General features: G+C 68.2%; 49 protein-coding genes, 1 tRNA gene and 1 pseudogene (1 of these 51 only partly in view). 26 read left to right on the top strand and 25 right to left on the bottom strand.

All coding sequences use genetic code 11. The features are described from left to right. The 9 genes from ABIC63_RS26645 to serA form a co-directional block, all read right to left on the bottom strand. Positions 1-929, bottom strand: the 5' portion of a protein-coding gene (locus tag ABIC63_RS26645; RefSeq protein ID WP_354321972.1) for a Tim44 domain-containing protein. It extends 88 nt beyond the left edge of the window; only the first 929 of its 1,017 coding nucleotides appear in the window; the start codon lies at positions 927-929; its stop codon lies beyond the left edge, outside the window. Between the two features lie 132 nt (positions 930-1,061). Beyond that, a complete protein-coding gene (ubiE, locus tag ABIC63_RS26640; RefSeq protein ID WP_017761574.1) occupies positions 1,062-1,793 on the bottom strand; it encodes a bifunctional demethylmenaquinone methyltransferase/2-methoxy-6-polyprenyl-1,4-benzoquinol methylase UbiE in 732 nt (243 codons plus the stop codon). Positions 1,794-1,883: 90 nt separating this feature from the next. Further along, on the bottom strand, positions 1,884-2,297 hold the full coding sequence (locus ABIC63_RS26635) for a gamma-butyrobetaine hydroxylase family protein (RefSeq protein ID WP_114802832.1): 414 nt from the start codon (positions 2,295-2,297) through the stop codon (positions 1,884-1,886). A gap of 16 nt (positions 2,298-2,313) precedes the next feature. Continuing rightward, positions 2,314-2,748 carry an HIT family protein gene (locus tag ABIC63_RS26630; RefSeq protein ID WP_354321971.1) on the bottom strand — a complete coding sequence of 145 codons (435 nt, stop codon included), beginning with the start codon at positions 2,746-2,748 and terminating at the stop codon, positions 2,314-2,316. Continuing rightward, a complete protein-coding gene (locus ABIC63_RS26625) occupies positions 2,745-6,623 on the bottom strand; it encodes a DUF3683 domain-containing protein (protein WP_354321970.1) in 3,879 nt (1,292 codons plus the stop codon). Before ABIC63_RS26625 ends, ABIC63_RS26630 begins: the two co-directional genes overlap by 4 nt. A 76-nt stretch (positions 6,624-6,699) precedes the next feature. Beyond that, positions 6,700-7,077, bottom strand: a complete 378-nt coding sequence (gene frp, locus ABIC63_RS26620) for a fluorescence recovery protein (RefSeq protein WP_354321969.1) — start codon at positions 7,075-7,077, stop codon at positions 6,700-6,702. Between the two features lie 197 nt (positions 7,078-7,274). Continuing rightward, positions 7,275-7,667: a VOC family protein gene (locus tag ABIC63_RS26615; RefSeq protein ID WP_354321968.1), complete on the bottom strand. Its 393-nt coding sequence runs from the start codon at positions 7,665-7,667 to the stop codon at positions 7,275-7,277. Positions 7,668-7,707: 40 nt separating this feature from the next. Further along, complete coding sequence (locus ABIC63_RS26610; protein WP_294376923.1) at positions 7,708-8,109, bottom strand: DUF488 domain-containing protein; 402 nt, start codon at positions 8,107-8,109, stop codon at positions 7,708-7,710. Between the two features lie 143 nt (positions 8,110-8,252). Beyond that, positions 8,253-9,485 carry a phosphoglycerate dehydrogenase gene (gene serA, locus ABIC63_RS26605; RefSeq protein ID WP_354321967.1) on the bottom strand — a complete coding sequence of 411 codons (1,233 nt, stop codon included), beginning with the start codon at positions 9,483-9,485 and terminating at the stop codon, positions 8,253-8,255. Positions 9,486-9,685: 200 nt separating this feature from the next. Between serA and ugpB the strand changes: the two genes are divergently transcribed. The 6 genes from ugpB to ABIC63_RS26575 all read left to right on the top strand — a co-directional run bounded on the left by ugpB (position 9,686) and on the right by ABIC63_RS26575 (position 17,347). Then, the gene (ugpB, locus tag ABIC63_RS26600) at positions 9,686-10,996 is read left to right on the top strand and encodes a sn-glycerol-3-phosphate ABC transporter substrate-binding protein UgpB (RefSeq protein ID WP_354321966.1); all 1,311 of its coding nucleotides are present in this window, start codon (positions 9,686-9,688) and stop codon (positions 10,994-10,996) included. Between the two features lie 144 nt (positions 10,997-11,140). After that, the gene (gene ugpA, locus ABIC63_RS26595; protein WP_294376932.1) at positions 11,141-12,022 is read left to right on the top strand and encodes a sn-glycerol-3-phosphate ABC transporter permease UgpA; all 882 of its coding nucleotides are present in this window, start codon (positions 11,141-11,143) and stop codon (positions 12,020-12,022) included. A 12-nt stretch (positions 12,023-12,034) separates the two neighbouring features. Then, positions 12,035-12,886: a sn-glycerol-3-phosphate ABC transporter permease UgpE gene (gene ugpE / locus ABIC63_RS26590; RefSeq protein ID WP_354321965.1), complete on the top strand. Its 852-nt coding sequence runs from the start codon at positions 12,035-12,037 to the stop codon at positions 12,884-12,886. 140 nt (positions 12,887-13,026) lie between these two features. Continuing rightward, on the top strand, positions 13,027-14,037 hold the full coding sequence (locus ABIC63_RS26585; RefSeq protein WP_294376936.1) for a sn-glycerol-3-phosphate import ATP-binding protein UgpC: 1,011 nt from the start codon (positions 13,027-13,029) through the stop codon (positions 14,035-14,037). Continuing rightward, positions 14,038-14,775, top strand: coding sequence for a glycerophosphodiester phosphodiesterase (gene ugpQ / locus ABIC63_RS26580; protein ID WP_354321964.1), 738 nt, complete (start codon positions 14,038-14,040; stop codon positions 14,773-14,775). It abuts the gene before it with no gap. A gap of 118 nt (positions 14,776-14,893) precedes the next feature. Then, positions 14,894-17,347, top strand: a complete 2,454-nt coding sequence (locus tag ABIC63_RS26575; RefSeq protein ID WP_354321963.1) for a DUF3772 domain-containing protein — start codon at positions 14,894-14,896, stop codon at positions 17,345-17,347. A 94-nt stretch (positions 17,348-17,441) separates the two neighbouring features. Here the strand turns inward: ABIC63_RS26575 and ABIC63_RS26570 are convergent, their stop codons facing one another. The 6 genes and pseudogenes from ABIC63_RS26570 to ABIC63_RS26540 all read right to left on the bottom strand — a co-directional run bounded on the left by ABIC63_RS26570 (position 17,442) and on the right by ABIC63_RS26540 (position 25,581). Further along, complete coding sequence (locus ABIC63_RS26570; RefSeq protein ID WP_354321962.1) at positions 17,442-18,410, bottom strand: Bug family tripartite tricarboxylate transporter substrate binding protein; 969 nt, start codon at positions 18,408-18,410, stop codon at positions 17,442-17,444. Positions 18,411-18,461: 51 nt separating this feature from the next. Next, complete coding sequence (locus tag ABIC63_RS26565; protein WP_354321961.1) at positions 18,462-20,777, bottom strand: arylsulfatase; 2,316 nt, start codon at positions 20,775-20,777, stop codon at positions 18,462-18,464. Positions 20,778-20,851: 74 nt separating this feature from the next. Continuing rightward, positions 20,852-22,521, bottom strand: a pseudogene (locus ABIC63_RS26560) (GMC family oxidoreductase). Between the two features lie 89 nt (positions 22,522-22,610). Next, a complete protein-coding gene (locus ABIC63_RS26550) occupies positions 22,611-24,524 on the bottom strand; it encodes an alkyl/aryl-sulfatase (protein WP_354321958.1) in 1,914 nt (637 codons plus the stop codon). Further along, entirely contained in the window at positions 24,521-25,210 is a 690-nt protein-coding gene (locus tag ABIC63_RS26545; RefSeq protein WP_354321957.1) for a TetR/AcrR family transcriptional regulator, read from the bottom strand. The genes ABIC63_RS26550 and ABIC63_RS26545 overlap by 4 nt, the downstream gene beginning before the upstream one ends. Before the next feature lie 95 nt (positions 25,211-25,305). Then, positions 25,306-25,581, bottom strand: a complete 276-nt coding sequence (locus ABIC63_RS26540; RefSeq protein WP_354321956.1) for a hypothetical protein — start codon at positions 25,579-25,581, stop codon at positions 25,306-25,308. Between the two features lie 91 nt (positions 25,582-25,672). Between ABIC63_RS26540 and hemA the strand changes: the two genes are divergently transcribed. The 6 genes from hemA to paeA all read left to right on the top strand — a co-directional run bounded on the left by hemA (position 25,673) and on the right by paeA (position 32,201). Beyond that, positions 25,673-26,959 carry a glutamyl-tRNA reductase gene (hemA, locus tag ABIC63_RS26535; RefSeq protein WP_354321955.1) on the top strand — a complete coding sequence of 429 codons (1,287 nt, stop codon included), beginning with the start codon at positions 25,673-25,675 and terminating at the stop codon, positions 26,957-26,959. Between the two features lie 110 nt (positions 26,960-27,069). Beyond that, positions 27,070-28,155 carry a peptide chain release factor 1 gene (gene prfA / locus ABIC63_RS26530; protein ID WP_294376966.1) on the top strand — a complete coding sequence of 362 codons (1,086 nt, stop codon included), beginning with the start codon at positions 27,070-27,072 and terminating at the stop codon, positions 28,153-28,155. Beyond that, positions 28,152-29,102, top strand: a complete 951-nt coding sequence (gene prmC, locus ABIC63_RS26525) for a peptide chain release factor N(5)-glutamine methyltransferase (RefSeq protein WP_502935916.1) — start codon at positions 28,152-28,154, stop codon at positions 29,100-29,102. Before prfA ends, prmC begins: the two co-directional genes overlap by 4 nt. 38 nt (positions 29,103-29,140) lie before the next feature. Then, positions 29,141-29,464, top strand: coding sequence for a Grx4 family monothiol glutaredoxin (gene grxD / locus ABIC63_RS26520; RefSeq protein ID WP_017761179.1), 324 nt, complete (start codon positions 29,141-29,143; stop codon positions 29,462-29,464). Positions 29,465-29,722: 258 nt separating this feature from the next. Beyond that, complete coding sequence (locus tag ABIC63_RS26515; RefSeq protein ID WP_354321954.1) at positions 29,723-30,721, top strand: AAA family ATPase; 999 nt, start codon at positions 29,723-29,725, stop codon at positions 30,719-30,721. A 154-nt stretch (positions 30,722-30,875) separates the two neighbouring features. Then, complete coding sequence (paeA, locus tag ABIC63_RS26510; protein WP_354321953.1) at positions 30,876-32,201, top strand: polyamine export protein PaeA; 1,326 nt, start codon at positions 30,876-30,878, stop codon at positions 32,199-32,201. 59 nt (positions 32,202-32,260) lie between these two features. Here the strand turns inward: paeA and ABIC63_RS26505 are convergent, their stop codons facing one another. After that, the gene (locus tag ABIC63_RS26505) at positions 32,261-32,926 is read right to left on the bottom strand and encodes a lytic transglycosylase domain-containing protein (RefSeq protein ID WP_354321989.1); all 666 of its coding nucleotides are present in this window, start codon (positions 32,924-32,926) and stop codon (positions 32,261-32,263) included. 92 nt (positions 32,927-33,018) lie between these two features. Continuing rightward, entirely contained in the window at positions 33,019-34,761 is a 1,743-nt protein-coding gene (locus ABIC63_RS26500) for a proline--tRNA ligase (RefSeq protein WP_354321952.1), read from the bottom strand. Between the two features lie 141 nt (positions 34,762-34,902). On the opposite strand from ABIC63_RS26500, the gene ABIC63_RS26495 reads away from it, so the two are divergent. Next, the gene (locus tag ABIC63_RS26495; protein ID WP_354321951.1) at positions 34,903-35,568 is read left to right on the top strand and encodes an RNA pyrophosphohydrolase; all 666 of its coding nucleotides are present in this window, start codon (positions 34,903-34,905) and stop codon (positions 35,566-35,568) included. A 61-nt stretch (positions 35,569-35,629) separates the two neighbouring features. After that, positions 35,630-36,082, top strand: coding sequence for a CNP1-like family protein (locus ABIC63_RS26490; protein WP_354321950.1), 453 nt, complete (start codon positions 35,630-35,632; stop codon positions 36,080-36,082). A 108-nt stretch (positions 36,083-36,190) separates the two neighbouring features. Here ABIC63_RS26490 and proB read toward each other — a convergent pair whose 3' ends face one another. The 4 genes from proB to rplU form a co-directional block, all read right to left on the bottom strand. Then, complete coding sequence (gene proB, locus ABIC63_RS26485) at positions 36,191-37,324, bottom strand: glutamate 5-kinase (protein ID WP_354321949.1); 1,134 nt, start codon at positions 37,322-37,324, stop codon at positions 36,191-36,193. A 54-nt stretch (positions 37,325-37,378) separates the two neighbouring features. Next, on the bottom strand, positions 37,379-38,446 hold the full coding sequence (gene cgtA, locus ABIC63_RS26480) for an Obg family GTPase CgtA (protein ID WP_354321948.1): 1,068 nt from the start codon (positions 38,444-38,446) through the stop codon (positions 37,379-37,381). An 89-nt stretch (positions 38,447-38,535) separates the two neighbouring features. Continuing rightward, positions 38,536-38,793 (bottom strand): 50S ribosomal protein L27, encoded by a 258-nt coding sequence (gene rpmA / locus ABIC63_RS26475; protein ID WP_017761188.1) that lies wholly within the window; start codon positions 38,791-38,793, stop codon positions 38,536-38,538. Positions 38,794-38,811: 18 nt separating this feature from the next. Continuing rightward, the gene (gene rplU, locus ABIC63_RS26470; protein ID WP_017761189.1) at positions 38,812-39,123 is read right to left on the bottom strand and encodes a 50S ribosomal protein L21; all 312 of its coding nucleotides are present in this window, start codon (positions 39,121-39,123) and stop codon (positions 38,812-38,814) included. Between the two features lie 236 nt (positions 39,124-39,359). On the opposite strand from rplU, the gene ABIC63_RS26465 reads away from it, so the two are divergent. The 11 genes from ABIC63_RS26465 (at position 39,360) to ABIC63_RS26415 (ending at position 49,870) form a co-directional block, all read left to right on the top strand. Beyond that, positions 39,360-40,289 (top strand): polyprenyl synthetase family protein, encoded by a 930-nt coding sequence (locus ABIC63_RS26465; protein ID WP_294376996.1) that lies wholly within the window; start codon positions 39,360-39,362, stop codon positions 40,287-40,289. A 25-nt stretch (positions 40,290-40,314) separates the two neighbouring features. Further along, positions 40,315-40,391: transfer RNA gene (locus ABIC63_RS26460), tRNA-Pro, on the top strand. Between the two features lie 191 nt (positions 40,392-40,582). Further along, positions 40,583-42,316 (top strand): type IV-A pilus assembly ATPase PilB, encoded by a 1,734-nt coding sequence (pilB, locus tag ABIC63_RS26455; RefSeq protein WP_294376999.1) that lies wholly within the window; start codon positions 40,583-40,585, stop codon positions 42,314-42,316. Positions 42,317-42,344: 28 nt separating this feature from the next. Then, positions 42,345-43,583 carry a type II secretion system F family protein gene (locus ABIC63_RS26450; RefSeq protein ID WP_234197718.1) on the top strand — a complete coding sequence of 413 codons (1,239 nt, stop codon included), beginning with the start codon at positions 42,345-42,347 and terminating at the stop codon, positions 43,581-43,583. After that, the gene (locus ABIC63_RS26445) at positions 43,580-44,536 is read left to right on the top strand and encodes a prepilin peptidase (protein WP_502935917.1); all 957 of its coding nucleotides are present in this window, start codon (positions 43,580-43,582) and stop codon (positions 44,534-44,536) included. Before ABIC63_RS26450 ends, ABIC63_RS26445 begins: the two co-directional genes overlap by 4 nt. 7 nt (positions 44,537-44,543) lie before the next feature. Then, entirely contained in the window at positions 44,544-45,149 is a 606-nt protein-coding gene (gene coaE / locus ABIC63_RS26440; protein WP_354321946.1) for a dephospho-CoA kinase, read from the top strand. A 115-nt stretch (positions 45,150-45,264) separates the two neighbouring features. Beyond that, complete coding sequence (locus ABIC63_RS26435) at positions 45,265-46,755, top strand: MBOAT family O-acyltransferase (protein ID WP_294377011.1); 1,491 nt, start codon at positions 45,265-45,267, stop codon at positions 46,753-46,755. Between the two features lie 13 nt (positions 46,756-46,768). Then, a complete protein-coding gene (locus tag ABIC63_RS26430) occupies positions 46,769-47,791 on the top strand; it encodes an alginate O-acetyltransferase AlgX-related protein (RefSeq protein ID WP_354321945.1) in 1,023 nt (340 codons plus the stop codon). Between the two features lie 8 nt (positions 47,792-47,799). After that, on the top strand, positions 47,800-48,807 hold the full coding sequence (locus ABIC63_RS26425) for an alginate O-acetyltransferase AlgX-related protein (RefSeq protein ID WP_354321944.1): 1,008 nt from the start codon (positions 47,800-47,802) through the stop codon (positions 48,805-48,807). Between the two features lie 69 nt (positions 48,808-48,876). Then, complete coding sequence (gene zapD, locus ABIC63_RS26420) at positions 48,877-49,632, top strand: cell division protein ZapD (RefSeq protein ID WP_294377021.1); 756 nt, start codon at positions 48,877-48,879, stop codon at positions 49,630-49,632. A 19-nt stretch (positions 49,633-49,651) separates the two neighbouring features. Next, entirely contained in the window at positions 49,652-49,870 is a 219-nt protein-coding gene (locus ABIC63_RS26415) for a DNA gyrase inhibitor YacG (RefSeq protein WP_234197724.1), read from the top strand. An 85-nt stretch (positions 49,871-49,955) separates the two neighbouring features. Here the strand turns inward: ABIC63_RS26415 and ABIC63_RS26410 are convergent, their stop codons facing one another. From ABIC63_RS26410 to secA, 4 genes are all read right to left on the bottom strand, one after another. Further along, a complete protein-coding gene (locus tag ABIC63_RS26410) occupies positions 49,956-50,405 on the bottom strand; it encodes an NUDIX domain-containing protein (RefSeq protein ID WP_354321943.1) in 450 nt (149 codons plus the stop codon). Next, a complete protein-coding gene (locus ABIC63_RS26405; protein ID WP_354321942.1) occupies positions 50,402-51,277 on the bottom strand; it encodes an ATP-binding protein in 876 nt (291 codons plus the stop codon). The genes ABIC63_RS26410 and ABIC63_RS26405 overlap by 4 nt, the downstream gene beginning before the upstream one ends. 34 nt (positions 51,278-51,311) lie before the next feature. Then, a complete protein-coding gene (argJ, locus tag ABIC63_RS26400; protein ID WP_294377037.1) occupies positions 51,312-52,538 on the bottom strand; it encodes a bifunctional glutamate N-acetyltransferase/amino-acid acetyltransferase ArgJ in 1,227 nt (408 codons plus the stop codon). 100 nt (positions 52,539-52,638) lie between these two features. After that, a complete protein-coding gene (gene secA, locus ABIC63_RS26395) occupies positions 52,639-55,413 on the bottom strand; it encodes a preprotein translocase subunit SecA (protein ID WP_354321941.1) in 2,775 nt (924 codons plus the stop codon). A gap of 178 nt (positions 55,414-55,591) precedes the next feature. Between secA and ABIC63_RS26390 the strand changes: the two genes are divergently transcribed. Then, on the top strand, positions 55,592-55,897 hold the full coding sequence (locus ABIC63_RS26390; RefSeq protein ID WP_294377041.1) for a DciA family protein: 306 nt from the start codon (positions 55,592-55,594) through the stop codon (positions 55,895-55,897). The last annotated feature ends 233 nt before the right edge of the window (positions 55,898-56,130 follow it).

Raw genomic sequence — 56,130 nt, 5'->3', positions numbered from 1 at the left:
CCGGCCGAGTCGTCCTCGCGGATCATGCCCGAGAACTCCACGCTGGCGAGGTAGACGTCGGGCATCTCCTCGATGCCCAGCAGCTTGGCGTCGAGCATCACCACTTCCGTCTTGTTGGGACGGCCACCGGAGCTGCGCTCGCGCTCCTCCAGCTGGGTGCGGATCTCTTCGACCATGCTGTCGGTCATCATGGAACGCAGCGCGGGGATGTCGGCACGGTCCCAGGCATGCTGCAGCGTCACGAAGTTGCGCTTGGCCGCAGCCAGGAACCCGTCGGCGTCGAAGCCATCCGGCACGCCCCACCCCTGGGCCCCTTGGAGGGCCGAGCCGATGCTCACGCCGGTCGCGCCGGCCAGGGTCGAAGCCGACCCTGCGTTGCCACCCGCGGCAGCGCCGTCGAAAGCCGCCTGCTGACGCTCCCACGGACGGGCCGACGCGTCATTGCCGACGTTGTTCGGGCTGTAGCTGCGCGGCATGTTCGGCGAACCGGCTGCGCCAGCGCCCTGCATGGCCAGTTGGCCAGCGGCGCCGCGCGAGCGGTTGCTCAGCACGCGCCAGATCACCACGGCAGCAAGGACCAGCAGCGCGATCAGCAGGAAGTTGCCGAAGGCGGCGCCCAGGCCCAGCGAATTGGCCAACCAGGCCAAGCCCAGGCCGGCTGCAATGCCACCCAGGATGCCGGCCCAGGGCCGCTTGGGCGCTGCCTGCGCCGCGCCGGCCGGCGTCCCCGGCCTGGCGGCGGGCGCCGCGTTGGTCGCGTTCTGGGTCGGGGCGCCCGGTGCGGCCGTCGGCGCGGCCTCACGCTGCGTCACGTTGTTGGACTGCCGCCCCATCGACTTGCCCCCACCGAGCCGCTTGGCGTCGGCGTCCAGGCTCACGACGGCCATCGACGCACACACCAGCAGCACGGCCCACAGATTTCGCTTCATCGTCCAGTCTCCTTCCGGATACGAAACATCAGTTTCAGATCGACTCGTAGTTCTCTTGTTGTGTGAATAGCGAGCACGCCACTCCCCTTGCACCTGACGGCCGCATGCAATGCGGCCGGGCCGGTCAGCCCCTCAGCACTTGATTCCAACATGCAGGGCGACCACGCCCCCCGTCATGTTGTGATAGTCCACATGTCCGAAACCGCCCTCTTTCATGAGGGTCTTGAGCGACTCCTGGTCCGGATGCATCCGGATGGACTCGGCCAGGTAACGGTAGCTGGCGTCGTCGCCCGCCACCGCCTTGCCCAGGCGCGGCAGCACGTTGAAGGAATACCAGTCGTAGGCCTTGCGCAGCGGCTGGGCCACCTGCGAGAACTCCAGCACCAGCAGCTTGCCGCGCGGACGCAGGACGCGGTTCATCTCCTTGAGCGCCGCGTCCTTGTGCGTCATGTTGCGCAGGCCGAAGGCCACGGTGACGACGTCGAAATGGTTGTCGGGGAAGGGCAGCTTCTCGGCATCGCAGACCGTGGTGGGCAGCACCACGCCGGCATCCAGCAGGCGCTCACGGCCGGTGCGCAGCATGGCCTCGTTGATGTCGGTATGCACCACCTGACCGCTGCGGCCGACCTTCTTGGCGAAGGCCAGCGCGAGGTCGCCCGTGCCGCCCGCGATGTCCAGCACCTTGGAGCCTTCGCGCACATTCGCGACCATCACGGTGTACGCCTTCCATGCCCGGTGCAGGCCCATGGACATGAGGTCGTTCATCAGGTCGTAGCGCGGGGCCACGGAATCGAACACGCCGCGCACGCGGCGCGCCTTGTCGCTTTCGTCGACGGTCTCGAAACCGAAGTGGGTGGAACTCATGGGTCCGATGTTAGGCGGATCGCCCGGCCTTCCGGCCGACGACCCTTGACATGCGGCGGACATTCGCGCAAAGCGCGAAGCGCCCGGCGCTCAGGACGGACTGCAGGTGGAGGGGCCCGACTTGGGCATGGGCGCATCGCGATCGGCACCGGCCTCGACGATGCGACGCTCGTACTCGGCCCAGTGCTCGGCCTGGCGCGCGCCCAGGTCGTACAGCAGGTCCCACGAGTAGATGCCGCTCTCGTGCCCGTCGCTGAAGAGCGGCTGCACGGCATAGTGGCCCACCAGTTGCAGGTCGACGATCTCGACCTCGCGCTTGCCGGTCTGCAGGATCTCCTGGCCCGGCCCGTGGCCCTTCACCTCGGCCGAGGGCGAGTTGATGCGCAGCAATTCGTAGGGGATGCGGAACACCGCGCCATCGGAAAAGCCCACTTCCAGCACGCGCGACTGCGCATGCAGGGTGATGGATTCGGGCGTCGGTGCGCCGGGCGTCAGACCTGCCATGCGGGGAATTTCATGATCAACGGAGGGCGAACTCAGCCACCATGGCCGACTCCGCCGCGGGCAGACGGGCCTGTACGCCCTGCTCGCGCACCATGTCGCGCGCCCGGCGCGCCTCCGCCCAGACGGGCGAGGGGAAGTGGCTGTCCCAGTCGAAGCGGGCGATCACGTGCCAGTGCAGGTGCGGGACCATGTTGCCGAGCGTGGCCACGTTCATCTTGGCGGGCGCCAGCGCATCGCGCAGCGCACGCTCCACCGCCACCACCACGCGCATGCACTCGGCACGCTCGTCGTCCGGCAGGTCGGAGAACTCGGCCACGTGCGCCGTCCACACCACACGGTAGAACGCCGGAAAGCCCGCCTCCTGTGCATGGATCACGCGCCACTGCGCGCCCTGGGCGACCACGCGGCCGCCCGGCTCGTCGCACAGCGGGCAGCCTGCGACCACGCTCACACCAGCACCCGCTCGATCCCGCCCGCGTTGGCGGCCGACACGTACTCGGGCATCCAGTTCTCGCCCAGGATGCGGCGCGCCATCTCGACCACGATGTAGTCGGCTTCGAGCAGGCCGTTGTTCAGGTCATTGCCGTAGCGCGACAGGCCCTGCAGGCAGCTGGGGCAGCTGGTGAGGATCTTCACGTCGCCCTGCGCCGGCAGCGCATGGGTGGCGCGCAGCGCGGCCTCGCCCTTTTTCAGCTCTTCTTCCTTGCGGAAGCGGATCTGCGTGGAGATGTCGGGCCGCGTCACGCCCAGCGTGCCGGATTCGCCGCAGCAGCGGTCGCTCTTGAGCACCTGATCGCCCACCAGCGACTTCACGGTCTTCATCGGGTCCTGCAGCTTCATGGGCGTGTGGCAGGGGTCGTGGTAGAGGTAGGCGGCGGCGTTGGCCTCGAGCTTGATGCCCTTCTCCAGCAGGTATTCGTGGATGTCGATGATCCGGCAGCCGGGGAAGATCTTGTCGAACTGGTAGCCCTGCAGCTGGTCGTAGCAGGTGCCGCAGCTGACCACCACGGTCTTGATGTCCAGGTAGTTGAGCGTGTTGGCGACGCGGTGGAACAGCACCCGGTTGTCGGTGATCATCTGCTCGGCCTTGTCGAACTGGCCCGAGCCGCGCTGCGGATAGCCGCAGCACAGGTAGCCCGGCGGCAGCACCGTCTGCACGCCCGCATGCCACAGCATGGCCTGCGTCGCCAGGCCCACCTGCGAGAACAGCCGCTCCGAGCCGCAGCCCGGGAAGTAGAAGACCGCCTCGGTCTCGGGCGTCGTGGCCTTGGGGTTGCGGATGATCGGGACGTAGTCGGCGTCCTCGATGTCCAGCAGCGCGCGCGCCGTCTTCTTGGGCAGGCCGCCGGGCATCTTCTTGTTGACGAAGTGGATGACCTGCTCCTTGATCGGCGCCGTGCCCAGGCTGGCCGGCGGGTGCGCGGTCTGCTTCTTCGCAGCGGGCCGCAGCAGGTCGTTGGCCAGGCGCTGGGCCTTGAAGCCCACCTCCACCATGCCGGCGCGCATGGCCTTGATGGTCGACGGATTGGTCGCGTTGAGGAAGAACATGGCCGCCGCGTTGCCGGGGCGGAAGCTCTTCTGGCCCATCTTGCGCAGCAGGTTGCGCATGTTCATCGACACGTCGCCGAAGTCGATCTTCACCGGGCAGGGTGTGAGGCACTTGTGGCAGACCGTGCAGTGGTCGGCCACGTCCTCGAACTCCTGCCAGTGCTGGATCGACACGCCGCGGCGCGTCTGCTCCTCGTACAGGAAGGCCTCCACCAGCAGCGAGGTGGCGAGGATCTTGTTGCGCGGGCTGTAGAGCAGGTTGGCGCGCGGCACATGGGTGGCGCACACCGGCTTGCACTTGCCGCAGCGCAGGCAGTCCTTGACCGAGTCGGCGATGGCGCCGATGTCGGACTGCTGCATGATGATCGACTCGTGCCCCATCAGCCCGAAGCTGGGCGTGTAGGCATTGGTCAGGTCGGCATGGCGCGCGTCGGCCGGGGCCGCATCGCCGCGCAGCAGCTTGCCCTTGTTGAAGCGGCCTTCCGGGTCGACCTGCTGCTTGTACTGCGCGAAGGGCGCCAGTTCCTCGTCCGAGAGGAACTCCAGCTTGGTGATGCCGATGCCGTGCTCGCCCGAGATCACGCCGTCCAGGCTGCGCGCAAGCTTCATGATGCGCTCCACGGCCTCGTGCGCCGTCTGCAGCATCTCGTAGTCGTCGCTGTTGACGGGGATGTTGGTGTGCACGTTGCCGTCGCCGGCATGCATGTGCAGCGCCACCCATACGCGGCCCTTGAGCACGCGCTTGTGGATGGCCTCGCACTCGGCCAGGATCGGCGCGAATTCGCTGCCGCCGAAGATCTTGGCCAGCGGGGCGCGGATCTCGGTCTTCCAGCTGGCGCGCAGCGAATGGTCCTGCAGCTGCGGGAACAGCGCGTCGGCATCACCCAGCCAGCTCTGCCAGCGGCCACGCACCTCCCGCACCAGCGCCACGGCCTGCTGCACGCGGCCTTCCAGCAGCTCGGCGGCAGGAATCTCGTGCGCGTCGTCGCTCTTGCCCAGCGGCAGGTTGCCGCGCGAGAGGAAGGCTTCCAGCTCGTGGGTGAGCCGGATCTTGTTGCGCAGCGACAGCTCGATGTTGATGCGCTCGATGCCGTCGGTGTACTCGGCCATCCGCGGCAACGGGATCACCACGTCCTCGTTGATCTTGAAGGCGTTGGTGTGGCGGCTGATGGCGGCGGTGCGCTTGCGGTCCAGCCAGAACTTCTTGCGCGCCTCGGGGCTGATGGCGATGAAGCCTTCGCCCGAGCGCGAATTGGCGATGCGCACCACCTCGCTGGTGACGCGGGCGACGGCGTCGGCATCGTCGCCGCTGATGTCGCCGAACAGCACCATCTTGGGCAGGCCACCGCCGTGCTTCTTGCTCTTGGTGGCGTAGCCCACGGCCTTCAGGTAGCGGTCGTCCAGGTGCTCCAGGCCCGCCAGCAGCACGCCACTGCGCTTCTGCTCCGCGAACATGAAGTCCTTGATCTCTACGATCGAGGGCACCGCATCCTTGGCGTTGCCGAAGAACTCCAGGCAGACGGTGCGGGTGTGCGCCGGCATGCGGTGCACCACCCAGCGGCAGCTGGTGATCAGGCCGTCGCAGCCTTCCTTCTGGATGCCGGGCAGGCCGGCCAGGAACTTGTCGGTGACGTCCTTGCCCAGGCCTTCCTTGCGGAAGGTGCGGCCGGGGATCTCCAGCCGCTCGCTGCGCAGCGGGGTCTTGCCGTCGGCGGCGAAGTACTGCAGCTCGAAGACGGCGCTGTCGACGTCGTGGATCTTGCCCAGGTTGTGGCCCAGGCGCGTGACTTCCAGCCACTCGGCCTGCGGCGTGACCATGCGCCAGGAGGCCAGGTTGTCCAGCGCCGTGCCCCACAGCACGGCCTTCTTGCCGCCGGCGTTCATGGCCACGTTGCCGCCCACGCACGACGCCTCGGCCGACGTTGGGTCGACCGCGAACACGAAGCCCGCCCGCTCGGCCGCATCGGCCACGCGCTGCGTGACCACGCCGGCCTCGGTCCAGATGGTGGGCACCGGGCCGTCCAGGCCCGGCAGGTTCACCATCTCGGCCTCGGTCATGGCTTCGAGCTTCTCGGTGTTGATCACCACGCTCTTCCAGGTCAGCGGAATGGCGCCGCCGGTGTAGCCGGTGCCGCCGCCGCGCGGAATGATGGTGAGCCCGAGCTCGATGCAGGCCGCCACCAGCGCGGCCATCTCGGCCTCGGTGTCGGGCACCAGAACGACGAAGGGATATTCGACCCGCCAGTCGGTGGCGTCGGTCACGTGGGCCACGCGCGAGAGGCCGTCGAACTTGATGTTGTCGCGCGCCGTGCAGCGGCGCAGCACGCGCTGGGCCTTCTGGCGCAGGGCCGCGAGTTCGTCGAAATGGGCAGAGAAGCCGTCGATGGCCTGCTGCACCAGCACCAGCAGCTCGCCCACCAGCGTGTCGCGCTGGGCGTCGTCCTGCGGCGTGCGGCGGCGCTGCACCTCGGCCAGGCGGTGGCGCAAGGCCTCGACCAGCTGGCCGCGGCGGCGCGGGTTGTCCAACAGGTCGTCCACCAGGTAGGGATTGCGCTGCACCACCCAGATGTCGCCCAGCACTTCGTACAGCATGCGGGCGGAGCGGCCCGTGCGGCGCTCGTCGCGCAGGCTCTGCAGCAGCTCCCAGGCCCGGCTGCCGAGCAGCCGGATCACGATCTCGCGATCGGAGAAGCTGGTGTAGTTGTAGGGAATCTCGCGCAGACGCGCCGGCTCGGCGGCCTGCGACAGCAGCGCATTGAGCGCGGTCGGGGCATTCATCGGGGGAAGGCGCCACGGCAGGGCGCCTCGCGCCCTTGAACCGGGGGGCGGATTTTAGTCGGCGAGCCCGGCGCTATCAGGGAGCCGGGTCATCCTGACCGGCGCCTGCGCCGCGCTCCTCGTCGCACAGGGCCTGCGCAAGCGCGGACTCAATGCGCGCCAGGCGCTCCGGCTCCAGCCCCTGCAACTGCGCAAGCGCGATGCGCCGCTCCCTGAGCAGCCACACGAACAACAACTCCAGCCAGGGATAGCGGTAGTCGTACTTGTCGCTGATCTCCCGCCGCCGACGATGGAGCAGTTCCTGCAAGTCCCACAACTCATCGGCCGTGGACAGGGTCGCCGCAGTTTCACGGACCTGCGCGATCAGGTCGGCAAGTTCGGATTGCAGCGCCGCGTCGAAGACGCTCCGCGAGATCTTCTTTTCCGTGGGGGACCAAGAACTGCCGTGCAACATGTGATCACCATAATCGGGTTTGCACCGCGCGCTCAACTCCGTGTGCTCCAGGCGGCGCATCACGCACCGTCGGGGCGTTCATTGGAGAGGGAAGCCATGGCAGGCGCGTCGTGCGGTTGAACCAGGGGCATTGCGGTCGCCGCTCGACCCCGGCGCCCTCGCGAGGCCACCGAGGGTTGGCAGCGCCGGCCGCGCGGCTAGACGGTGATCTCGATCCGATTGCCCTCCGGATCGAGCACGACGCTTTCGTAGTAGCCGTCGCCCGTACGCCTCGGGCCATCGAGCAACGGCGAGCCACGACGCTGTAGCTCCCGGGTCAGCGCGTCGACCCGGGCCTCGCTGCCCACGGCCATGGCCAGATGGGTAAGCCCCATGCGCTGGCTGCCAGGTGCGCACGCAATGGGCGCAAGGGTCGTCGTGGTCATGAACTCGATGCGCGCGCCGTCTTCGAAGACCACGAAGCGGGACGCGAATCCCTTCGTGAGGTTCTGGTACAGCGGCCCAGGCTGTCCGCCGAAGGCCTCCGAATAGAAGGCGCACATGGCGTCCAGGTCGTTTACCCAAAGGGCGACGTGATCGATGCGTGGCATGAGACTGGAGAAGGAAACGACGGTCGCGGGCAGCGGATTTTCAAGCCCTGTCGTCGTCCGCGAACACCGCACCGCGGGTGGCGAGCAGTTCGCGCAGCACCGAGCGATGGCAGCGGCTCTCATGCTCGCAATAGCAGCCCACGGACAGGTTGGCGTCGCGCGACAGGACGGCCAGCAGGTCGAGCGACTGCTGGGCCTCCGGCGTGTTCAGCTCCGCCTTGAATTTGCGCACGAAGGCGGACCATTGCTGCGGCGTCTCGGCCTCGCGCCCCTGCTTCATGGTGTCGGCCGAGGGCGCCAGGACCGGGAACCAGACGTCGTACCAGTTGCCCGACGCAAAGGCCGCCTTGGGCACACCGCGAGGCGGGCGGCGGACGGTTCCGATGCGCGTGCCTTCGTCGGCGGCGCGCGGCGATCCCAACTGAACGACTCGAAGCGGCATGGGCGCTCCCGGCAATGACAAGGGGCGCCATCGTACGGCCACCCGCGGCAGACAGGCTGGACATCAGCCGAAGCTTTGGCAGCGTGGCATGCGGGCCCCGAGAGGCCCGGCGGCTCAAGCCAAGGCAGGCCGCGAAGCCGTGACTAGAACAGCACCCGGCTCTTGATCGTCCCCGGCACCTTGGCCAGCGCCTCGTGCGCCACGTCGGACGAGGCGGCGTCCACATCGGTCACCACGTAGCCCACCTTGTCGTTGGTCTGCAGGTACTGCGCCGCGATGTTGATATGGTGGTCGGCAAAGACCTGGTTCACCGCCGACAGCACGCCCGGCACGTTGCGGTGGATGTGCAGAAGGCGGTGCTTGCCCGGATGCGCCGGCAGCGCCACTTCGGGGAAGTTGACCGAGCGCGTGGTGGTGCCGTTGTCACTGTAGCGCACCAGCTTCTCCGCCACCTCGACGCCGATGTTGGCCTGGGCCTCCATGGTCGAGCCGCCGATGTGCGGCGTGAGGATGACGTTGTCCAGCCCGCGCAGCGGCGACTGGAACTCGTCCTTGTTGCTCTTGGGTTCCTTGGGGAAGACGTCGATGGCGGCACCCAGCAGCCGGCGCTCGCGCAGCGCGGCGGCCAGCGCCTCGATGACCACCACCGTGCCGCGCGAGGCATTGATGAGGATGGCACCCGGCTTCATGGCCGCGAGCTCGGCCTCGCCCATCATCCATTGCGTGGAAGGCAGCTCGGGCACGTGCAGGCTCACGATGTCGGCGTGGCCCAGCAGCTCGTTCAGGCTGCGGGCCTGGCGCGCATTGCCCAGCGGCAGCTTGGCCACCACGTCGTGGAAGACCACGTGCATGCCCAGCGCCTCGGCCAGCACCGACAGCTGGGCGCCGATGGAGCCGTAGCCCACGATGCCCAGCGTCTTGCCGCGGATCTCGAAGGCGTTCTCGGCCGTCTTGAGCCAGCCGCCGCGGTGGGCGGCGGCGTTCTTCTCGGGCACGCCGCGCAGCAGCAGGATGGCCTCGGCCAGCACCAGTTCGGCCACCGAACGGGTGTTGGAATACGGCGCGTTGAACACGGCCACGCCATGCTCGCGCGCCGCGTCCAGGTCGATCTGGTTGGTGCCGATGCAGAAGGCACCGACCGCCACCAGCTTGGGTGCGGCGGCGAACACCTCGGCCGTCAGTTGCGTGCGCGAGCGGATGCCCAGGAAGTGCACGTCCGCCAGCCGGGCCTTGAGCTCCTCGCCTTCCAGGGCGCCCGGCAACGTCTCCACCTGGGTGTAGCCGGAGGCCTGCAGCAGTTCGACCGCGGAAGGATGAATGCCTTCCAGCAACAGGAACTTGATCTTGGCCTTGTCCAGCGAGGTGGTCTTCGTCATGCCCGGCATCAACACGTTTGTCAAAACGGTCGAGTATGGTTCAAGCCTGCTGCACCGCCGCAGCGCGGCCGGCCCGCCCCGGCCGCAAAAAGGGTTTCCCCGCTTGAGCATGGACCGCCTGCCATGCGACAACCCGCCGTCACGCTGTCACAGAACAGCCATAGTCTCTTCACTTTTGTCATTCGCATCCAGGAGTCTTCATGCGATTCACGCAACTTGCTGCAGCCGCCACCGTGGCCGTCATGGCCGCCGTCCCGGCGCACGCACAGACCGAGATCCAGTGGTGGCACGCCATGAGCGGCCCGCTGGGCGAGTGGGTCAACGACCTCGCCAAGCAGTACAACGAAAGTCAGAAGGAATACAAGGTCGTGCCCACCTTCAAGGGCACCTATGACGAGTCGATGACGGCTGCCATTGCCGCCTTCCGCTCGGGCAATGCGCCGCACATCCTGCAGGTGTTCGAAGTGGGCACCGCCACGATGATGGCCTCCAAGGCCGCGATCAAGCCGGTGGCCGAGGTGATGAAGGAAAGCGGCGTGAGCTTCGACCCCAAGGCCTACATCCCCGCCGTGGCCGGCTACTACACGGCCCCCAACGGCCAGATGCTGAGCCTGCCCTTCAACAGCTCGACGACGATCTTCTACTACAACAAGGACGCCTTCAAGGCGGCCGGCCTCGACCCCGAGAAGGCGCCCAAGACCTGGCCCGAGGTCGTCGCCGCCGCCGCCAAGCTCAAGGCCAGCGGCCACAAGTGCCCCTTCACCACCAGCTGGATCAGCTGGACGCAGCTGGAGAGTTTCTCGACCTGGCACAACACGCTGTTCGCGACGCGCAACAACGGCTTCGGCGGCACCGATGCGCGCCTGGCCTTCAATTCGCCGCTGCACGTGCGCCACTTCGAGAACCTGGCCAACATGGCGAAGCAGGGCCTGTTCGTCTACAAGGGCCGCGGCAACGTGCCGGACGCCGCCTTCCCGGCGGGTGAATGCGCCATGATGACCGGCTCGTCGGGCCTGTACGCCCGCGTGGCCAAGGACGCCAAGTTCGCCTACGGCCTGTCCACCCTGCCCTACTACCCCGACGTCGAAGGTTCGCCGCAGAACACCGTGATCGGCGGCGCCAGCCTGTGGGTCATGGCCGGCAAGAAGCCCGCTGAATACAAGGGCGTGGCGGACTTCTTCAAGTTCCTGTCCAACGCCGACGTGCAATCGGCCAGCCACAAGCGCACCGGCTACCTGCCGATCACCCTGGCCGCCTATGAGCTGACCGAGAAGTCGGGCTTCTACAAGGAAAAGCCGGGCACCGACGTGGCCGTGACGCAGATGATCCGCAAGACCACCGACAAGTCGCGCGGCATCCGCCTGGGCAACTTCGTGCAGATCCGTACCATCATCGACGAGGAAACCGAGCAGATCTGGTCGGGCAAGAAGAGCGCCAAGGAAGCCCTGGACGCCGCGGTGCAACGCGGCAACGAGCAACTGGAGCGCTTCCAGAAGGCGAACCGGGGCTGATGCCCACCGCGCGGTTCGCGGCGCGCCAGCGGCCCTCGCCTGCCCACCCTGCCAGGTGGGCATTCAAGCTGCCGGCAAGCTGACGTCGCAGTAGACTCGCACGCCCGCGCTGACGCCAGCCGGGCGTTTTCGTTTCAGAGCCCCATGGAAAAACGCGTCCTCTTCCGATCCTCCTGGCTGCCCTGGGTGCTCATCGCGCCGCAGATGGCGGTGATCCTGGTCTTCTTCTTCTGGCCCGCCAGCCAGGCCGTGCTGCAGTCGATGCAGAGCGAGGACGCCTTCGGCACGTCGACCGTGTTCGTGGGGCTGGAGAACTTCCAGCACCTCTTCCAGGACCCTGCCTACATCGAGTCCTTCAAGGTCACCGCCATCTTCTCGGTGCTGGTGGCCGGCTGCGGCATCGCGCTGTCGCTGGTGCTGGCCATCTTTGCCGACCGCATCCTGCGCGGGGCGCTGGCGTACAAGACCTTCCTGATCATTCCCTATGCCGTGGCACCGGCCATTGCGGGCGTGCTGTGGGTGTTCATGTTCTCGCCCTCCATCGGCGTGGTGGCCTACGGCCTGCGCAAGATGGGCTACGACTGGAACCATCTGATCAATTCCAACCAGGCGCTGACGCTGATCGTGGTGGCGGCGGTGTGGAAGCAGATCTCCTACAACTTCCTGTTCTTCCTGGCCGGGCTGCAGTCGATCCCCAAGGCGCTGATCGAGGCGGCTTCCATCGACGGCGCCGGGCCGCTGCGGCGCTTCTGGACCATCCAGTTCCCGCTGCTGTCGCCCACCACCTTCTTCCTCCTGGTGATCAACGTGGTGTATGCCTTCTTCGACACCTTCGCGCTGGTGCATGCCACCACCGAGGGCGGCCCGGGGCGAGACACGGCCATCCTGGTCTACAAGGTCTGGCACGACGGCTTCCGCGCGCTGGACCTCGGCGGCTCGGCCGCGCAGTCGGTGGTGCTGATGCTGATCGTGGTCGCGTTGACGGTGGTGCAGTTCCGCTACGTCGAGAAAAAAGTCCAGTACTGATCGAGTCACCCCATGGTTGAACGACGCCCCGGCCTGACGGTCCTTTCGCACGTGGTGCTCCTGCTGGGCATCCTGATCATCGCCTTCCCGATCTACCTGGCCTTCGTGGCCTCGACGCACACGCGCGACGAGATCGTTCAGGTGCCCATGCCACTCACGCCTGGCAAGCACCTGGTGGAGAACTACACCGCCGCCCTCACCGGCACCGCCGAGACGCAGGGCTCCAAGGCGGCCGTGGGCCGCATGATGTGGGTCAGCCTGGTGACGGCGCTGGTGATCGCGATCGGCAAGATCGCCATCTCGCTGCTGTCGGCCTTTGCCATCGTGTACTTCCGCTTCCCGTTCAAGAAGCTCGTCTTCTGGATGATCTTCGTGACGCTGATGCTGCCGGTGGAGGTTCGCATCCTGCCCACCTACAAGGTCCTGTCGGACCTCCACATGCTCAACACCTATGCGGGCCTGACGGTGCCGCTGATCGCCTCGGCCACGGCCACCTTCCTGTTCCGGCAGTTCTTCCTGTCGGTGCCGGACGAGTTGGTCGAGGCGGCGCGCATCGATGGCGCGGGGCCCATGCGCTTCTTCAAGGACGTGCTGGTGCCGCTGTCGCAGACCTCGATCGCGGCGCTGTTCGTCATCCAGTTCATCTACGGCTGGAACCAGTACCTCTGGCCGCTGCTGGCGACGACCACCGAGGACATGTATCCGGTGGTGATCGGCATCAAGCGGATGATCGCCAGCGGCGATGCGGCCAACGACTGGAACATCATCATGGCGACGGCCATCCTGGCGCTGCTGCCGCCGGCCGTGGTGGTGGTCCTGATGCAGAAGTGGTTCGTCAAGGGCCTCGTCGACACAGAAAAATGACCACCCCGTTTCTTGCTCACTTCGTGTAGCCGAATCCCCCCTCAAGGGGGCGACACCAGCGGCCCGGCAAAGCCGGTTCCGCGGTGTCTCCCGCATGAAATCGCGCGCCCATTTAGTCGCAACCTATTTCCAGCTCACCTATGTCCGGTATTTCCCTTCGCAACGTCATCAAGCGCTACGGCAAGGGCGCCAAGGCCAACCAGGTCATCCATGGCGTTTCGGCCGATATCCGGGATGGCGAGTTCGTCGTCATCGTGGGGCCGTCGGGCTGCGGCAAGTCGACGCTGCTGCGCATGGTGGCGGGGCTGGAGGAAATCTCCGCCGGCGAGATCGCCATCGGCGGGCGGGTGGTCAACGACGTGGAGCCGGCTAAGCGGGACATCGCGATGGTGTTCCAGAACTACGCGCTCTACCCACACATGACCAACTTCGACAACATGGCCTATGGATTGCGCATCCAGGGCGTGCCGAAGGACGAGATCAAGACCCGGGTGGACAAGGCGGCCAAGATCCTCGAACTGGGCCATCTGCTGGAGCGCAAGCCGCGCGAGCTGTCGGGCGGCCAGCGCCAGCGCGTAGCCATGGGCCGCGCCATCGTGCGCCAGCCGCAGGTCTTCCTGTTCGACGAGCCGCTGTCGAACCTGGACGCCAAGCTGCGCGCCCAGACCCGGCTGGAGATCCAGAAGCTGCACCGCGAGCTGGGCATCACCTCGCTCTTCGTCACGCACGACCAGGTCGAGGCCATGACGCTGGCCCAGCGCATCATCGTGATGAACGGCGGCGTGATGGACCAGTTCGCCACGCCCGAGGAGGTCTACCACCGCCCCGCCACCACCTTCGTGGCCAGCTTCATCGGCTCGCCACCCATGAACCTGCTGAAGAACGCGCCGGGCGTGCCGAGCGGCAAGATCCTCGGCATCCGCCCCGAGCACATCGCGCCGCACGATTCGGGCTGGACCGTGAACGTCGAACAGGTCGAGCTGCTGGGCGCCGAGCGGCTGGTCTATGGCCGCATCGGCGACGAGCAGATCGTGATGCGCACCGATGCCGACAAGCCGGCGCCCAAGGTCGGCGACACGCTGCGGCTGGGCGCCAGCGAAGAGCGGCTGCACTGGTTCGACGCCGGATCGGGCAAGCGCCTGGAGTCCTGAATGGCCCCCTGGCCCTATCCCCGCTGGATTGCCCACCGCGGCGCCGGCAAGCTCGCGCCGGAGAACACGCTGGCCGCCTTCCGCCTCGGCGCGGAATACGGCTACCGCATGTTCGAGTGCGATGCCAAGCTCAGCCAGGATGGTGTGGTCTTCCTGATGCACGACGCCACGCTGGCGCGCACCACCGGCATGCCCGGCATCGGCGGCGACCAGCCGTGGGCCGCGCTGTCTCAGCTCGACGCGGGCGGCTGGCATTCGCGGCGCTACGCCGGCGAGCCGCTGCCCACGCTGGCCGCGCTGGCGCGCTTCTGCCTGGCGAACGGCCATCTGCTCAACATCGAGATCAAGCCCACGCCCGGTACCGACGCCCAGACCGGTGCCGCCGTCGCGCGCGAGGCCGCGCGGCTGTGGACGGATGCGGCCGTGCCGCCACTGCTCAGCTCCTTCCGCCCCGATGCGCTCGCGGCTGCACGCGATGCGGCTCCCACCCTGCCTCGGGCCCTGCTGCTCGACGCCATGCGCGGCGACTGGCTGGACATCGCCCGCCAGCTCGGCTGCGTGGCCATCGTCTGCAACCATGCGCTGTGGGACGCGCAGACCGTGGCCGACGCCCGCGCTGCCGGCTTCCGGCAGCTGAGCTACACGGTGAACGACGAATGGGCGGCGCAGCGGCTCGTCGATCTGGGCACCGACGGCATCATCACGGACCGGGTCGACCTGTTCTCGCCGGCGGCCTGATCGTCTGGCGCCCATGCGCGCTTGAAGGGTTTGGGCCTCGGGGGCTATCGCATGCGATGCCCACGCTGCCAGCGCCGGCCGACAGGCCCGGCAGACCGCGCTGCCTATGATCCAGCGGATGCGCCCGACTCCGCGTCTTCTCTGCCTCTTCGCCCTCTGGCTGGCCTTGTGGACGGGCCTGCCCCACCTGCCCACGGCCTGGGCCCAGCCCGCCTCCGGCGCCTCGACCCCGGCCACGCAGGCCGATGCACCGGCCGACATCGCCACGCTGCGATCCCAGCTCACGGCCCTGCCCAAATCGGCCGAGACGAGCGACGAGGCCCGCCTGCTGGTGCGCCAGGTCGATGCCATCGGCACGGCGGCGCAGAAGCTGATCGACCTGCGCACGGGCCAGCTCAACGACCTGAATGCCCGCCTGGGCGAGCTCGGACCGGCACCGGCAGCCGGAACCACCGAAGACCCCGACATCACGCGCCAGCGCGCCACGCTCACCCGCGAGCGCAATGGCGTCGATGCCGACATCCGCCTGGCGCGGCTGGTGGTGGTCGATGCCCAGCAGCGCGCGACCGAACTGCTGAACAAGCGCCGCCAGGATTTCGAGGCGCGCCTGACCGAACGCACGGCCTCGCCGCTGTCGCCGGTCTTCTGGCGTGGCATCGCCGACGCTTGGCCCGACGACCGGGACCGGCTGCAGCCTCTGCTGGACGAACTTCGCGCCGCCGCCTCCGCCGCCCTGTCGCCCGCGAACCGCGCCGTCGTGCTGAGCGCGCTGCTACTGGTGCTGGGGCTGATCACGCTGGGCAACATGCTGGCCGAGCGCGGCCTGGTGGCGCTGGCGCAGCGCATCCTTCCCGGCGGACGCCTACGGCGATCATTGCTGGTGATCGCCGTGGTCTTCGTGAACATGTTGCTGGTGGCGCTGGCGCTGCACGGCTTTCGCGGACTGCTGGAAGACCGGCAGTTGCTGGGCGAGGCGGCGCGGGAGCTGGTCAAGGAGCTGATCGGCGTCGCGCTGTTCATGACCTTCGTGCTCAGCCTGGGCCGCGCCCTGCTGGCCAATGCGCGGCGTTCCTGGCGCCTGCCGCCCATCGCGGACGCCATGGCGCTGCGGCTGCGGCCCTTTCCGCTGCTGGTCGCCATCGTCGGCGCGCTGGTGTGGATCCCGGCGCAGGTGAATGCGCTGGTCGAAGCCAGCTATGCGGCCCTGCAGGCGACCCAGGCGGCCACGGCCGCCGCCCTGACGCTGCTGGTGGCGCTGCTGATGTTCCGGCTGCGTCCGGCGGCCACGGGCGGTGGCGGCGAGGCGCAGGTCGGCTCCGGGACCGACGCCAGCGGCAGTGCGGATGCCGGCGATGGCCCCGTGCCCCCCCAGACGATCCGCCCCGTGTGGGTGGGCCTGCTGCGCGGGCTCGTCGGCGTGGTGCTGCTGGCCGTCGTGGCGCTGCTCGTCAGCGGCTACGTGGCGCTGGCCAGCCTGGTGGCCAGCCAGCTGATCTGGACCGGCATCGTGGGCTGTGCCTTCTACGTGCTGTTCAAGTTCGTCGACGACCTGTGCATGGCGCTGCTCGCGGCGCGCAGCGCCACCGGGCAACGGCTGGCGGCCAGCTTCGGCCTGCAGCCCACCCGGCTCGACCAGGCCGCGGTGCTGCTGTCTGGCGTGCTTCGGCTCGCGCTTTTCTTCTATCTCGTCATCACGCTGATGGCGCCGCTGGGCACAGGCCCGGAAGAGGTGGTGCAGCGCTCTGGCCAGTTCGGCAGCGGCCTGCAGGTGGGCGAATTCCAGTTCGTGCCCGCGGCCCTGTTCAGCGCCCTGGCGGTGTTGGTGGCGGGCTTCATCGCCCTGCGAGTGCTGCGCGTCTGGCTGGACACGCGCTACTTCCCGGCCTCGGGCCTGGAGCCCGGCATGCGCAGCTCGCTCACCACGCTGCTGGGCTATGCGGGCGGCGTGCTGGTGGTGGCGATGGCGCTGTCGGCGCTGGGCATCGGCATCAACCGCATCGCCTGGATCGCCAGTGCGCTGTCGGTGGGCATCGGCTTCGGCCTGCAGGCCATCGTGCAGAACTTCATCTCGGGACTGATCCTGCTGGCCGAGCGGCCGGTGAAGGTGGGCGACTGGGTGGTGCTGGGCACCACCGAGGGCGACGTGCGGCGCATCAACGTGCGCGCCACCGAGATCCAACTGGCCGACCGCTCCACGGTGATCGTGCCCAACTCGGAGTTCATCACCAAGACCGTGCGCAACATGACGCTGGCCAATGCCGAGGGCCGCGTGCTGATCCGCCTGCCGATGCCGCTGGCCAGCGATGCACGCCATGTGCGCGAGCTGATGCTGGCGGCCTGTGCGGCGCATCCGTCCATCCTGCCGACGCCGGCACCGTCGGTGTCGCTCGAAGGCATCGAGAACGGCATGCTGATCTTCCAGGCCATCGCCTACGTCAACAGCCCGCGCGTGGCCGGCGGGGTGAAGAGCGACCTGCTCTTCACCATGCTGGAGGACTTCAAGCACGCGGGCCTGCCGCTGGTCACGCCGGTGGTAGCGGCAATGCCGCCGGCGCCCGCGCCGCTGGCCTGAGCGGCAGAAGACTGCCGGTAAGGACCGGAACCAGCCGCCAGTCGCCGTCGATTGCGCGGGTGCTCGGCAGGCACGGAGGCTCCGCGGGCACCGCTCACTCGGGCCGGTAATCCATCATCCGGATCGTGTCACCGAAGCGCTGCCAGTCCGACTTGACCAGCTGCGCGAATTCGGCCGGCGGCGCGCCACCGGGTGCAAAGCCGACGTTGAGGTACAGGTCGCGCATCTGCGGCGCGGCGATGGCGCGGGCGATCTCCTGCTGGAGGTGTACGACCGCGTCGGAAGGCGTGCCGCGGGGCGCGAAGACGCCGATCCAGCCATCCATCTCCACGGAGGGATGGCCCAGTTCCCGGATGGTGGGCACCTCAGGAAAGGCCGGCAGGCGCTTGGGCCCCAGATAGGCCATGGCCTTGAGGCGCCCGGCCTTGATCAGTTGCCCCACCGAGCCGGCCGCCGGGCCCCAGCCCAACGCAACCTGTCCCCCGGCGATGTCGCGCACCTGATCGCCCGAGGCCTTGTAGTGCACGGCCACCATGTCCACGCCCAGCGACTGGGCCAGCAGCACGCCGCCGAAATGCGAGATGGTGCCGGGGCTGTAGGTGCCGTAGCTCACGCTGCCCCTGGGCTGGGCCTGCAACCATTTGGCCAGACCCGCGAAGTCGTTGGCTGGCATCGACGGGCCGGTCAGCAGCAGCAGACTCCCGCGGCCCATGTCCGTCACCGGCACCAGATCGGTGAGCGTGTTGTACGGCCAGCTCGGATAGGCCTGCGGATTGATGACCACGCCGGCCTGGACCGTCACCAGCAGCGTGTTGCCGTCCGCCGGGCTGCTGGCGACCACCTGTCCGCCGATGCGGCCCTGGGCGCCGGCGCGGTTCTCGACCAGAACCGGGCGTCCCAGGCTCTGGCCCAGGCGGTCGGCCAGAGGCCGCAGCAGCGCGTCCATGCCGCCGCCGGGCTGGTCGGTGGTGACGATGCGCAGGGGCGTCTGCGCCCGCGACGGCAGGTGCGCGAAGGCAGGCAGGGCCGCCAGGCCGGCGGCAAGCAGTTCTCGGCGTTGCATGGGTCTCTCCTCTGGTTGTGTCGTTCGGTGTTGTCGATGCGGGGAAAAGCGCTATTGCCGGGCCATCTCCACCAGTGCCAGCAATTCAGGATCGAGGCGCTGCAGCGGATCGAGCTGGTACTCGACGCGGAAAAGCCGTGCCCCCTGAAGCACAAAGGGTGCCTCGTAGTGCGATACCGGGCTGCCACGGTCCAGCCCGATGTCCAGGCCCGAGAAGGACACCTGGCTGTTGAAGCCCAGCATGCGCGTGTCCAGCCGGCCCACCGGCTCGCCGTCCATGAGCAGCGTGGCGGTGCGGGTGGAGGGCATGATGGTCATGCCGATCACCGGCAGCCGCACCCGTACCCAGGACCCGAGCCGCATCTGCAGGCCCAGCACATGGTGGCCAGGCGTGAAGGGGCGCTCCGAGACGATGAGGTGGTGGCGCCCGCCGACGTTCATGTCGTGCACCAGGTGGCCGTTCTTGAGGTACAGGCTGTAGCCGCAGGTGGCGTCGCCATGGGCCACCAGTACGCCCAGGGCATCGGCGCGGTCGATGCGCACGTAGGCTTCGATGCGGTAGTCGCGACTGCGCACGTCGGGCGCCACGTCGTTGGGCAGGTGGCCCATGCCGGCATGCAGCACGAACTGCGTGCGCGGGCCGTGCACGCGCCGGCCGTTCTCGGCGAAGCGCGGCGCGAAGCGGTCGTCCAGCGGCAGCACCTGGTTGGCCTCGGCCTCGCGCCACCACAGGGTCTTGAGTGCTTCCAGCCGCTCGGGATGCACGGCGGCCAGGTCGCGCGTCTCCGAAAAGTCCTCGTCGAGGTGGTAGAGCTCCCACACGTCGGCCTCGAAGGGCGTGTTGACCGCATGCCAGGCCACGGCCTTCCAGCCCTCGTGCCACAGGCCGCGGTGGCCGAACATCTCGAAGTACTGCGGCCCGCGCTGCCAGGCCGCGGCGGGGTCACGCAGGCAGGCGGCGAAGCTCTGGCCGGTCATGGGCTGCGCGGCGACGCCCTCCACCTGCGTGGGCGGCGCCAGCTTCAGAAGGTCGAGCACCGTGGGTGCCAGATCGCTCACATGGCAGAAGCCCTTCCACAGCGCCCCGTCGCTGGCGATGCCGCGCGGCCAGGAGACGACCAGCGGATCGCGGATGCCACCGCCATGCGTGTTCTGCTTGTAGCGCTTGAGCGGCGTGTTGGCCGTCATGGCCCAGCCGTAAGGGAAGTTGCTGTGGGTGTCGGGCCCCCCGATGTCGTCGATGCGGGCGAGCTTGGTCTGCAGCGTCTCCTGCAGCAGGTTGAAGGGGCCCATGGCATTGACCATGCCGAGCGGGCCGCCCTCCTGGCTGGCGCCGTTGTCGGAGAGCACGAGGATCAGCGTGTCATCGCGCAGGCCCGCTTCCTCCAGGAAGGCGACGAGCCGCCCCAGATGCCGGTCGGCATGGTCGAGCATGGCGGCATAGGCGGCCTGCAGGCGGGTGAACAGGCGCTGCTGCTCGGGCGGAAGGTCGTCCCATGCCTCCACGCCGGGGTTTCGCTCGGGCAGTTGCGTGCCGGGCGGCACGACGCCCATGGCGATCTGGCGCGCCAGGCGGCGGGCGCGCTCCTCGTCCCAGCCGTGGGCGAAGCGCTGGTCATAGTGCGCGATGAGTTCGGCCGGCGCTTGATGCGGCGCGTGGCAGGCACCGAGCGCCAGAAAGGTGAACCAGGGCTGGCGCGGCCGGTCGGCCTGGTGGTCCGCGATCATGCGGATGGCCTGGGTCACCAGGTCCTCGGTCAGGTGATAGCCGGTCTCGTAGGTGCCGGGCGCGGCGATCAACGTGTTGTCCTGGACCAGCTCGGGGCTGTACTGGTCGGTCTCGGCATCGAGGAAGCCATAGAAGCGGTCGAAGCCGCGGCGCAGCGGCCAGCCGTCGTAGGGGCCGCCGGGGCCGGTCTCGCTGACGGGCGTGACATGCCACTTGCCGACCATGTAGTTGTTGTAGCCGTGTGGACGCAGCATCTCGGCCAGCGTGGGCGCGTCGCGCGCGATCTTGCCGCGGTAGCCGGGGTAGCCCGAGTCGAAGTTGGCCAGGCAGCCCATGCCCACCGCATGGTGGTTGCGCCCCGTGAGCAGCGAGGCGCGCGTGGTCGAGCACATGGCCGTGGTGTGGAAGCCGGTGCAGCGCACGCCCTGCCGTGCCAGCGCGTCGATGGTGGGCGTGGCGATGTCGGAGCCGTAGCAGCCGAAGTCGGAGAAACCGACGTCGTCGAACAGCACCACCAGCACGTTGGGCGTGCCGGGCTTGGGACGGGCGGGCTCGGGCCACCAGGGGCGGGATTCGGCCAGGGTTCGGCCGGCGTGGCCCTGGTAGGCGGGGGCTTCGGGCGGTTGGGCGGCGGGCATGGGCGGACTCCTGGGTCGTCGGTGCCTGAGCGGGCGGGCGATGGGCGGCTGGTGGCAGTCTGGGGCGGGACGGACTACGCGAGCGAGAGGGCAGCCGATTCGGTCACCGATGCGGTCGCTGCAGCCGGCGCGGTGCGTCCGCGGATCAGGTCGACCGCCTTCTCCGCCAGCATGTAGGTCGGCGCGTTGGTGTTGCCGCCGATCAGCCGCGGCATGACCGACGCGTCGACCACTCGCACTCCGTCCAGGCCGTGCACGCGAAGTTCAGGATCAGTGACGGCCTGCGCGTCCTGCCCCATGCGGCAGGTGCCGACGGGGTGGTAGATGGTGTCGGCGGTGGCACGGATGTAGGCCTCCACGCCCATGCGGTCGGCCGGGTCGGGCTCGGCGCGGCCGGGAATGCCGCGCACGTCGGCGAAGGCCGGCGCGGCGAGGATGCGGCGGCAGATGCGGTAGGCCTCGACCATGGCCGCCATGTCCTGCGGATTGGAGAGGAAGGCCGGGTCGATGCGCGGCGCCGCATGCGGGTCGGCACTGTGCAGGCCCACCGTGCCACGCGACGCCGGCCTCAGCACGCAGGCATGCAGGCCGTAACCATGGCCGGGCATCTGGCGACGGCCATGGTCCTGCACCTGGGCACGCGAGAAATGCAGACCGATGTCGGGCCGGGGCAGCCCGGGCCGGCTGCACAGGAAGGCGCCGGCCTCGTTGAAGTTGGTGCTGAAGCAGCCTTCGCGCTGGCGGCGCCAGCGGCCCCAGTGCTGGAACAGCGACACCAGGCCCTGCGGCGTGCGGCCGAAGAGTTCCAGGTCGAACCAGCGCCGCGACAGCACGCAGTCCAGATGGTCCTGCAGGTTGCGGCCCACGCCCGGCAGCGCGTGCCGCACCGCGATGCCCTGCGCCTGCAGTGCCTCGGCCGGCCCGATGCCCGAGAGCATCAGCAGTTGCGGACTGCCGAAGGCACCGGCGCACAGCAGGGTCTCGGCGCGGGCCGTCAGGCTGCGGCGCTGGCCGCCGACCGACACGTCCACGCCGTTCACGCGTCGCCCTTCCATGCGCAGGCCCAGGGCGTGGGCGCCGGTGATCACGCGCAGGTTCGGGCGGTTGCGCGCCGGTGCCAGGTAGGCGCGCTGCGCATTCCAGCGCTCGCCGCCGTTCTGCGTGACCTGGAACCAGCCCACGCCCTCCTGCTGCGCGCCGTTGAAGTCCGGGTTGAGCACGTAGCCGCACTGCACCCCCGCCTCCAGGAAGCGCTCGTTGAAGGCGGCCGGCGAACGGATGTTGGAGACCTTCACCGGCCCATCCGTCGCATGCAGGGCGGAGGCCGGCAGCGACGTGTTGCCCTCGCCGCGCAGGAAGTACGGCAATACATCCTGCCAGCCCCAGCCGGTACAGCCGAGCGCGGCCCATTCGTCGTAGTCGGAGGGATGGCCGCGCACGTAGATCATGGCGTTGATCGACGAGCTGCCGCCCAGCACCCTGCCGCGCGGCTGGTAGCCGCGACGGCCGCCCAGACCGGGCTGCGGCTCGGTCTCGAAGGCCCAGTTCATGCGTCGCGTGGGCACGGTGCCGATCAGCCCATGGGCACGGTCACCCAGCCGCTAGCATCGCTGCCGCCGCTTTCGAGCAGGGCGACGGTGACGCGCGGATCCTCGCTCAGCCGGCCCGCCAGCGTGCAGCCGGCGGTGCCGCCGCCGACGATGACGTAGTCGAAGTGCTCTTCCTGGTGGTTGTTCTGGGGCATGGCGCGTCTCCTGAACGCTGGGGAGGAATCGGGAGTCGGGGCGCTGGCCGGCCGCCGCACGTTGCGCGGCGACCTCGCGCGTGCGGACGTCAGTCAGGCCAGCGAGCCGCGTCGACCACCGGGAAGCTGCCGCTGAAGTTGTCGAGCAGGCCAAAGAAGCGCGGCAGCAGGCTGGCGTCGCCGCGCAGCTGCGCCTCGCCGGCGCCCACCAACTCCGGCAGCGTCTGCTGCCGCGCCAGCAGCGCGTTGAGAGCACGGCGCGGCAGCGTCAGGTGCACGTCGCAGGGCGCTTCGGCCGACGGCACGCGGATGGGGCTCAATGCGCCGTTGGACAGTTCCAGCCGCCAGTGCTCGCCGCTGTCGACCAGGTGCAGGCCCACCACGCAGGCCAGTTCGCCGGCGCGGGGCGCGTTCAGGCGCACGGCCAGCGCGTCGAAGAGCAGGCCGTTGCCCAGCGCCGCCAGCATGGCGCTGCCGCCGGGCACGGCCGGCGCGGCGGGCGGGCCCTCGCGGTACTCGCGCGCGCCCAGCAGGAAGGCATTGCGCCAGGTGGCGGATTCGGCGGCGAAGCCCATCTGCTCCAGCGCCTCGGCGGCCAGCGCGCGGGCGCCGGCGTGGTCTGGGTGCGCATAGACGGCATGCTTCATGACCTCGGCCACCCAGCGGTAATCGCCGCGCGCCAGGTCCTCGCGCGCGCGCTCGACCAGCGCGTCGATGCCGCCCATGTAGCGCACGTAGCGCTCGGCCGCCGCCACCGGCGGATGCGCATGCAGGTTGGCCGGATGGGCGTCGTACCAGGACAGGTAGTGCTGGTAGATGGCCTTCACGTTGTGCGAGACCGTGCCGTAGAAGCCGCGCGCATGCCAGCGCCGCGCCAGCGGGCCCGGCATGGTCAGCCCTTCGGCGATCTCGGCCGACTTGAGGCCGTGGCTCATCAGGCGTACGGTCTGGTCGTGCAGCCAGCGGTACAGATCGCGCTGCTCGCGCAGGAAGCCCTGCACCCGGTCCTGGCCCCAGGTAGGCCAGTGGTGCTGGGCCAGCGCCACGTCGCTGCGATCGCCCCAGCGCTGCAGCGCCTGGTGCAGGTACTTGGACCAGGCCAGCGAATCGCGCACCTTGGCGCCCCGCAGCGGACAGAGGTTGTGCAGCGTGCGCGTGGCGTTCTCGGCCAGGTTCAGGGCGCGCTCGCCCGGAAAGTAGAAGTGCATCTCGGCGGGCGCCTCGGTGTCGGGCGCCAGCTGGAACTCAATGGCCACGCCGTCGATGGTGTGGGCTTCGACGTCCTGCACGATCTCCCAGGTGGGCGCGATCAGCGAGGGCCGGCCGCGCGGCAGGCTCTTGCCCAGGCCGGCATCCACCTGGCCGTCCGCGCCCACCGGCAGCGTGTGGCCGAACTGGAACTGCGCCCGCCGCGCCATGGCGACGCCGCCGATCACGTTCTCGGCCACGGCGTGGTGCATGAAGCCCACGGGCGCGATCACCTGCACCCGGCCGGCATCCACGTCCTTCTGCGAGACCAGGCCGGCGACGCCGCCGAAGTGGTCGCTGTGGCTGTGGCTGTAGATCACCGTGTGCAGCGGCCGGCGGCCCTCGGGGTCGCGCAGGCGCCGGTAGAGGCGCAGCGCCGCGGCGGCGGTCTCGGGCACCGTGAGGGCGTCGAGGGCGACCAGGCCTTCGTCGCCCTCGATGAAGGTGATGTTGGCCAGGTCGTAGCCGCGCACCTGAAAGATCCGTGGCGTGACCTGGAACAGCCCGTGGATGCGGTTGAGCCGCGCCTGCCGCCAGAGGGCCGGATTGACGGTGGGCGCCGGCGTCTCGTCGTCAAGGAAGGCGTAGGGGCGCAGACTCCAGACCGGCGCGCCGGAGACGCCGGCCACCTCGGCCTCGTCGTCGCTACCGAGGAAGCCGCGGCGGGCGTCGTCGAAGTCCTCGCCGTCCTCCGGCGGCGCGCCGGCCGCGGCCAGGCGCTGGAGGTCGAGGGTGGGGCCGTAGGCGGTCTTCATGGCTGGTTGTCCCGGTGGTCGGGCGCGATGCCCAGGTAGGCGCCGAGCGCCTCGGCGGTCTGCGCGACCAGGGCGGCTTCGTCCAGCCGGACGGGCCCCGGGTCGGTGAGCACGGCGCTGACCAGCAGCCCGTGCAGCATCTGGTGCGCGAAGCCCAGGCGCGCGGCGGCGACCTCGCCCTGCCACTGCGGCCAGCGCGCCATGGCCGCCACCAGCCGTCCGCGCGTGACCAACCGCAGCTTCGCGAGCGGATGCGCCGTGTTGGCGTCGCGCGGCTGCTGCTGGGTCTGCCCCAGCGCTGCGGCATAGAGCCCGCGGTGCAGCCGGAAGGAATGGACCATCAGCCCCACCCAGGCCTGCAGGAACTGCGCGGGCGTCTCGCCCTCGCGCTCCGGCGCGGCGTGGAAGGCGTCGAGCCGCTGTTGAAGCACCTCCGCCAGCAGCTGCTGCAGCACGGCGAAGTAGGCCTCCTTGTTGTGGAAGCGCGTGTAGAAGGTGCCGACCGAGCAGCCGATGGCCTGGGCGATGTCGCTGACCGTCACCTCGGACCAGCGGCGGCTGGCCGTCAGCTGCAGCCCGGCTTCGATCAGCGCCTGCTGTCGCTCCTGGCCGCGCGGGCGCTTGGGTGCGACGGCATGCTGCGCCGGCAGCGTGCCGGCGGCTTTCTGGACGAGTTCTTCCTGCATCGACTCAACATGAACATGAATTCATATTCATGTTATGGCGTGAACAACGGCGTCGGAAGCTCGGGCTTACCCGCAGGAATGAGGAAAGGACCGGCTCAGCGTCCGCCGCGCAGCAGGGCCCACTGCACGGTGCCGGCGACCAGCGCCAGCGCCGCATAAGTCGCCATCCGCCCGTCGTGACCCGTCAGCACCAGGCCACCGAGCAGCGTCACGACGCCGGCCCCGGTGGTGATTGCCACCTGCTTCCACAACGGCACGCGCAGCGAGCGTGCGCGTTGCAGCACGCGCAAGCCCAGGGCCAGCAACCCCGCCACGACCACGGCAGGCGCCACGAAATTCAGCAGGTGATCGAGAAACTGGAGGGGAGACATGCGCCGCGATGCGTCCGCCAATGACTGCGATAGGAGGGTTTGCTGCAGTGCAAGGCGCCGAAGAGGGGCGCAAATTTTATAATGCGCGGTTATGGCAGTCTGGGCACTCGGCTTGAACCACACGACCGCGCCGCTCGACCTGCGCGGCCGCTTCGCGTTTGCCGTCGACCAGATCGCACCCACCCTGCAGAGTCTGCGCAGCGCCGTGGGCCTGCGCGGCCATCCGCCGGTGGAGGCCGCCATCCTCTCCACCTGCAACCGCACCGAGATCTACTGCGCCGCCGACCGCCCCGCGCTGGAGCACACGGTCGACTGGCTGGCCGGCAGCGGCGGCGTCTCGCCGGCCCTGCTTCGCTCCCACACCTACACGCTCACCGATGGCCAGGCCGCGCGCCATGCCTTCCGCGTGGCCAGCGGCCTCGACTCCATGGTGCTGGGCGAGGCCCAGATCCTGGGCCAGATGAAGGACGCCATCCGCGCCGCCGAGACGGCCGGCGCGCTGGGCACCACGCTCAACCAGCTGTTCCAGCGCTCCTTCGCCGTCGCCAAGGAAGTGCGTACCTCCACCGAGATCGGCGCGCATTCCATCAGCATGGCCGCCGCTGCCGTTCGGCTGGCCGGCCAGCTCTTCGAGGACCTGCGCGAGACCCGCGTGCTCTTCGTCGGCGCCGGCGAAATGATCGACCTGGCCGCCACCCATTTCGCCGCGCGCCAGCCCGCCAGCATCGTCATCGCCAATCGCACGCTCGAGCGCGGCGAGAAGCTCGCCAGCCGCCTGGGCGGCGAGGCCATGCGCCTGGCCGACCTGCCTGGCCGCCTGGCCGAGTTCGACATCGTGGTCAGTTGCACCGCCAGCACCCTGCCGCTGATCGGCCTCGGTGCCGTGGAACGGGCACTCAAGGTGCGCAAGCACCGGCCCATGTTCATGGTCGACCTGGCCGTGCCGCGCGACATCGAGCCGGAGGTCAAGGCGCTGGAAGACGTCTACCTCTACACCGTGGACGACCTTGCCCATGTGGTGCGCCAGGGCGAGGCCAGCCGCCAGGCCGCCGTCGCCCAGGCCGAGGCCATCATCGATGCCGGGGTGCAGAACTTCCTGCACTGGATGGACCAGCGCAGCAGCGTGCCGCTGATCCAGCAGTTGCAGGCCCAGACCGATGCCTGGCGCACGGCCGAATTGGCCCGCGCCCGCCGCCAGCTCGCCCGCGGCGACGATGTCGAGGCGGTGCTGGAGGCCCTGTCGCGCGGCCTCACGCAGAAGATGCTGCACGGCGCCCTGGCCGAACTGCACGCCGGCGACGCCACCCACCGCGAGCAGACGGCGCAGACGGTGAGCCGGCTCTTCCTGCGCAACGGCGACCCGCGCCGCGACAACTAGCGACGCTCGCTCGCTGAAGCCTCCTCTGCACGGGGGGCTGCTCACTTCCGCCGCGCAACCGCCTTGCGCCGCCCTTGCCGCACGGCCCCGTCCCCCCTTCCGCTTCGCCCGTGAAAGACTTCCTCCGCCACCAACTCGAACGCTTCGCCCAGCGCCTGGAAGAGCTCGACTTCCTGCTCTCGCGCGAGGACATCATGGCCGACATGGCGCAGTACCGCGTGCTATCACGCGAGCATGCCGAGGTCACGGCCATCGCCGGGCGCTGGGCCCGCTACCGGCAGCGCGAGACCGACTTGGCCGGCGCCCGCGACATGCTGGGTGACCCGGACATGGCCGAGATGGCGCAGGAGGAGATCGCCGCCGCCACCGCCGAGCTTCAGCAGTTGGAGGATGAGCTCCAGCGCCTGCTGCTTCCCAAGGACCCGGACGATGCGCGCAACGCCTTCCTCGAAATCCGCGCCGGCACCGGTGGCGACGAGTCGGCCCTGTTCGCCGGCGACCTGGCGCGCATGTACACCCGCCATGCCGCCAGCCAGGGCTGGAAGCTGGAGATCATGAGCGCCAGCGAGAGCGAGATCGGCGGCTACAAGGAAGTGGTGCTGCGCGTCGAAGCCGACGGCGCCTACGGCCGGCTGCGCTTCGAATCCGGCGGCCACCGCGTTCAGCGCGTGCCCGCCACCGAGACCCAGGGCCGCATCCACACCAGCGCCTGCACCGTGGCCGTGATGCCCGAGCCCGACGAGACGCAGGCCATCACGCTGAACCCCGCCGACCTGCGCATCGACACCTTTCGCGCCAGCGGCGCCGGCGGCCAGCACATCAACAAGACCGACTCGGCCGTGCGCGTGGTGCACCTGCCCACCGGCCTGGTCGCCGAATGCCAGGACGGCCGCAGCCAGCACAGCAACAAGGCCAAGGCGCTGCAGGTGCTGCAGGCCCGGCTGCAGGAAAAGGAGCGCAGCGAGCGCGCCGCCAAGGAGGCCGCACTGCGCAAGGGACTGATCGGCAGCGGCGACCGCAGCGACCGCATCCGCACCTACAACTTCCCGCAGGGCCGGCTCACCGACCACCGCATCAACCTCACCCTCTACAAGCTGGGCGCGGTGATGGAAGGCGACCTGGGCGAGGTGCTCGATGCGCTGCAGGCCGCGCGCGAGGCCGAGCAGCTGGCGGAGCTGGAGGCGAGCCAGGCATGAGCGGTCGCCCGAGCATGCCGGCTGGCGATGACACCACGGCGGGGGCCGAGGCCGCGAGCGCCGCGCCCGCGCCAGCGGCCGCCACGTCCGCTCACTTGTCCGCAAAAGCCGCCCCACCGAGCGTCGCCGCCGCCCTGCAGGCCGGCCTGCGCGTCGGCCTCGATCGGCTCGATGCCCAGTTGCTGCTGCTCTTCGCGCTGGGCCGGGCGCCGCACGACCGGGCCTGGCTGCTGACGCACGACGGCGACCCGCTCGATCCCGGCGAATGGTCGCGCGTCGCCGCCCTCTTCCGACGGCGCCTGGCAGGCGAACCCGCCGCCTACCTGCTCGGCGAGAAGGAATTCCATGGCCTCGACCTCCAGGTGGATGCCCGCGTGCTGGTGCCGCGCCCGGACACCGAAACGCTGGTCGACTGGGCCCTTACCTGCCTGGAGGGCTACCACGCCCCGCGCGTGCTCGACCTGGGCACCGGCAGCGGCGCCATCGCCCTGGCGCTGCAGCGCTTCCGGCCCGATGCGCGGGTCGAGGCGGTCGATGCCAGCGCCGATGCACTCGCGGTGGCCGCGGCGAACGCCCAGCGGCTCGGCCTGCCCGTCGCCTTCCGCCAGGCCTCCTGGCTGGACGGCGCTCCCCCGAGCGGCTACGACCTCATCGTCAGCAACCCGCCCTACATCGCCGAGGGCGACCCGCACCTTCCCGCCCTGCGCCACGAGCCGCGCTCGGCGCTGGTGGCCGGCGCCGATGGTCTGGACGACCTGCGGCAGATCGTCCGCGCCGCGCCCGGCCACCTCTTGCCCGGTGGCCGGCTGCTGCTGGAACACGGCCACGACCAGGCTGCCGCCGTGCGCCAGTTGCTGGCGGCCGCGGGTTTTGCCGACATCCAGCACCGCCACGATCTGTCCGGCATTGCCCGCTGCACCGGCGGAACCTGGGCCCCGGTGAAATAATCCACGTCCTTATCACCCCACCACCCACAGGAAACCCCATGAGCGACGTTCAGCAACGCATCGACGGCATCGTGAAGTCGAGTGATGTCGTGCTCTTCATGAAGGGCAACGCGAGCTTTCCCATGTGCGGCTTCTCCGGCCGCGCCGTCCAGATCCTGAAGGCCTGCGGCGTCGACACCAAGGCGCTGACCACGGTCAACGTGCTGGACGACGCCGAGATCCGCCAGGGCATCAAGGAATACAGCAACTGGCCCACCATCCCGCAGCTCTACGTCAAGGGCGAGTTCGTGGGTGGTTCGGACATCATGATGGAGATGTACGAGTCCGGCGAACTGCAGCAGATGCTGACCCAGGCCGCCTGAGGACGCAGGGCACCTCTCCACCGCCGGCCAGCCCGGCTTCGATTCGGCTCGCTGCGTGCGGGCCGAATTGCTTTGGGCGGCACCCGCCTCGTCCGACCCGGCCTCGGCTGATGCGCACGCGCCTCGAGCACCGCCTACTCTCTTGTAGTCGCCAGGCCACATTGGCTGTCGGCCCCCTGCGGTCCGTGTGCACGCGGCGCGGGCACGTCTTATGCTGTATCGCACCAGGTGTTGTTGTTCGATACGGAGGTGTTCCCGATGGATTCCCGCAGTCTCGTCCCCACCAGCGCAGGCTTCCAGCTGCCCGTGGCGCAGCTGCGCAGCGTCTACGAGACGCATGAGGTCGAGCGCCGGCTCGCCAAGCTGCCCGAGCGCGATCACGAGACCTTGCGCAGCACCTACACCCGCATGCTCGAGCGCGGCCCGGAGCGCTTCCAGGTCAAACCTTCCGGGGTGCCCGACATGGCGGCCCTCTACGAGCAGCTCCCCAATTTCACCGATGCGCTGGACGACGTCCGCCGCCACGTCGCGCTGGCCCAGGACAGCCGCGACGGCCTGGAAGTGACGCCCATGCTGCTCCTCGGCCCACCCGGCATCGGCAAGACCCATTTCGCCCGCAAGCTGGCGGAGCTGCTGGGCACCGGCATGCAACTGGTGCCGATGAGCTCGATGACGGCCGGATGGCTGCTCTCCGGCGCCTCCTCGCAATGGAAGGGCGCCAAGCCCGGCAAGGTGTTCGAGGCGCTGGTGGACGGCCAGTACGCCAACCCGGTGATCGTGGTGGACGAGATCGACAAGGCCAGTGCCGACGCGCAGTACGACCCACTCGGCGCGCTCTACGGCCTGCTGGAGCACGACACCGCGCACCATTTCGTCGACGAGTTCGCCGAGGTGGCCATCGACGCCAGCCAGGTCATCTGGATCACCACCGCCAACGACGAGCGCAGCGTGCCCGAGCCCATCCTCAACCGGATGAATGTGTTCGAGATCGAGGCGCCCTCGGCCGAGCAGGCGCGGCGCATCGCCCGCAACCTGTACCTCTCCATCCGGGCCGAGCACGACTGGGGCCGCCACCTGGCTGCCGAGCCGGCCGACGACGTGCTGGACGTGCTCGCCAGCCTGGCGCCGCGCGAGATGCGGCGCGCGCTGATGACCGGCTTCGGCAATGCCCGCCTGGCCCGGCGCGAGCAGATGCAGGCGGACGACCTGCCGCGCAGCGCCGGCAGCCAGCGCACACGCATCGGCTTCGTGCAGTAACCCGACGCCACGGAGGGCGTCCCGGGCCGCGTGGGACCTGCTCGCTCGCGCGCCTGCCGTTCGAGCGCGGCCCGGCATGCTAGCGGGGCTGAGACACGGGTGACGCCGTGCGCCGGGGCGCTATCCTCAGGCCGGCGCCACTTCCTGCCAGCCGATGACCCTGACCCAAAGCCTGCTCCTGATCGCGCTGCTGATTGCCGTCAGCGCCTTCTTCTCCGTCGCCGAGATCTCGCTCGCCGCCGCCCGCCGGCTGCGCCTGCGCCAGTTGGCCGATGACGGGGACGCGCGGGCCCAGGAGGTGATCGCGCTGCAGGAGCAGCCGGGCCACTACTTCACCGTCGTGCAGATCGGCCTGAACGCCATCGCCATCCTGGGCGGCGTGGTGGGCGAAGGGGCGCTGACGCCCTACTTCGCGCGCCTGTTCGAGCTGGCGCTCGATGCCGAGAACGCCCAGCGAGCCGCCTTCACCGCCTCCTTCATCACCATCATCGCGGCCTTCCTGGTCTTCGCCGACCTCTTCCCCAAGCGGCTGGGCATGAGCGAGCCGGAGCGCATGGCCATGCGCATCGCCCGGCCCATGCGCTGGCTGATCACGCTGCTGGGCCCGCTCACCTGGCTGTTCACCCGCATGACGGATGGCCTGTTCAAGCTGCTTGGCCTGCCGATGGTGCGCGAGGACAAGATCACCCTGGCCGACATACTGGCCATGTCCGAAGCCGGGACCCGCGCCGGCGTGCTTGCGGCGCAGGAACACCAGGTGATCGCGAACGTCTTCGAACTGGACGTGCGCATGGTCAACAGCGTGATGACGCCGCGCGAGCGCATCGCCTGGCTGCACCACGATGATCCGGAGTCGGTGCTGCGCGCGCGCATCGTGGCCGAGCCCTACTCGGCCTACCCCGTCTGCGAGGGCGACATCGACCACGTGCTGGGCTATGTCGACGCCAAGGACATGTTCCAGCGCGTGCTGGGCGGCCAGCCCCTGTCCTTCGACCAGGGCCTACCGATCCACAAGGCGCTGGTCATTCCCGACCGGCTGACGCTGACCGAGGTGCTGGAGCAGTTCCGCTCGGCCCACGAGGACTTTGCCATCGTGGTCAACGAATACAGCCTCGTGGTGGGCGTCATCACGCTCAACGACGTGATGAGCACGGTGATGGGCGATCTGGTGCCGGCCTCCACCGACGAGCAGCAGATCGTGCAGCGCGACGAGCATTCCTGGCTGATCGACGGCGTCACGCCCATCCAGGACGTGCAGCGCGCCCTGGGCATCGACGAGATGCCGCACGAGGACGAGTACGAGACCCTGGCCGGCTTCCTGATGGTGATGCTGCGCCGCGTGCCGCGCCGCACCGACAGCGTGAGCTGGGCCGGCTTCACCTTCGAGGTGATGGACGTGGACAGCCACCGCATCGACCAGGTGATGGTCACACGCGGCGGACCGGCCGCGGCGCAGCCCGATCCCGCGGTGCGCCACTGAAGGGCGCGGCGTCGGCGGCCCTCCGGCGACGGTCTGGGCGGCGGCCGGCGCCCGGCCAGTCACTCGCCTGCGCCGCCCGGGGTGTGACGAGGATCGAAGGTCCAGTTGCGCTGGTTGGCGAAGACGGCGTCCGGGTACGGCGCGCGGCCGCGGCTGCCGTTGTATCGGCCCAGCGCCATGAACAGGTCGCCGCGCTCACGGTCCAGATAGTGGCGCAGGATCACGCAGCCGAAGCGCAGGTTGGTCTGCATGTGGAACAGCACCGAGGGGTCGCCGTTGCCGATGGTCCGCACCCAGAAGGGCATCACCTGCATGTAGCCCCGCGCACCCGCGCTCGACACCGCGTGCTTGCGGAAGTTGCTCTCGACCTGGATCAGGCCCAGCACCAGGCTCACGTCCAGGCCGGCGCGGCGGCTTTCGTACCAGATGGTCTGCAGCAGCTCCTTGCGGGTCTGCCAATCGGACACCTTGCGCCGCAACCGGTCGCCCATGGTGCCGAGCCAGCGCAGGTAGTGCAGCCGGCCGGCGAAGTCGTCGAACTCAGGAACCGGCGGGGCGTTGTTGAGGATGGCCGAGCTGAGTGCGGTGCGCACCGCATCGGCCAGCGGCTCCTCGATCTGGGCGCCGGCATGGGCGGTGGAGGGCAGCCACAGCGGCGCGGCGAGGCCGGCCCAGGATGCCAGTCCCGCGGCGCGCCCCAGGAAGCCGCGGCGGCCGGCCTGCATGGCGGAGGGCGCCGCAGCACCGGCCGAAACGGCGGCCGCAGCGGTGCCGTCCAGCCCGCCGGCCTGCGCGTCGGCGAAGGCCGGGCGCCGCGTCACACCGCCAGGCGGCCCTTCAGGAAGGCCGCCGCCTCGGCCGCCGGCACCTTGGTCGCCGCCGTGTCGCGGCGATGCTGGTACTCGAACTGCCCTTCCTTCAAGCCGCGGTCGGAGATGACCAGGCGGTGCGGCACGCCGATCAATTCCCAGTCGGCGAACATGGCGCCGGGGCGCTCGTTCCGGTCGTCCAGCAGCACGTCCACGCCATCGGCCAGCAACTGGTCGTACAGCGCCTCGGCGGCGGCCTTGACCTCGGCGCTGCGGTCCATGCCGATGGGGCACAGCACCACCGTGAAGGGCGCCAGCGCATCGGGCCAGATGATCCCGCGCTCGTCGTGGTTCTGCTCGATGGCGGCGGCCGGCAGGCGGGTGATGCCGATGCCGTAGCAGCCCATCTCCAGCGGACGCGGCTTGCCGTCTTCTTCGAGGAAGGTGGCGCTCATGGCGTGGCTGTATTTGGTGCCCAGGTAGAAGACGTGGCCCACCTCGATGCCGCGCTCGATGGCCAGCACGCCCTTGCCGTCCGGCGACGGATCGCCCGCGACGACATTGCGCAGGTCGGCCACCAGGTCGGGCTCGGGCAGGTCGCGGCCCCAGTTGACGCCGGTGATGTGGAAGTCGGGCTCGTTGGCGCCACAGATCCAGTCGGCCATCAGTGCCACCTCGCGGTCGGCCACAACCTTGACCGGCTGCTTCATGTGGAGCGGGCCCAGGTAGCCGGGCTTGCAGCCGAAGTGGGCCTCGATCTCGCCCACGGTGGCGAATCGGAAGCCGGCCAGGCCGGGCAGCTTGCCGACCTTGACCTCGTTCATGTCGTGGTCGCCGCGCAGCAGCAGGAGCCAGACCTGGGTGGCCTTGATGGCGCCCTTGTCGTCGAGCAAGTCCGTGGCCAGTACGAGCGATTTCACCGTGGTCGAGAGCGGTACGCCGAGCAGCGCCGCCACGTCCTCGCAGGTGGACTTGCCGGGCGTCGGCGTCTTGGTCATCTGCTGCGTCGCCGCGCCGCGTGGGCCGGTGGGCGCCAGCGCCTCTGCCTTCTCCATGTTGGCGGCGTAGTCGCTGTCGGGGCAGTAGACGATGGCGTCCTCACCCGTTGCGGCGATGACCTGGAATTCCTCGCTCAGGTCGCCGCCGATGGCGCCGCTGTCCGCCGCCACGGCGCGGTAGCGCAGGCCGAAGCGGTCGAAGATGCGGCGATAGGCCTGCGCCATCACCTGGTAGCTCGCCTTGGCCGCCTCGGGGCTGCGGTCGAAGCTGTAGGCGTCCTTCATGATGAACTCACGGCCACGCATCAGGCCGAAGCGCGGACGGCGCTCGTCGCGGAACTTGGTCTGGATCTGGTAGAAGTTCTTGGGCAGCTGCTTGTAGCTGCGGATCTCCTGGCGGGCGATGTCCGTCACCACCTCCTCGCTGGTGGGCTGGACCACGAAGTCGCGGTCGTGCCGGTCCTTGATGCGCAGCAGCTCGGCGCCCATCTTGTCGAAGCGGCCCGTCTCCTGCCAGAGCTCGGCCGGCTGCACCACGGGCATGGTCATCTCGACGGCGCCGGCGCGGTTCATCTCTTCGCGCACGATGGCCTCCACCTTGCGGATCACGCGCAAGCCCATGGGCATGTACGTGTAGATGCCCGCGCCGAGCTTCTTGATCATGCCGGCACGGGTCATGAGCCGGTGGCTGGCCACTTCGGCGTCGGCCGGGGCCTCCTTGAGTGTGGACACCAGGAAACGGGATGCTTTCATCGACTGCAGGGCAAGAAGCTGGAGGAAGGAAGGCGGCGTGCCGCACGCGGCGCGGGGCCGGGAACTGGGCGGGCCGGCGTCAAGCTCCGGCCAGCATCGATCTATGCATAATCGAACCAGTTCAAAAATTGGGGTTTGATTATGCTTGACCGGGACGGCTTCAGGCCCAACGTCGGCATCATCCTGCTCAACCAGAAAAACCAGGTGTTCTGGGGCAAACGCATCCGCACCCACTCCTGGCAGTTTCCTCAAGGCGGGATCGATCGGGGCGAGACACCCGAGCAGGCCATGTACCGCGAGCTCCACGAAGAGGTCGGCCTGATGCCGGACCACGTGCGCATCGTGGCCCGCACCCGCGACTGGTTGCGCTACGAGGTGCCCGACCGCTACATCCGCCGCGACGCCCGCGGCCATTACAAAGGCCAGAAGCAGATCTGGTATCTGCTGCAACTTGTGGGGCACGACTGGGATCTCAACCTGCGTGCCACCGACCATCCCGAGTTCGACGCCTGGCGCTGGCACGATTACTGGGTCCCGCTGGACGTGGTGGTCGAGTTCAAGCGTGGCGTCTACGAGATGGCGCTGACCGAACTGGCCCGCTTCCTGCCACGGCCCGACATGCGTAACCGCTTCCTGCGCGGCAGCATGCGGGGCCGCGAAGCCGATCATCGTGACCGGCCACCGCACGGCCCCTCCACCGCGGCGCCCACCTTCGAATTGCCGCCGGGCGCGTCCTTCGACCCCGACCCCAACAGTGCCTCCGATCATGCCTCGCATCCAGACAGCCCGACACCCGCAAGTCCCTAGTGTCCGGGGGCATTCCACGACAGCGGAGAAGTTCACCCATCTGCTCGCCGCTGCGGCGTTGGTGGCAGGTACCGCGCACGCGCAACTGGTCGACAACCCGGATTGGCAGGAGTCGGCGGTTCCGCCTCCGCCGGCCTATGACGTCAAGCGTGCGCTGCAGATCGAGATGCCGGCGTACATGACGCTCAAATTCGGCATCGATCCCAAGACCATCGTGATCACGCCCGATGGCGTCGTGCGCTATGTGGTGCTGGGCTGGCGCGAGGGCGGCGGCACCGTCAATGCCTTCTACGAAGGCGTGCGCTGCGCGACGGCGGAGTACAAGACCTACGCCCGATCAGCCGACGGGGCATGGCGGCTGGTCGACAACCCCGACTGGAAGCGCATCGATGATCGCAATTCGATCTACACCTATGAGTTGTCCCGGCAGGCGCTGTGTCGAGGACGCGCACCGCGAGCGAGCGTGACGGACATGGTGCGCGAACTCAAGCGGCCGGAGGTGCTGCTCTACTGAGCGCCGCGCGAATCGGCGGCGTTCGGCGGCCTTCAGGCAAAGGCTGAAGGCGCGTGGCGAGTCACGCCGAATGCGCCGCCAGTGGCGCAGGAGCCCGAGTTCCGATGCTCACATCAAGACGAGGTTGTCCCGATGGATCATCTCGGGCTCGGCTGAATAGCCCAGCAGCCCCTCAATGTCCGCCGATGAACGCCGGCAGAGCAGCCGAGCCTCGGCCGCCGCATAGTTGGCCAGGCCGCGCGCCAGTTCGGCACCGGCAGCATCGCGGATGGCAATGACGTCGCCACGGGAGAAGTCGCCTTCGACCGCTGTCATGCCGATGGGCAGCAGGCTCTTGCCCTCGCCGCGCACCTTACGCGCCGCGCCCTCATCCACGATCACCGCGCCTCGCAATTGCAGATGGTCGGCCATCCAGCGCTTGCGAGCCTGGTGCTTGGCGGTGTCGGCCACCAAAAGTGTGCCGATGGCCTCGCCGCGCGCCAGCCGCATCAGCGCATCGGGTTCGCGGCCCCAGGCAATGACCGTGGACGCTCCCGAACCCGCCGCCCGCTTGGCCGCCAGGACCTTGGTCAGCATGCCACCGCGGCCAATGCTGGAGCCCGCACCGCCTGCCATCAGTTCCAGCGCTGGATCGCCGGCCTGGGCCTCGTGCACGAATGTGGCGTCGGGGTTCTTGCGTGGGTCGGCCGTGTAGAGGCCCTTCTGGTCGGTCAGGATGACCAGCGCATCCGCATCCACGAGGTTGGCGACCAGCGCTCCAAGCGTGTCGTTGTCGCCGAACTTGATCTCGTCGTTGACGACGGTGTCGTTCTCGTTGATGACCGGCAGAACGCCCAGGCCCAGCAGGGTCAGGAGGGTGGAACGGGCATTGAGGTAGCGCTCGCGATCCGCCAGGTCGGCATGCGTGAGCAGCACCTGCGCACTGCGCAGGCCGTTCTCGCGCAGCTTGTTCTCGTACATGTGGGCCAGACCCATCTGTCCCACGGCAGCCGCCGCCTGCAGTTCATGGACCTCCTTGGGCCTCATGGACCAGCCCAGGCGTTTCATGCCCTCGGCAATCGCTCCACTGGACACCATCACCAGTTCGCGGCCATCGCGGACCAGCGCGCCGAGCTGGCGCGACCATTCGCCGATCGCCTCCTCATCCAGCCCCTTGCCCTCGTTCGTGACAAGGCTGGAGCCGACCTTCACCACAAGACGGCGCGCATCGCGCAGGACGGAGGACGAGAAGTTGCGGGTCATGGAGCGGAATCGTGCGGCGCCGGGCGCCGTGGGTAGGACAGGCGGACGTGGCAGTCAGTCCTGGGGCGAGGCGAAGCGCGGATCGACGTATTCCGGCGGCTGCTCGGCCTTCTGCTGTGCCTTCACATGCTGGTAGATGGACTTCATCAGCGGCTCGCAGCCTTCGCGCGTGAGGGCGGAGATCTCGAACACCGGCCCCTTGAAGCGCAGACGCTTGACGAAATCCTTGACGCGGGCGGCCCGCTCCTCGACCGGGATCATGTCCAGCTTGTTGAGCACCAGCCAGCGCGGCTTGTCGTAGAGGCCCTGGTCGTACTTCTTGAGTTCGCCCACGATGGCCTTGGCCTGCGCCACCGGATCCACGCCCTCGTCGAAGGGCGCCAGATCGACCACGTGCAGCAGCAGGCGGGTGCGCTGCAGGTGGCGCAGGAAAAGATGGCCGAGGCCAGCCCCTTCGGACGCGCCTTCGATCAGCCCGGGAAGATCGGCGATCACGAAGCTCTGCTCCGGCCCCAGGCGCACCACGCCCAGGTTGGGATGCAGCGTCGTAAAGGGATAGTCGGCGATGCGCGGGCGGGCGTTCGAGACGGCGCTGATCAGCGTGGACTTGCCGGCATTGGGCATGCCCAAGAGGCCCACGTCGGCCAGCACCTTGAGTTCGAGCTTGAGGCTCTTGCGCTCACCAGGCCAGCCGGGCGTCTTCTGCCGCGGCGCGCGGTTGATCGACGACTTGAAGCGCAGGTTGCCGAAGCCACCGTCCCCGCCCTTGGCGATGGTGACCGGCTCGCCCGGCACGAGGAGTTCGCACAGCACCTCGCCCGTCTCGGCATCGCTGATGATGGTGCCGACCGGCATACGCAGCGTGACGTCATCGCCCGCGGCACCGAACATGTCGGAGCCCATGCCATGCTGGCCGCGCTTGGCCTCGTGGCGGCGCGAAAAGCGGTAATCCACCAGCGTATTGAGGTTGGGATCGGCCACCGCGAAGACGTGGCCGCCGCGGCCACCGTCGCCACCGTCGGGACCGCCGAATTCCTTGTACTTCTCATGGCGGAACGACACGCAGCCGTTGCCGCCATCGCCAGCGGCGATGTCGATGAAGGCTTCGTCGACGAACTTCATGAGGGCAGTTTACAAATGAGACGTGCCGGGAGGCACATAAACGATGAAGCCCCGGCAAAGCGGGGCTTCACACGAGAGAGCGAGGTCGCTCAGACCGGGGTGATGTTCACGACGTGCTTGTTCAGCGCGCCGCGCATGCCGAACGAGACGCGGCCATCGACCAGCGCGAACAGGGTGTGGTCCTTGCCCACGCCCACGTTGTCACCGGCGTGCAGGCGCGTACCGCGCTGACGCACGATGATGGAACCGGCGCTGATCACTTGGCCGCCGAAGGCCTTCACGCCGAGCATCTTGGGCTTGGAATCGCGCCCGTTACGCGTAGAGCCGCCGCCTTTTTTCTGTGCCATGGTGTCCTGCTCCTGGGCTTAGCCGGCAATCGCACCGATCTGCAGCTCGGTGAACTGCTGGCGATGGCCTTGACGCTTTTGATAATGCTTACGGCGACGCAGCTTGAAGATGCGCACCTTGTCATGCTTGCCGTGGGACAGCACCGTGGCCGTCACCGTGGCGCCGGACACCAGGGGCGTGCCGACCTTGATCGCGCTACCGTCGCTGACGGCAAGCACTTGGTCGATCACGATTTCCTGGCCAACGTCCGCAGCAATCTGTTCTACCTTGATTTTCTCGCCGGGGGCAACGCGATACTGCTTGCCACCGGTTTTTATGACCGCGTACATGGGAAACCTCTTGTGAAAGATTCTCCGCGGCTCATTCCGCGAAGCTCTCCATGATAGCACGGGCAATGACAAGATGCACGCCCCGGCAGCCCAAGGACGGGCCTGTCCGTGGCCGCTCCCTATAATTCCGGCGCTCGAAAGACCGATCACCGCGCCTCGCGCCACCTCTCTTGTCTTCCACCACAGCCAGCCCACCTCCGCCGACCTTTGCAGCGCTCGACCTCGTGGCCAGCGACATGACCGAGGTCGACCGGGTCATCGACGCCCGCCTGTCCACGGGCGTGCCCCTGGTGAGCCAAGTGTCGCGCTACATCATTGCCGCAGGTGGCAAGCGCCTGCGCCCGGTCCTGCTTCTGCTGATGAGCCGAGCGCTCGGCTACGAGGGGACGCAGCACTTCAACCTGGCAGCGGTCGTCGAGTTCATCCATACCGCGACGCTGCTGCACGACGATGTGGTGGACGAGTCCACCCTGCGCCGAGGCCGGCCCACCGCCAACGAGTCCTTCGGCAACGCAGCCAGCGTGCTCGTCGGCGACTTTCTTTATTCGCGCGCCTTCCAGATGATGCTGGACGCCCAGGACATGCGCGTGATGGAGGTTCTGGCCGAAGCCACCAACGTCATCGCGGAAGGCGAGGTGCTGCAGCTCATGAACATGGGCGATGCGTCGCTGGACGAGCAGGCCTACCTGCAGGTCATCCGCTCCAAGACTGCCAAGCTGTTCGAGGCCAGCACCCGGCTGGCGGCGATCCTGTCCGGCGCCCCGCGCGATCTGGAAGAAGCGTGCGCCACCTACGGCCAAGCCCTCGGGACCGCATTCCAGGTGGTGGACGATGTGCTCGACTACGCGGGCGATGCGGCCGAAACGGGCAAGAACGTCGGCGACGATCTCCGGGAAGGCAAGGCCACGCTGCCACTCATCCTCGCCATGAAGCGCGGCAACGCCGCGCAGGCCGCCATCGTCCGCACGGCACTGGAGACAGGCGACGTCTCCCAACTCCCGCAGGTGGTCCAGGTCGTGCGGGAAACCGGCGCATTGGAAGCCACACGTGCCGCGGCCGCGCGCGAAGCCGAACGCGCAATTTCCGCGCTCGACGCGCTCCCGGCCAATATTTACTCGAAAGGTATGCTACAGTTAGCGGCTCAGCTTCTTGAGCGCCGAACCTGATCGGCACCGAAGCAAGACTGATTAACGGGGTGTAGCTTAGCCTGGTAGAGCGCTACGTTCGGGACGTAGAGGCCGGAGGTTCGAATCCTCTCACCCCGACCAGATTCATCCTTGCCCACCGGGCAAGGCACCAAAGCCCCACGTCGTGGGGCTTTTTTTGTTGGTCCAATCCCACGCCAGGCACTCACACGAAGGGCCTACAGCCGTGTTGCACAATGTGTTTTTGTGCAACCAATGTACATTGGCGCGATGGTCCGTTGACCGTCCAGCTCCCACCTCCCGTTTTCCGCCGCATGGCTGTTGCCGACCCACCGCTTCGTGACACCGCCTCCGTTGCGCTGCCTGGTTTGGCACGCGCCCTGGTGTCGGCAGGCATCCTGGACGCGCAAGCCGCCGAGCAGATCTACCGTCGCTCGCTGGCCTCGCGCAGCAGTTTCATTGCCGAACTCACCGGCACCGGCCAGGTATCTCCGCATGAGTTGGCGCATGTGCTGGCGATCAGCTTCTCCGCCCCCCTGGTCGATCTCGCCGCAGTCGATCCGCTGCGACTGCCCAAGGGGCTGCTGGATGTGCGCCTCTGCCAGTCCTACCGCATTGTGGTGTTGGCCAAGCGTGGCAATCGGCTGGTGGTGGCCACGGCCGACCCCTCCGATCAGCAGGCGGCAGAAAAGATCAAGTTCGCCTCCCAACTGGGCGTGGACTGGGTGGTGGCCGAGTACGACAAGCTGTCGCGCCTGGTCGACGCGAGCGCGGCCACCCCCTCGGAAACGCTGGAGCAACTGGCGAGCAGCGAGTTCGAGTACGACGAACTGCTCGGCGAGCCGGACGAGGCCCAGGAGACGGCCGCCTCTTCCGAGGTGGAGGACGCACCCGTGGTGCGCTTCCTGCAGAAGATGCTGCTCGACGCCTTCTCCATGCGCGCCTCCGACATCCACTTCGAGCCCTACGAGCACAACTACCGCGTGCGTTTCCGGGTGGATGGCGAACTGCGCGAGATCGCCAGCCCGCCCGTGGCCATCAAGGACAAGCTGGCCTCGCGCATCAAGGTGATCTCCAAGCTGGACATCTCCGAGAAGCGCATCCCGCAGGACGGCCGGATGAAGCTGAAGATCGGCGCCGACCGGGTGATCGACTTCCGCGTCAGCACATTGCCCACGCTCTTCGGCGAGAAAATCGTGATCCGGATCCTCGACCCCAGCAGCGCGCGCCTGGGCATCGACGCGCTCGGCTACGACGCAGACGAAAAGGAGCGCCTGCTCACCGCCATCGGCCGACCCTACGGCATGATCCTGGTGACCGGGCCCACAGGCTCGGGCAAGACGGTATCGCTCTACACCTGCCTGAACCTGCTGAACAAGCCGGGCGTCAACATCGCCACCGCCGAGGACCCGTCCGAGATCAACCTCCCGGGTGTCAACCAGGTCAACGTCAACGAGAAGGCCGGCCTGACCTTCGCGACGGCGCTGCGCGCCTTCCTGCGGCAGGACCCGGACATCATCATGGTCGGCGAGATCCGCGACCTGGACACGGCCGACATCGCCATCAAGGCCGCGCAGACCGGCCATCTGGTGCTCTCCACGCTGCACACCAACGACGCGCCCACCACGCTGACGCGGATGCGCAACATGGGCATCGCCCCCTTCAACATCGCGTCGAGCGTCATCCTGATCACCGCCCAGCGCTTGGCGCGTCGCCTGTGCCCGCAGTGCAAGCTGCCCGCCGACCTTCCGCCGCAGGCGCTGCTGGACGCCGGCTTCCGGCGCGAGGAACTCGACGGCAGCTGGAAGCCCTACCGACCTGTGGGCTGCCCCGCCTGCAGCGGCGGCTACAAGGGCCGGGTCGGCATCTACCAGGTGATGCCGATCTCGGAGGAGATCCAGAAGATCATCCTTCGCGATGGCAGCGCGCTCGAGATCGCCGCCCAGTCCGAGCGCGAGGGCGTGCGCTCGCTGCGCCGCTCGGGTCTGCAGAAGGTGATGCAGGGCGTGACCTCGCTCGAAGAGGTGCTCGGCGTCACCAACGAATAGACTCGGACGCGCGCCCAACGGAGTTGCCATGGCCACAGCCGCCCAGAAACGAAGCCCCACCCGCCCCACCTCTGCCAAGGAACACCTCTACGAGTGGGAAGGCCGCGACCGCAACGGCAAGGCCGTCCGGGGCGAGATGCGGGCCCTGGGCGAGAACCAGGTCCAGGCCTCGCTGCGGCGCCAGGGCGTGCTGACCACCAAGATCAAGAAGCGCCGCCTGCGCTCGGGCAAGGCGATCAAGCCACGCGACGTGGCCGTGTTCACCCGGCAGATGGCGACGATGATGAAGGCCGGCGTGCCGCTGCTGCAGTCCTTCGACATCGTGGGCCGCGGCAACAGCAATCCCAACATGGCGCGGCTGCTCAACGACATCCGCACCGACGTGGAGACCGGCACCTCGCTGTCCTCGGCCTTCCGCAAACATCCCAAGTACTTCAACAGCCTCTACTGCAACCTGATCGAGGCCGGCGAGGCGGCCGGCATCCTGGAAGAACTGCTCGACCGCCTGGCCATCTACATGGAGAAGACCGAGGCCATCAAGTCGAAGATCAAATCGGCGCTGATGTACCCGACGGCCGTGATCCTGGTGGCCTTCATCGTGGTCACGATCATCATGCTGTTCGTGATCCCGTCCTTCAAGCAGGTGTTCACCTCCTTCGGGGCCGACCTGCCCGCGCCCACGCTGTTCGTCATCGCCATGAGCGAATTCTTTGTGGGCTACTGGTGGTTGATCTTCGGGGTGCTGATCGCGGGCGGCTACTTCCTCATGCAGGCCTGGAAGCGCAACGAGAAATTCCAGGAAGGCATGGACCGCCTGCTGCTGCGCCTGCCGATCTTCGGCGCGCTCATCGACAAGTCCTGCGTGGCGCGCTGGACGCGCACGCTGTCGACCATGTTCGCCGCTGGCGTCCCGCTGGTGGAGGCGCTCGACTCGGTGGGTGGCGCATCAGGCAACTCGGTGTATGCGAAGGCCACCACCCGCATTCAGCAGGAGGTGTCCACGGGCACCAGCCTGACGACGGCCATGACGGGCGCGAACCTGTTCCCGCCCATGGTGCTGCAGATGACGGCCATCGGCGAGGAGTCCGGCTCCATCGACCACATGCTGGGGAAGGCCGCCGACTTCTACGAGCAGGAGGTCGACGCCATGGTGGCGGGCCTGTCGAGCCTGATGGAGCCGATCATCATCGTTGTGTTGGGAGTGGTGATCGGGGGCATCGTCGTGTCGATGTACCTGCCGATCTTCAAGCTGGGCCAGGTCGTCTGATGGCGCCGGCGTTCCTGGATGCCGCGGCAGGCGGCCTGCTGGGCCTCGTCGTCGGCAGCTTCCTCAACGTGGTGATCCATCGCCTGCCGTGCATGATGTACCGCGGCTGGCTCGTGGATGCCACGGCCAACCTGGCGCCCCAACCCGGCATTCCCAGCCTGTGGGAACTGGTCTTCGGCAAAGACACCAAACCCCCCGGCCGTCTCGAGCAGGATGCCCAGGCCGCGCTCGACCAGGTCGATGCGCTGCCACCACTCACGCTCGCGCGACCGGGATCGCGCTGCGGCCACTGCGGCCACGAGATCCGGTGGTACGAAAACATCCCGCTGCTGAGCTGGCTGGCGCTGCGGGGCCGCTGCAGCGCCTGCAAGGCGCCGATCGGCCTGCGCTACCCGGCGGTCGAACTGGTCACTGGCGCGCTGTTCGCGCTGTGCGCATGGCGCTTCGGCATGACGCCGGTCGCAGGCCTCTGGGCGACGTTTTGCGCGATCCTCGTCTGCCAGTTCGTCATCGACCTGGACACCCAACTGCTGCCGGACTCGCTGAACTACCTGCTGCTGTGGCTGGGCCTGGCGGGCGCGGCCTATGGGCTGACCGGGGTCTCGCCCACCTCGGCCATCTGGGGCGCCATCTTCGGCTATCTGAGCCTCTGGATCGTCTATCGGCTCTACCGGGCCGCCACCGGCAAGGAGGGCATGGGCTTTGGCGACTTCAAGCTGCTGGCCGCCCTGGGCGCCTGGCTGGGCGCCCCCTTCCTGCTGGCCATCATCCTCGTGTCCTCGCTGGTGGGCGCCGTGCTGGGCGTCGTGCTGCTGCTGGTGGGCCGCCTGGCCAACCGGCATGTGCCCCTGTCTTTCGGCCCCTTCCTGGCGGGCGCAGGCCTGCTCTGCCTGATCGTCGGGCCAGCCACCATGCGCGACTGGCTTCCCTTCGCCTTCCCCCTGGGCTTCTGAGTCGGCCATGCTGCGCATCGGCCTCACCGGCGGCATCGGCAGCGGCAAGAGCACCGTCGCCGCCCAACTGCAGGCGCTGGGCGCAGGCCTGGTCGACACCGACGCCATCGCGCGCCAGCTGACGACGCCGGGCGGGCGGGCCATGCCCGCCATCGTGGAGGCCTTCGGGCCCGAAGTGGCGGCCCCCGACGGCAGCCTCGACCGGGCCCGGATGCGCGAACTCGCTTTCGGCAACCCCGACGTCCGCCACCGCCTGCAGGGCGTGCTCCATCCACTGATCGGCGAGGAATGCGAGCGTCAGGCGCGTGAACACGGCGACCTGCCCATGCTCGTTTTTGACGTCCCGCTGCTGGTGGAGTCCGGTCGCTGGCGCGCCCTGGTGAATCGTGTGCTCGTGGTCGATGCGTCCGAACACGTCCAGGTGCGCCGCGTCATGGCCCGCTCCGGCTGGCCGGAGGAGACTGTGCGCGCCGTGATCGCGCAGCAGGCGTCGCGCGCCCAGCGGCGGGCGGCGGCCGACGCCGTGATCCACAACGAGGAACTCGGCATGGATGCCCTCGCTCTATGCGTGCAGTCGTTGTGGCAGCGTTGGGTCAGGCCGGGCTTGCGATAATCCCGCGCTGCTCCTTCGCGACCCGCCCACCCTGGGGCGGGCATCACAACGCAGAGACACGCGCAGGAGCCCGTACGGCCCCGCCGAAACCGGCGCACAAGAAGCCCCATCCCCGATGCTTTTCAACTCCTACGCGTTCATCTTCGTCTTCTTCCCGCTGGTGCTGGCGGGCTTCTTCCTGATCGGATGGCGCAACACGCGGGCAGCGGCGGGCTTCCTGGCGCTGGCGTCGCTCTTCTTCTACGGCTGGTGGAGTGTGAAGGCCCTGCCCCTGCTGCTGGCTTCCATCTGCATGAACTACTGGTTCGGCCTGCAGCTCACGCCGCAGGAGGGCCGCAGCGACCGCGCACGCAAGCGCATGCTGGTGCTGGCGCTGACCGTGAACCTGACGCTGCTGGGTGTCTTCAAGTACGCGGACTTCTTCATCGGCAACGTGAACGAGGCCCTGGGCGAGGCGGGCATCGCACCCCTGCCGATGCTGCATGTGGCGCTGCCCATCGGCATCTCCTTCTACACCTTCACGCAGATCGCCTTCCTGGTGGACTGCTGGCAGGGCAAGGTGCGCGAACGCAGCTTCGTGCACTACGTGCTGTTCGTGACCTACTTCCCGCACCTGATCGCGGGCCCGGTGCTGCACCACGCGCAGATGATGCCGCAGTTCGCCAACCCGGCGACCTACCGCGTGGACACCAACAAGCTCGCACTTGGACTGGCCATCTTCAGCTTCGGCCTCGCCAAGAAGCTGCTGATCGCGGACCGCATGGGCGAGTACGCGGACATGGTCTTCCACGGCGTGCAGGGCGGCACCATCCCGACCCTGATCAGCGCTTGGTTCGGGGTGCTGGCCTATACGCTGCAGATCTACTTCGACTTCTCCGGCTACTCCGACATGGCAGTGGGCATCGCGCTGTGCATGGGCGTGAACCTGCCGCTCAACTTCGCTTCGCCCTACAAGTCGACCAGCATCATCGAGTTCTGGCGCCGGTGGCACATCTCGCTGTCGACCTTCCTGCGCGACTACCTCTACATCCCGCTCGGTGGCAACCGCAAGGGCGAAGCACGACGCTACCTCAACCTCTTCCTGACCATGCTGCTGGGCGGCCTGTGGCACGGCGCCGCCTGGACCTTCGTGCTGTGGGGTGCGCTGCACGGCATCTACCTCACCATCAACCATCTCTGGAACGCCAAGGTTCGGCGGAACCGGCCGCCGAGCAGGTGGACCCTGCCGCTGCGCTGGCTGCTGACCTTCCTGTGCGTGATGGTCGCCTGGGTGGTGTTCCGCGCCGACAGCATGACCACCGCCATGCACCTCTACAAGGGCATGCTGGGGCTCAACGGCGTCTCGATGTCCGCCTTCTCCGAGTTCACCATCCCCTACCGCAAGCCCGAGTTCTTCCAGACCATGTTCCTGGGCCTTTTCATCTGCCTGGCCCTGCCGCCCACCATCAGCCTGCAGCGCTGGGTGCCGGTGGTCCCGGCCCTGGCCGGCCGTCCCCGACTGGCCGGCCTCGCCACCGTGGTCACGGCCGCCGTGACCGTGCTGCTGCTGGGCATGTCCATCTCGCGACTGGGCACCTACAGCCCCTTCCTGTACTTCCAGTTCTGACGAAGCGGCAGTGATGCACAAGCCCGCGCGGACCTGGCTCGGCGTCTTCATGACCGGTTTTGCGGTCATCGTCGCGCTGTTCCTGGTCACCCTGTTCACGCAGCCGGCCGAAGGCGGCCTCACGCGCATCGGCCGCGTCTCCGAGGACGCCTTCGGCTGGCGGTCCGTGCCACCGGAGATCCCCATGGCCCATGTCCGTGGATGGGAACCGGCCGACGCGGACATCCTGGTCATCGGCGACAGCTTCTCGATGTACTACGCCTGGCAGTCGCCCCTGGTCGCAGCGGGCTACAAGGTGGCGACCACGCACTGGGACCGGAGCGGCCCGCTGTGCGCCGACTTCCCGGCCTGGTTGACGTCCATCGGCTTCAAGGGCCGGATGGTCATCCTCGAGAGCATCGAGCGGCTGCTGCCCGAACGCCTGGAGCAGGCCCAGGGTTGCGAGACCATGATCCGCCGCCCGCTCAAGGCGCTGCCCGTGCCCACGCAGAGCCCGGCCCAACCGGCCCCGGGCTTCCGGCTCAACTGGGAGTCGCCCCTGACCACCGGCCTCATCACCTACCTCAACACGCGCCAGATCGTGAAGACGGATGGCGTGGTGGACGTGGAACACGAGCGCTTCGGCGACTACATCTTCTCCAGCCCGGTGGCCGATGGCTGCAGGCAGTTCAGCAGCCTCGTCTGCGACAAGAGCCTGTTTCTCACGGCCGATCGGACCAACCGCGAGCTGCAACCCCGCGATGCCGATTTCATGGCCACCCTGACGCGCCGGGCGGCGCCGGTGAAGGTCATGTGGATGGTGGTGCCCAACAAGACCACCGTCTACCTCGACATCTCCAACGCCAGCGCCTTCGTGGCCCGCAGCAACGCCCTGGGCGTGGGCCCCGACCTCTTCGCGATGGCCCAGGAACAGCGCCTGCGCATCATCGACCTCTACTGGCCCAACGACACGCACTGGTCGATGCAAGGCCAGCTCTATTTCGGCAGCCGCATGGTCGACGCCGTGCGGGCGGCCGGGCTGGAACCTCTTCCCTGACAGCGTTCATGAATTACGCAGCGATCTGGCTTCGCACCTTTCTCGTCGGCTTCGTCGTCGTCAGCGTCCTGCTGGTACTGACGCTGTTCACGCCGGTCCCCTATGGCGATCTGACCCGCATCGGCCGGCTGTCGGACGCGGAGTTCGGCTGGCAGCAGCCCGCGCCGCCCGCACCTCCCGCCGAGTCGTTGAAGTCCTCGCCACTGAGCGATGCCGACATCGTGGTGGTGGGGGACAGCTTTTCGATGACCCTGTACTGGCAGTCGACGCTGGTTCGCGCCGGCTACAAGGTCTCCACCATCTACTGGGGCCAGGTGGGCTACCTGTGCGGCGACTTCTCTCAGTGGCTTCAGCGCGCGGGCTTCCGCGGTCGCCTGGTCATCGCCGAAAGCGTCGAGCGCCTGCTCGACGAGCGCGTACGCAAGAGCGACAGTTGCGCCACCATGGGCAAGAAGCCGCCCGATGTGAAGGCCGAGCCCTTCATCCGTCCCTTGGTCGGGGTGCCGGACCTGGGCCTGAACTGGAGCGCCAAACTGACAACCGGCCTGATCACCTACCGCAACATGAAGGCGGTGCACAAGTCGCACACCGACCTGCAATTCGGCGACGACACCCAAGTGCGCTTCGTGCCCGATGGCTGCAAGCAGTTCTCGCACCACCTGTGCGAGCGCGCGCTCTTCTTCAAAGAAGATCTGACCAACGGCCCGCTGACGGCGCGGACCTTCGAGCACATGGTCAGCTTCACGCGCTCGCAACCGATCCCCATCTTGTGGATGGTCATTCCCAACAAGACGACCGTCTACCTGGACCCGTCCTACTCCGACGCCTTCCTCGCTCGCTTCCGGCCGAGCGGCCTCGGCCCCGACCTGTTTGCCTATGCGCAATCCGCACGGCACCAGGTGCGCGACCTCTACTTTCCCAACGACACGCACTTCTCCATGTACGGGCAGTATGCGTTGGGGGACATCATGCTCAAGGAAGTGCAGGCGCGACTGGGTGTCGCCAAGGCCCCGTGAAACATTGGGAACCGGACACGCATGTGGCATCGCGGCAACTATGATGTCGCGAAGGAGCCCCACAGAGACGTGATCCTCTACGAATATCCCTTCAACGAGCGCATCCGGACCTACCTTCGGCTCGAGCACCTGTTCCGTCGCCTGGGCGAACTGGTGCCATCGGACTCGGCGCTGCATCATCATTTCGCGTTGCTCACCATGTTCGACATCATGGACGTGGCGGGCCGCGCCGACCTCAAGTCCGAGGCGCTGCGAGACCTGGACAAGCAGAAGGCGGTGTTCAACGGCTACCGCGGCAATCCCGCCATCCAGGAGTCGTTGCTCGACGCATTCGTGTTGCAGCTGGACCGTGCCTTCCAGTCGCTCAACAGCGCAAGCGGCAAGGCGGGCCAGACGCTGGCCGAGAACGAGTGGCTGATGAGCATCCGCAGCCGAGCGGGCATTCCTGCCGGCACCTGCGAATTCGACCTGCCCGCCTATCACGCCTGGCAGCACCGCAGTGCCGCCCAGCGTCGGGCCGACCTGCAGCAATGGGCCGCGAGCCTGTCGCCGCTGGCCGAGGCCGTCTATCTGCTGCTCAAGCTGCTGCGCGATGCCGACATGCCCTGCCGGGTGATGGCCACGCGTGGGCAGTTCCAGCAGACGCTGCCGCAGAGCCGCAGCTTCCAGTTGCTCCGCCTGCGTATCGACCCGTCGCTCGATGTGGTGCCGGAGATCAGCGGCAATCGCTTGATGGTCTCTGTGCGGCTGATGCGGCAGGATGAGCAGGGCCATCTGCAACCCAGCATCGACGACGCGCCGTTCGAGCTCACTCTGTGCGCCTGAAGGGCGCCCTGCCGTTCCGATGAGTTCCGACCCAAAGAAGAAGCCTGCTGTTCGCCTGGTGCCCTGCCCCGCCTGCGGGCAGGACAGCGTCTATGCGCCAGAGAACCGCTTCCGCCCGTTCTGCAGCGCACGGTGCAAGGGCATCGACCTGGGGGCGTGGGCCAGCGAGCAGTTCCGCATGCCGACCGAGGCGCCGCCCGACGACGAGCCCTTCGGGGATCCGCGCCTGCAAAGCTGAGAGAAGGTCGCCTGGCCGCGGAAGGCTGGTCACTCGGCACATTCGCAGCAGCCGGGAGGCGACGCCCAGCCTGAGGGATGTTGCCTCAGCCGCCGGCGAGCACCGGACCCACGATCCCCCGCTCCTCCGCCAGCCACTGCAGCACCGGCATGGCGCCGGGCAGCACCGGCGTCACCGTCAGCGGCAGCTGCTGCCAGCACATCGTCTGGCCTTCACGCATCTCGAACTCGCCGGACCAGCTGAACACCTTGCACCAGTGCAGCCGCACCAGCGCATGCGGATAGTCGTGCTCGGTCACGCGCCAGACCTCGGCGCCGTCGATGGTGATGCCCAGTTCCTCTTGCAGCTCCCGACGCAGCGCCTCTTCGACCGTTTCGCCGGCTTCGATCTTGCCGCCGGGGAACTCCCAGTAGCCCGCATAGGGCTTGCCGTCAGGGCGCGTGGACAGCAGCAGCGCGCCGTCCACAGCGATGAGCACACCGACAGCCACTTCGGTGTGCTTGCGGGGCGCGGTGGAAGGGGCGACTTCCGTCATGCCGCCATCCGCCCCGCGAAGTCGCGGGAGAACTGGTAGGCCACCCGGCCACTGCGCGAGCCCCGCTCCAGTGCCCACACGAGCGCCTGGGGCCGCGCCGACTCGATGGCGGCAGCGTCCAGACCGAAGGACGACAGCCACTGCGCCACGATCGCCAGGTACTCGGCCTGCGAAAAGGGATAGAAGCTCACCCACAGGCCGAAGCGCTCGGACAGCGAGATCTTCTCTTCCACCACCTCGCCGGGATGGACTTCACCGTCCTCCGTGTGCGTGTAGCTGAGGTTCTCCTTCATGTACTCGGGCAGCAGATGGCGCCGATTGCTGGTCGCGTAGATCAGCACATTGGGCGTGGCCGCGGCCACCGAGCCGTCGAGGATGGACTTGAGCGCCTTGTAGCCCGGCTCGCCCTCGTCGAAGCTCAAGTCGTCGCTGAAGATGATGAACTTCTCCGGCCGGCCGGAAACCACCTCGACGATGTCGGGCAGGTCGGTCAGGTCCGCCTTGTCGACCTCGATCAGGCGCAGGCCTCGCGGCGCGAACTCATGCAGGCAGGCCCGCACCAGCGAGGACTTTCCCGTACCGCGCGCGCCGGTCAGCAGCACGTTGTTGGCGGGGCGGCCCTCGATGAACTGGCGGGTGTTGCGCTCGATCTTTTCCTTCTGGCCGTCGATCTCCTTGAGATCGGAGAGCGCCATCGCCGCCACGTGGCGCACCGGCTCCAGCCGGCCATGGCCGGAACTGCGGCGGCGGTAGCGCCAGGCGATGGCGGCGTTCCAGTCGGGCGGCGCGCCCAGTGCCTGGGGCAGCACGGACTCGATGCGGTCGATCAACTGCTCGGCCCGTTCGATCAGGCGCTCGAATTTCTCGTTCATGGCGGCATGCGGCGGGCGCGGGGCCCGCGCCTTCTCAGGAGCGGTAGTCCGCGTTGATGGAGACGTAGTCGTGGCTGAGGTCGCAGGTCCAGACCGTGTCGCTGGCCTCGCCGCGGCCCAGGCCGATGCGCACGACGATCTCGCTTTTCTTCATCACGCGCTGGCCGTCTTCTTCGCGGTAGTCGGGATGACGGCCGCCACGTGTGACCACATGCACATCGTCCAGGTGCAGCTCGATGCGCGTCTGGTCCAGGTCGGCAATGCCGGCATAGCCCACGGCCGCAAGGATGCGGCCCAGGTTCGGGTCGCTGGCGAAGAAGGCCGTCTTGACCAGGGGCGAATGCGCCACGGCATAGGCCGCCTGCCGGCATTCGGCGGCGTCGCGGCCGCCTTCCACCTGCACGGTGATGAACTTGGTCGCTCCCTCGCCATCACGCACGATGGCCTGGGCCAGGTCGCGCGCGACCGCCTGCATGGCCGCCAGCAAGGCCTGGCCATCGGCACTGTCCAGCGCGTCGATGGCCGGGCCGGTCTTGCCCGTGGCGATGACGACGAAGGAATCGTTGGTGGAAGTGTCGCCGTCGATGGTGACGCGGTTGAAGGAGCCTTCGGCCAGCGTGCGGGCCAGCGGCTGCAGCAGCGCCGGCGCGATGCGCGCATCGGTGGCCAGGAAGCCCAGCATGGTCGCCATGTTCGGGCGGATCATGCCGGCCCCCTTGCTGATGCCAGTGATGGTGACGGTGGCACCGCCCAGCGCGACCTGACGGCTGAAGGCCTTCGGCACGGTGTCGGTGGTCATGATTCCTTCAGCGGCGCGGCCCCAGTGCGCCTCCGATGCGTCGTCCAGCGCGGCGGGCAAGCCTGCGGCGATGCGGTCGTTGGGGAGCGTCTCCATGATCACGCCGGTGGAAAAGGGCAGGATCTGCTCAGGCGCCACCTCCAGCAGGCGGGCCAGGGCGATGCAGGTGGAGCGCGCACGCACCAGGCCATCCTCGCCGGTGCCGGCGTTGGCATTGCCGGTGTTGATCACCAGCGCGCGGACGCCGAAACCCGCGGCCAAGTGCTCGCGGCAGACCTGCACCGGAGCGGCGCAGAAGCGGTTCTGCGTGAACACGCCACCCACGGCACTGCCCTCGTCGAGCAGGAATACGGTCAGGTCCTTGCGATTGGCCTTGCGCACGCCGGCTTCGGTGACGCCGATACGCACACCCGGCACCGGGTGCAGTTGAGCGGGATCGGGGGCGGTCAGGTTCACGGGCATGGGGTTTCCTGAAAAATCTCGGACGCAGATTGGGCGGCGCCCCGGTGCCGTGCCGATGACGGCCGGCGCCGGGGTGCAAAGGCGAAGGCTCAGCCGGCGATCAGCTCAGCTTGCCGTGGCATTGCTTGTACTTCTTGCCGCTGCCGCAGGGGCAGGGATCGTTGCGGCCCACGCGGCCGGCAGCGACGGCGGCGGCCACGGCCGCTGCGGCTGCCGTGGGGCTGGCCGCGGCAGTGCTGCGCACCTCTGGTTCGCCCGTCTCGGTCGGCGCGGTGTAGGTGAGGTTGGAGATGGCCTCGGCGCGGCTTTCCAGATCGTCGGCGGCCTGCTCGATCTGCTCGGCCGACTGGATGCGCACCAACATCAGCTGCCGCGTCACTTCGTTCTTGACCGTGTCGAGCAGTTGGCCGAAGAGCTCGAAGGCCTCGCGCTTGTATTCCTGCTTGGGCTGCTTCTGCGCGTAGCCGCGCAGGTGGATGCCCTGGCGCAGGTAGTCGAGCGAGGACAGATGCTCGCGCCAGTTGCTGTCCATGGCCTGCAGCAGCACCATGCGCTCGAACTGCGTGAATTGCTCGCGGCCGACGAGGACGACCTTGGCTTCGTAGGCCTCGTTGGCCGCCTTGACCACGCGCTCGACGATGTCCTCGTCGGTCATGGCAGCGGCGCCCTCGACTTCCTGCACCAGCGGCAGTTCGAGGCCCCAGTCCGCCGCCAGGGCACGCTCCAGACCCGGCAGGTCCCACTGCTCTTCCACCGACTCGGCCGGCACGTACTGGCGGACCAGGTCGGTGAAGCAGCCCTCGCGCAGCGCGTCGATCTGGGCGCCGAGTTCGGTGGCGTCCAGGATCTCGTTGCGCTGCTGGTAGATGACCTTCCGCTGGTCGTTGGCCACGTCGTCGTATTCGAGCAGCTGCTTGCGGACGTCGAAGTTGCGCGCCTCGACCTTGCGCTGCGCGCTCTCGATGCTGCGCGTCACGATGCCGGCCTCGATCGCTTCGCCGTCCGGCATCTTCAGGCGGTCCATGATGGCGCGCACGCGGTCGCCCGCGAAGATGCGCATCAGCTGGTCGTCCAGGCTCAGGTAGAAGCGAGAGGAGCCGGGATCACCCTGGCGGCCCGAACGGCCGCGCAGCTGGTTGTCGATTCGGCGGGACTCGTGGCGCTCGGTGGCGATGATGCGCAGGCCGCCCAGCGAGCGCACAAACTCGTGCTCCGCCTTCCAGCCTTCGCGCAGTTCGTCGATGCGCGCCTGCTTGGTCGCGGCATCCAGCGATTCGTCGGCCTCGACGGCCTCGACCAGCTTCTCCACATTGCCGCCCAGCACGATGTCGGTGCCGCGGCCTGCCATGTTGGTGGCGATGGTGATCATCTTGGGCCGGCCGGCCTGGGCAATGATGTCCGCCTCGCGGGCGTGCTGCTTGGCGTTGAGCACCTGATGAGGCAGGCCTGCCTGCGTGAGCAGCCCGGAGATGATTTCCGAGTTCTCGATCGACGAGGTGCCCACCAGCACTGGCTGGCCGCGCTCGTGGCATTCGCGGATGTCGCCGATGGCCGCCTCGTACTTCTCGCGCGTGGTCTTGTAGACGCGGTCGAGCTGGTCGTCGCGCTTGCTCGGCCGGTTGGGCGGGATGATGACCGTCTCGAGCCCGTAGATCTCCTGGAACTCGTAGGCCTCGGTGTCGGCCGTGCCGGTCATGCCCGCGAGCTTGCCGTACAGGCGGAAATAGTTCTGGAAGGTGATTGAGGCCAGCGTCTGGTTCTCGGCCTGGATCTCCACGCCTTCCTTGGCTTCCACGGCCTGGTGCAGGCCGTCGCTCCAGCGGCGGCCGCTCATCAGGCGGCCGGTGAATTCGTCGACGATGACCACTTCGCCCTCCTGCACCACGTAATGCTGGTCACGGTGGTACAGGTGCCGTGCACGCAGCGCGGCGTTCAGATGGTGCATCAGCGTGATGTTGGCCGGGTCGTACAGCGACGCGCCGTCCGGAAGCAGGCCGGCCTGGCTCAGCAGTTGCTCGGCCTTCTCGTGGCCATCTTCGGTCAGGAAGATCTGGTGCGCCTTCTCGTCGACTGTGAAGTCGCCAGGCTTGGTGATGCCCTCGCCAGTGCGGGGATCCTCTTCGCCCTCCTGGCGGGTCAGCAGAGGCGCGACCTGGTTGATGGTCAGGTACATCTGCGTGTGGTCTTCGGCCTGGCCACTGATGATCAGCGGCGTACGCGCTTCATCGATCAGGATGGAGTCCACCTCGTCGACGATGGCGTAGTTGAGCCCCCGCTGTACACGGTCGGTCGGCTCGTAGACCATGTTGTCGCGCAGGTAGTCGAAACCGTACTCGTTGTTGGTGCCGTAGGTGATGTCCGAGCCATACGCCGCCTGCTTCTCCTCCTTGGGCATGTTGGGCAGGTTGATGCCCACCGTCAGTCCGAGGAAGTTGTACAGGCGCCCCATCCAGGTCGCATCGCGGCTGGCCAGATAGTCGTTCACCGTGACCACATGCACGCCCTTGCCAGTGAGCGCGTTCAGGTAGACCGGCAGCGTTGCGGTAAGCGTCTTGCCTTCGCCCGTGCGCATCTCGGCGATCTTGCCCTGGTGAAGGGCCATGCCACCAATGAGCTGCACGTCGAAATGCCGCATCTTCATCACGCGCTTCGAGGCCTCCCGCACCGTGGCGAAGGCCTCAGGCAGCAGATCGTCCAGCAGCTCGCCCTTGGCGAGCCGCTCCTTGAACTCCTGCGTCTTGCCCCGCAGCGCATCGTCGTCGAGCTTCTCAAACTGTGGCTCCAGCGCGTTCACGCGCTCTGCGTTCTTTCGATACTGCTTCAGGAGGCGGTCGTTGCGGCTGCCGAATAGGCGGGTGAGGAAGTTCGTGGCCATTGGATGCGATATCGGCGCGCGCTTCGAGGCTGCCTCGAGAAACGGCGGGTCGGAAAGCCTAAGATAGTGGACGAGTTGGGGGCGCCGACCAGCCTTCCAAGCGAAGACCCGCCACGCCATCCCGCGACATGCCTCACCAGCCCTGGGGCCGGTGAACAGGGCATTTTAGAGCCTGTCCATGACCCGACGTTCCCACGCCATCACCTTGCTTCAAGCCACCGAGGATTCGCCCACGTTGTCGGGGCTGCTGTCACGGGTTCGAGCCAGCCAGGCGCGGCTCAAGGCCATCCAGCCGCTGGTTCCACCGGCGATGTTCGCGACGCTGCAGGCGGGGCCGTTGGAGGACGGCAGTTGGTGCCTGCTTGTCAAAGGCAGTGCGGTGGCGGCGAAGCTGCGGCAGATGGTGCCGATGCTGCTGGCGCATCTGCGCTCCCACGGCTGGGAGACCACGGCGATTCGGATCAAGATATCGACGGCGAGTTGATGGACTCTCGGTTGTCCGGCCAAGGAGGTGGAGGAGCGGTGACTTGAAGCCGTAATTGCACGATTCACCCGCTGGATGCATTACGCCGGTCGCTGCTGGTCGAATTGCGCTTTTCGCTCGCCCCTGCGTGATGACCGGGCCCAAAACAAAAAGCCCCGCAGCGATTGCTGAGGGGCTTTTTGAGGGCTGTAAGAGCCTGACGATGACCTACTTTCACACGGGAGTCCGCACTA

Origin of the sequence: Pseudacidovorax sp. 1753 (genome assembly GCF_040544975.1) — a bacterium.
Classification (GTDB): Bacteria; Pseudomonadota; Gammaproteobacteria; order Burkholderiales; family Burkholderiaceae_C; genus Xenophilus.
The sequence above is the reverse complement of the archived record's forward strand: the minus strand, read 5'-3'. Positions and strand labels throughout refer to the sequence as shown.

Excerpts from the sequence above, each read along its gene's own strand:
- ubiE (WP_017761574.1), bottom strand. The coding sequence starts at position 1,793 with ATGAGTTCCACCCACTTCGGTTTCGAGACCGTCGACGAAAGCGACAAG.
- ABIC63_RS26635 (WP_114802832.1), bottom strand. The coding sequence starts at position 2,297 with ATGGCAGGTCTGACGCCCGGCGCACCGACGCCCGAATCCATCACCCTG.
- ABIC63_RS26625 (WP_354321970.1), bottom strand. The coding sequence starts at position 6,623 with ATGAATGCCCCGACCGCGCTCAATGCGCTGCTGTCGCAGGCCGCCGAG.
- frp (WP_354321969.1), bottom strand. The coding sequence starts at position 7,077 with ATGTTGCACGGCAGTTCTTGGTCCCCCACGGAAAAGAAGATCTCGCGG.
- ABIC63_RS26615 (WP_354321968.1), bottom strand. The coding sequence starts at position 7,667 with ATGCCACGCATCGATCACGTCGCCCTTTGGGTAAACGACCTGGACGCC.
- ABIC63_RS26610 (WP_294376923.1), bottom strand. The coding sequence starts at position 8,109 with ATGCCGCTTCGAGTCGTTCAGTTGGGATCGCCGCGCGCCGCCGACGAA.
- serA (WP_354321967.1), bottom strand. The coding sequence starts at position 9,485 with ATGACGAAGACCACCTCGCTGGACAAGGCCAAGATCAAGTTCCTGTTG.
- ugpB (WP_354321966.1), top strand. The coding sequence starts at position 9,686 with ATGCGATTCACGCAACTTGCTGCAGCCGCCACCGTGGCCGTCATGGCC.
- ugpA (WP_294376932.1), top strand. The coding sequence starts at position 11,141 with ATGGAAAAACGCGTCCTCTTCCGATCCTCCTGGCTGCCCTGGGTGCTC.
- ugpE (WP_354321965.1), top strand. The coding sequence starts at position 12,035 with ATGGTTGAACGACGCCCCGGCCTGACGGTCCTTTCGCACGTGGTGCTC.
- ABIC63_RS26585 (WP_294376936.1), top strand. The coding sequence starts at position 13,027 with ATGTCCGGTATTTCCCTTCGCAACGTCATCAAGCGCTACGGCAAGGGC.
- ugpQ (WP_354321964.1), top strand. The coding sequence starts at position 14,038 with ATGGCCCCCTGGCCCTATCCCCGCTGGATTGCCCACCGCGGCGCCGGC.
- ABIC63_RS26575 (WP_354321963.1), top strand. The coding sequence starts at position 14,894 with ATGCGCCCGACTCCGCGTCTTCTCTGCCTCTTCGCCCTCTGGCTGGCC.
- ABIC63_RS26570 (WP_354321962.1), bottom strand. The coding sequence starts at position 18,410 with ATGCAACGCCGAGAACTGCTTGCCGCCGGCCTGGCGGCCCTGCCTGCC.
- ABIC63_RS26565 (WP_354321961.1), bottom strand. The coding sequence starts at position 20,777 with ATGCCCGCCGCCCAACCGCCCGAAGCCCCCGCCTACCAGGGCCACGCC.
- ABIC63_RS26550 (WP_354321958.1), bottom strand. The coding sequence starts at position 24,524 with ATGAAGACCGCCTACGGCCCCACCCTCGACCTCCAGCGCCTGGCCGCG.
- ABIC63_RS26545 (WP_354321957.1), bottom strand. The coding sequence starts at position 25,210 with ATGCAGGAAGAACTCGTCCAGAAAGCCGCCGGCACGCTGCCGGCGCAG.
- ABIC63_RS26540 (WP_354321956.1), bottom strand. The coding sequence starts at position 25,581 with ATGTCTCCCCTCCAGTTTCTCGATCACCTGCTGAATTTCGTGGCGCCT.
- hemA (WP_354321955.1), top strand. The coding sequence starts at position 25,673 with ATGGCAGTCTGGGCACTCGGCTTGAACCACACGACCGCGCCGCTCGAC.
- prmC (WP_502935916.1), top strand. The coding sequence starts at position 28,152 with ATGAGCGGTCGCCCGAGCATGCCGGCTGGCGATGACACCACGGCGGGG.
- grxD (WP_017761179.1), top strand. The coding sequence starts at position 29,141 with ATGAGCGACGTTCAGCAACGCATCGACGGCATCGTGAAGTCGAGTGAT.
- ABIC63_RS26515 (WP_354321954.1), top strand. The coding sequence starts at position 29,723 with ATGGATTCCCGCAGTCTCGTCCCCACCAGCGCAGGCTTCCAGCTGCCC.
- paeA (WP_354321953.1), top strand. The coding sequence starts at position 30,876 with ATGACCCTGACCCAAAGCCTGCTCCTGATCGCGCTGCTGATTGCCGTC.
- ABIC63_RS26505 (WP_354321989.1), bottom strand. The coding sequence starts at position 32,926 with ATGCAGGCCGGCCGCCGCGGCTTCCTGGGGCGCGCCGCGGGACTGGCA.
- ABIC63_RS26500 (WP_354321952.1), bottom strand. The coding sequence starts at position 34,761 with ATGAAAGCATCCCGTTTCCTGGTGTCCACACTCAAGGAGGCCCCGGCC.
- ABIC63_RS26495 (WP_354321951.1), top strand. The coding sequence starts at position 34,903 with ATGCTTGACCGGGACGGCTTCAGGCCCAACGTCGGCATCATCCTGCTC.
- proB (WP_354321949.1), bottom strand. The coding sequence starts at position 37,324 with ATGACCCGCAACTTCTCGTCCTCCGTCCTGCGCGATGCGCGCCGTCTT.
- cgtA (WP_354321948.1), bottom strand. The coding sequence starts at position 38,446 with ATGAAGTTCGTCGACGAAGCCTTCATCGACATCGCCGCTGGCGATGGC.
- rpmA (WP_017761188.1), bottom strand. The coding sequence starts at position 38,793 with ATGGCACAGAAAAAAGGCGGCGGCTCTACGCGTAACGGGCGCGATTCC.
- rplU (WP_017761189.1), bottom strand. The coding sequence starts at position 39,123 with ATGTACGCGGTCATAAAAACCGGTGGCAAGCAGTATCGCGTTGCCCCC.
- ABIC63_RS26465 (WP_294376996.1), top strand. The coding sequence starts at position 39,360 with ATGACCGAGGTCGACCGGGTCATCGACGCCCGCCTGTCCACGGGCGTG.
- pilB (WP_294376999.1), top strand. The coding sequence starts at position 40,583 with ATGGCTGTTGCCGACCCACCGCTTCGTGACACCGCCTCCGTTGCGCTG.
- ABIC63_RS26450 (WP_234197718.1), top strand. The coding sequence starts at position 42,345 with ATGGCCACAGCCGCCCAGAAACGAAGCCCCACCCGCCCCACCTCTGCC.
- coaE (WP_354321946.1), top strand. The coding sequence starts at position 44,544 with ATGCTGCGCATCGGCCTCACCGGCGGCATCGGCAGCGGCAAGAGCACC.
- ABIC63_RS26435 (WP_294377011.1), top strand. The coding sequence starts at position 45,265 with ATGCTTTTCAACTCCTACGCGTTCATCTTCGTCTTCTTCCCGCTGGTG.
- ABIC63_RS26430 (WP_354321945.1), top strand. The coding sequence starts at position 46,769 with ATGCACAAGCCCGCGCGGACCTGGCTCGGCGTCTTCATGACCGGTTTT.
- ABIC63_RS26425 (WP_354321944.1), top strand. The coding sequence starts at position 47,800 with ATGAATTACGCAGCGATCTGGCTTCGCACCTTTCTCGTCGGCTTCGTC.
- ABIC63_RS26415 (WP_234197724.1), top strand. The coding sequence starts at position 49,652 with ATGAGTTCCGACCCAAAGAAGAAGCCTGCTGTTCGCCTGGTGCCCTGC.
- ABIC63_RS26410 (WP_354321943.1), bottom strand. The coding sequence starts at position 50,405 with ATGACGGAAGTCGCCCCTTCCACCGCGCCCCGCAAGCACACCGAAGTG.
- ABIC63_RS26405 (WP_354321942.1), bottom strand. The coding sequence starts at position 51,277 with ATGAACGAGAAATTCGAGCGCCTGATCGAACGGGCCGAGCAGTTGATC.
- argJ (WP_294377037.1), bottom strand. The coding sequence starts at position 52,538 with ATGCCCGTGAACCTGACCGCCCCCGATCCCGCTCAACTGCACCCGGTG.
- secA (WP_354321941.1), bottom strand. The coding sequence starts at position 55,413 with ATGGCCACGAACTTCCTCACCCGCCTATTCGGCAGCCGCAACGACCGC.
- ABIC63_RS26390 (WP_294377041.1), top strand. The coding sequence starts at position 55,592 with ATGACCCGACGTTCCCACGCCATCACCTTGCTTCAAGCCACCGAGGAT.